A 56,733-nucleotide genomic window follows, 5' to 3' on the forward strand; every position below is an offset into this window, starting at 1 on the left:
CCGGCGGGCCGGGCAGTCAGCGGCGGCCCGCGACGGGGCGCTCGCTCGGGCGGAACCCGCGGGAGGCCTGCTCGGCCCGCACCATCGCGGCGAGTCCGCCGCGCAGATCCATGACGGGCCGGTAGCCGAAGGCGTCCCGCGCGACGGTGATGTCGGCCGCCGTGCGCCGGGCGTCCCCGGGGCGCGCGGGCCCCCGCACGACGTCGACCGGAGCGGCCAGTTGCCCGAGCAGCTCGATGACCTGGTTCATCGTCACCTCGCAGCCCCCTCCGAGGTTGGCGACCCCGCTCCACCCGGACAGGGCGGCCGCGCGCATGCCGCGTACGACGTCGTCGACATAGGTGAAGTCCCGGCTCTGCCCCCCGTCGCCGTACATCGGGAAGGTCCGGTGCCCGCAGGCGGCCGCGACCAGCCGCGAGAAGGCCATGTCGGGCCGCTGCCGCGGGCCGTAGACGCTGAAGAGCCTCAGGGAGGCCGTCGGGACGCCGAAGACCGTGCGGTAGGTCTCGCACAGCTGCTCCGCGGCCAGCTTGGTGACGCCGTACGGGGAGACGGGTCGGGGCCGCAGGGTCTCCCGGGTCGGGTACGTCTCGGCGTCGCCGTACACCGAGGAGCTGGAGGCGAAGACGAGCCGCCGCAGCCCGGTGTCCCGTGCCGCTTCGAGCACGCGCTGGGTGACGAGGACGTTGCGTTCGAGATAGAGGGGGAAGTCGGCGCCCCACGATCCCCGGACGCCGGGCTGGCCGGCCAGGTGGTAGACCGCGTCCGCCGTCGCGAACAGCGACTCCGGCCGGAACCGCAGCAGGTCTCCCCGGCGGAAGGAGAACCGGTCGCGCCCGAGGACCCGGGCGAGGTTGCGGCGCTTGAGCACGGGGTCGTAGAACTCGGTCAGCGCGTCGACGCCGATCACCTCGTCCCCGCAGGACAACAGGTGTTCGCACAACCGCGAACCGATGAACCCGGCCGCGCCGGTCACGACGGCACGCATCAGGATCCGCCTCCTTCGGCACGGCGGGACCGCCTCCGGCGTCCCAGCCCCTCCCCCGTCGCGGCGAGCACATAGAACAGGGTCCTCAGCGTGAGGACCAGCACCCTGGGCACCGTGGCATGGCGCAGGAACTCCGCGTCCATCTCGGTGCGCTGGGCGACGAGAACCCGCAGGTAGTACTCCTCGGGATCGGCACGGCCGTCGAGCCGGCGGGCGTAGGAGCGGGATCGCAGCTGGCACGGCCCGGTCAGGCCGGGGCGGTACCGGAAGACCCAACGGCACTGCGGGGGGTAGCGCTCGGCGAGGTGCGGGACCTCGGGACGGGGACCGGCCAGCGTCATGTCCCCCCGCAGCACGTTCCACAGCTGCGGGAGTTCGTCGAGGCTGAGGCGGCGCAGCACGCGGCCCAGACCTGTCACGCGCGGATCGTGGTCGCAGGTCACCTCGGGACCGCCGTCGCCCTGTCTCATGCTCCGGAACTTCAGCAGGGTGAACTCGCGGCCGCCGGCCCCCACACGGGCCTGGCGGAAGAGAACGGGCGCGCCGCTGGTCGCCTCGACCAGGAGCGCGATGAGCGCCAGCAGCGGCAGGAGCAGGACGAGCAGCGTGAGCGCGAAGGCGATGTCGAGGGTCCGGCGCGCGGGACCGAGCCGTTCGGCACCCATGAGCAGCCGGTCGTCGTGGCGAGCGGTGTCGATGACGTCCATCCGGTCCCCTCGCCCGGTCCCTGCTCCAGCCTGCTGCCGGGCTGCCGGGGCGCCCTTCGCGGCTTCGTGTTCCCATTCCACGCTGATACTGTACGTTTACATCGTAAATCGGGCAATTCAGAACGCCGGGCCCGCGGAGGTGGCCGCCTCCCGCGCACCGGGCCTGCCCTGTTCGCCCAGCCAGCGCAGGAAACGCCATTGGACGGCCAGGTTGGCGCGGACGTCGGCGCGCTGCCCGCGCAGCACCGCCGCCGCCAGGCGCGCGACCGGCTCCACGGACAGGCTCAGGGCCGTCAGCATCCACGCCTCGGGCCGCGTCCAGTGCGCGAACGCGTAGCGGGTCCGGCTGCAGAGCATCAAGTAGTGCCTCCAGGCACCGAGTTGGGAGGAGCTCACCTCCTCGGCGTGAAAGACGCGCGCCTGGTGCACATGACAGGAGGGCAGCCCGGCCTGCCGGGCCCGCAGCGCGAAGTCGACCTCTTCGAGGTAGAGGAAGTAGCGCTCGTCGAAGCCCCGCAGTGCGTCGAACAGGGTACGGCGCACCAGGAAGCAGGCGCCGATCACCTGGTCCACGGGGCCCGAGCGGGGCATCTCGCGCGGCCGCAGATGATGCGGCGGGAAGAGCGAGGGGGCGAGCCGGTCGAGCCCGGTCATCTTCCCCACATAGATGCGCAGACTGGGAAAGCGCGAGCAGGAGATCCGCGGACGGCCGTCCTCGTCCACCATCAGCGCCCCGAAGATCCCGTACGCCCCGGCGTCCGGGGTCTGCAGGAACTCACCGAGGACACGCAGCGCGTCCGGATAGATTTCGGTGTCCGGATTGAGGAAGAGCAGCAGGCCGGAGTCGCAGAGCGCGGCACCCTGGTTGCAGGCGGCCGCGAAGCCGACATTGCGAGCGTTGCGCACCACGTCGAGCGGAATCCCGGGAGTGGCGAGAGCGTCCGGCGAACCGTCGACGGAGGCGTTGTCCACGACGACGACCCGCGCCACCGGCAGCCTGGACCGGTCGGCCTCGACGATCGAGCGCAGACAGGCACGCAGGTGCCGGCCGGCGTTCCAGTTCACGATCACGATGTCGACGGCCGGCGCGGTCCGTCCGCCCGGCGGCACGACCGCTTCACTCATGACGTCACCGTGCCCAGTTCCATGGCCGCCTCCCAGCGGGGCAGCCAGGCGTCGTACGAATAGCAGGACGCCGCGACCTCCCGGGCGCCATGTCCCAGCCGCTCCCTCAGGGCCGTCGAGGCGCCGAGCAGACCGAGGATCGCCTCGGTCCAGTCGTCCTGAGTGCAGGCCGCGGGCATGCCGAAGCGGGCCAGGAGCTCGGCGTTGACGCCCACCGGGCTGGCCACCGCGGGCAGGCCCACGGCCGCGTACTGGAGGAGTTTGTATCCGCACTTGCCCCGGTTGTAGTCCGTCGGGGCCAGCGGCATCAGTCCCACATCCATGCCGGTGAGGGCGGTTCGCTGCACGTCCGGACTCCAGGCGACCCGGTCCACCATGGGCTCCAGGGCGCCGAGGGCGGGCGCTCCCGTGCCGACGAGCAACAACCGCGCCCCGGTGCGCCGGTGGACCCGCGCGAGCGCGGGGGCGATCAGCCGCAGGTACGCCTCGTTGTGGGGCGAACCGATCCAGCCGAGCCGGGGCGGATCGTGCAGCGCGTAGGAGACCTTGGGCGTGTAGTCCTCCAGGGCCACGCAGCTCGGGATCACCACCACGTCACGGTGGTGCCGGGAGGCCCAGTCCGCGAGGACGGCGTTGCCCGCGATGACCCGGTCCGCGTGACGAACGGCCACCCGTGTCTTGCCGGCCTTGGGCGCGAGCCGGCGCAGGACACCGCCTTCACCGCGGTCCCACTGCAGGGCGTCGTCGAAGTCGTACACGCCGAAGTCCGCGCTCGCGAGCAGGCGCCGTTCCCACCAGCCGCGGCTGAGCGGCGAGGCTTCACGGTGCAGCAGCAGCCGCCGGGGGCGGGCGCTCGCGAGCGCGGCCAGCCGGAGTTCGGCCCGGGCCAGGTTCACCGGGTGGCGGACGAGGCGTGAGGCGGCCGCGTCCGGGAGTGAGAGATAGCTGCCGACGGCGAAGTCGGCGCCGACCCGGTCCAGCCACTGGAAGACCCGGACCCGGGAACTGCCGGCTCCTCTTCCGTAGGGGGTGACCGCGCAGCGCTCCAGCCGTGGGGGGCGTCGGTCCATGATTCTGCGTCCCAGCCGTATGCTGATATCGTATGTTTACGGCGTAAATCGGTGTGATCTCACTATTGCTCCCCACTTCCGAAGACGTCAAGCGCGGCCCCATCGGCCCGCGCGGAGGAGCCTCCATGGATCTCCACGACTACATCGACGTGATACGCCAGCGCTGGCGGTTCGTCGTGGTCTGTGTGCTGCTCGGGCTGGCCGGGGCCGTCGCCGCGACGATCCTGACCCCGCGCACCTACACCGCGACCGCGCAGCTCTTCGTGGCGACCAGGGACCCGAACAGCGCCGCCGCCTACCAGGGCGGCCTGTTCACCCAGGAGCGCGTCAAGTCCTACACGCGCATCGTCACCAACCCCACGGTGCTGGCCGGGGTCATCTCCGAACTCCAGCTCCGCACGACCCCCGAGGAGCTCGCGAAGAAGATCAGCGCCCAGGCCCCGCTCGACACGACCCTCGTGGACATCCGGGTCGGCGACGGGTCGCCCTTCCTGGCCCAGGACATCGCCGACGAGACGGCCAAGCAGTTCACGAAGTACATCACCGCCGTCGAAGGGTCCCCGGCCGGAGCCCCGCCCCTGGTCAAGGCCAGTGTCGTCGGCGGGTCCCAGCCGCCCACCACCCCGACCAGTCCCCGTCCCGGGCTGAACATCGCCATCGGCATCCTCGCCGGACTCGCCGTGGGCGTCGGCGGCGCGGTGGTGCGCAACTCCCTGGACACCGCGCTCCGTTCGGGACGCGACATCCGCACCCACCTGAACCTGACCACGGTGGGCGTCCTTCCGCCGCCCGATCCCGACCGGCCGAACTCCTGGCAGTCGTCCGGGCCCACTCCCCGCACGGAGGCACTGAACCAGTTCCGTACCCAGCTGCGATTCGGCGCCGGAGGCAGCCTTCCCGGCTCGCTGCTGATCGCCGGCGCTCTGCCGGAGGAGGGGCGCACCAGCACCGCGATCGACCTGGCGACCGGCGTGGCCCGCACCGGCCAGAACGTGATCATCCTGGAGGCCGACCTGCGCCGGCCCCGGCTGGCCGAGGAACTGGGGCTGCCCGCCGGCCCCGGTCTCGTGGGTGTGCTCAGCGGCGAGTGCGCCCTCTACGACGCCCTGCAGAACTGGGGTGACGCACGGATACGCGTGCTGCCGAGCGGACCGGTCCCCGGCGACCCGAACACACTCCTGTCCTCGTCGGAGATGAAGGCGCTCGTGCGCTCGCTGGAGTCGGACGGCGGTCTCGTGGTGGTCGACAGTCCCCCGCTGCTCCCGTACGCCGACGCGGTCGCCCTGGCTTCCGTGACCGAGGGCGTGCTCTTCGTCGTCCGGTCCGGCAGGACCCGCCGAGACGACGCCTCCCGAGCCCTCGACAGCCTCGCCGCGGTCCACGCGCGGGTCCTCGGCGCGGTCCTCACCGCCGCACCCGCCGGCCGGCGTCCGCGCCGTGCCCCGGACCGGCCGAGCCGCAGCCGGTACGAACGCTCCTCCCCCGCGGGGCGCGCGATGGCACCCGGTGCGGGAACGCACCGCGACCAGGCCGGGTGAGTCGTCGGATGACGCAGCATCAGACCGACATGGCGCTCGTGATGGGCGTCCTCGCGCTGCTCTCGCTGATCCCGGCGACGATCGCCCTCCGCCGTGCCCGCGCCTTCGGCGACTGGGACCTCACCTCGACGATGATCCTGCTCGTCGGCGTCCTGGCGAACCTGTCGACCATCCTCTACGTCGTGCACTCCGGCCGCTCCGAGCGGCTCGACTCGTTGGGCGACGTGGTGATCGGACTGCCCACGTGGGTGAACCAGATCGGGTCGGTGGCCAACGGCACGATGCTCGTTGCCTGTCTCGCCTTCGCCCTGCACCGGCTGCTGATCGCCCGCGCGAAGGTGCGCGCGGCCCCGCTGATCGCCCTCGCGCTCGCGTTGCTCCTCACGTTCTCCGACGGCCTGCACGGCCTGGAGCTTCTCGCGCCCCGGCAGCTCGTCCTGCTGGCCGCGCTGCTGGCCGCGGCCGTCGCCCGTCCCGGACGCCCGGCGTTCGTCGGCGGCGCGGCCGTGGTCCTGCTGACCACGCTGCTCGGCGGGGTCGAAGCCCTGATCCAGCCCGACACCGTCCTGCGGGAGTGCCGGCCGGACAACCCGTGCGGTGTGCTCGGCATCCTCTACGCGGGTGTCTTCACCAACGAGAACATCTTCAGTCTGCTCCTGGTCGTGGGCATCCCCTTCGTCTGGCTGGGGCTGCGCGGGCCCGTGCGCATCGTCCTGGCCTTCTACGTCGCCTTCGTGGCCGTCGCCAGCGGCAGCAGGCTGGCCACCGCGACCGCCCTCGCCACACTGGCGTTCCTCATCGTGCTGCGCCCCCGACTCCCCGAGGAGGCGAAGCCGGGCGACCGACGGGTCTCGACCGGAAAGCTGCTGCTCACCGCGCCGATCCTGGGTGTGGCCGCCGCGGTCGGTCTCATCGCGCCCTTCCACCACCCGGGCCCCGGCACCCTCGGGGACCGCGCCCTCATCTGGGACATGGCCAGGGACGAGCTGCACGACGGCACCTGGTTCGGCCTGGGCGGAAAGGCGTGGGCCGCGAAGTACCCCGCAGGCGAGATCCCCGCCGCGGTGTCACCGTCCCTGCACAACCAGTGGATCGACCTCCTGTTCGCCGGCGGCGTCGTGGCCCTCGCCCTCTTCGTGATGCTGCTCGTCGTGCTGCTGGTGCGGGGCGGGGCGACCGCCTACCCCGCCGCCGCGAGTGTGCTGCTGCCTGTCCTGCTCACTTCGGTCCTGGAACGCCCCTGGTCGTTCAGCATCAGCAACTCACTGACCTTCGCCCTGGTCACCGCGGTGTTGGTGCCTACGGCACTGCGTCGAGCAACCGCTGCAGCGGCTCCAGGGTCCGGTTCCAGTCCAGCTGAACTGCCTGCTCGTACGCCTCGTCGCTCGCCCTCCGCCACCGGTCCGGTGCGCTCAACCCGTCGATGACCGAGGCGAACGAGTCCTCCGTGTAGGGCACCGATCCGCGCAGCAGGTCCAGGTGACGCCGCCAGCCGGGGACGAGGACGGGCAGTCCCTGCGCCAGATAGTGCAGGTGCTTGGCCGAGAATCCCTCACGGCGCAGCAGGTCCGTGGTGCAGGTGATCAGCCCGAACTGGTACTCCCGCAGGACTTCGGGGGACGCGTAGCCGCGGTAGTCGAGGCCGAGCGCCGGGTCGGGGGGCGGCCCTCCGTACACATGGATGCCGGGGTACCTCCGGCTCAGCCGGGCGAGCAGCGGGAGGTCGATGAACCGTGAGCTCAGAGAGCCGAGGTAGGCGACGCGCGGCGGCTCGGCGAAGCGGGCCCGTTCCTTCGCGGGGGTGCATCCCCAGTTGAGCTGGACGAAGTTGCTTCCGCTGATCCCGTAGTGCTCGCGTGCGTAGCGGCCGTACGACTCCCAGGAGAAGGAGAGGTTCTCCATCCCGTCCAGGAAGTCCGTCTCCCAGTGCCGGAACCGTGCGTGCTGGCGGTCGGTGAGGCGATGCTCGTAGAAGACCTCGTCGGCCCACGGGTTGGGGCAGTCGTACAGGGTCCGCGCCGAGGTGCCCGTGGTCAGGACGCCCGAGTCGAAGGGCGTCTCACAGATGACGAGGTCGAAGTCGTCGAGAGCGAGCTCATCGGCGAGGATGCGCCGCCGCAGCCGGTGGTCGGTCCTGAGCACGTAGTACGAGAAGTGCCTGCGGCCGAACCTCCAGCGCCTGGTGAGCACCTTGGAGGCGACGTCGTTGGCGTACAGCGCGAGTTTCACGGGGCGCAGGGAACCCGGCAGCATCCGGCCGACGGAGCCCGGCTCACCGGAGGCCCGCGCCAGGCAGTTGGTGTCGACGAGCCGCACGTCGTGGCCGCGGTCGCGCAGGAACTCCTCGATGGCGCGGGGCTTGACGGTGTTGGCGAAGCCGTCCAGCTGCGCCAGGATCAGCACGCGCCGCGGCCGGGTGGCGGGTCCGGCCTCTCGCTCGACGGTTGTCATCGTCGTCTCCTCCCTCTGCGGGGGTTCGGGGAGTTCATCGGGTCGGGTGCGTGGGATCACGGGGTCTCCTCGCCGGGCGTCGCCCGGTCCACGATCCCGGGAAGGAGCAGGGCCCAGGCGAGCCCGATCGCGGCCAGGACGGGAACGCCGGCCAGCGCCAGGGGCAGGACCCCGTGCCACCCGAGCTGCAGGACAAGCAGGTTGCCGAGGCAGGCCACGAGCGCCGCCACGAGGGTCACGGGCCACCAGCGTCCGGGCAGTCGCCGGTCCCGCAGTCCCGCCAGCCGCCGGCACAGCACCACGAAGTACACCGAGCCCGCCGTGATGCCGACGGCGGTCGCGAGGACGACGCCCATGACACCGAACAGCAGGGTCAGCGGCACGGTCAGCGCCAGGTTGACGGCGGTGGAGAACCAGGAGTAGCGCGTCTCGTGGCCCGGCAGGCCGATGGCGCGGACGAAACAGGTCCGGATGCCGGTCAGGGCGACCTGAACCGAGTAGCCGGCCAGCAGGACCGCGGCGACGGCACCGCTGAGGGCGAGGCCCCGGCCGAGCCACACCTGGACGGCGAGTCCGACGGAGGCCGTCGTGATCACGCCGTAGGCGAGGACCGCGGGCAGCCAGCGGGCCTCCAGCACGGGGAACTCCCGCACCGCCCCCGGCAGTCCGCTGCGGGCGAAGACCCGGGTCATCCGGGTGAGGATGGGCGGAAAGCCGTACAGCGGAAGGCTGCGCAGGCCGGTGGCGGCCTGATAACCCGCCGCGTAGATGCCCACGTACCGCACGGGCAGCATGGCGGCGATCACCAGGGCGTCGATCTCACCGTTGAGGAAGACCGTGAAACCGGACAGCTGCATGCGCAGGGCGTAGGCGCCGAAGTCGCGGAGCTCGGCGCGCGGCGGCAGCAGCGGCCGCCGGACCCGGATGAAGCGTGCCCCCACCAGGAGACCGGCGACGGTCACCAGGAGGTATCTGCCGAGGGTCAGCAGCGCCAGCAGCGGCAGGTCCCCTCCCTCCCTGACCAGGACGACCACGCTCACGGCGTACGCCACGCTCGCCCCGACGCTGACCGCGGCCAGCGGGCGGAACCTCGCGTTGGCCTGGAGGAGGGCGATCGCCGAGTTCGAGGCAAGCGCCAGCGTGAGCAACGGACCGAGGAGCACCAGGAGTTGCTCCGCCTCGCCCTTGAGGTGGTCCGGGACGTCCACCGCGGCGGTGATCACGGGCGCGAGCAGCAGGCTCAGACCCGTGACGATCAGACCGAGGAGGAGGAAGGCGGCCAGCGAGCCTGTCACCAGCCGTCCCGTGCTCTCCTTGTCGCCGTGAGCGCCGTGGAAGGCGTGGAAGCGCGCGAGCGACGCGCCGATGCCGCCGTCGAGCACGGTGAGCGTGGCGAGGAAGACCAGGATCAGCGACCAGACGCCGAACCGGTCCAGGCCCAGCCGGTGGATCAGGTACGGGGTGAGGCACAGGTTGGCGACCAGCGGGGCGGCCTGGGCGAGGCCGCTGTAGCCCATGCCCGAGGAAAGACCCCGCGGCCGCCCGCCCGGCGCCCCCGGTTCCGCGCCGTCCACCGGTGTGCCGTCCGTCCCCTTCTCGTCCCCGGTCGACCGCACGGCGGGACCTGCCGGAACGCCGCCTGTCTGCTGCCGGGGACGCATGACCTTGCCTCACGGCCCGGTGGCGGGCGTGTGTCCGGTCTCGACCTCGTGCCACAGCGACCGCAGCTTCTCCTTGTCGAGGAGCAGGGCGTACTGGCGTCGGATCATCTCGGAGCGGACGATCGGCGCCGTGGAGAAGCGCGCGTCCGAGGCGCTCAGGTGGCGCAGGCCGAGAACGAGGTTGCGCAGATCGCCGTTGGTCATGCCGCTGTCGACGCTCACGGTGCGGGTGATCGCGTCGAGGGTCCGGCCGGTCGCGAACGGGTCGGTGAGGCGGACCCCGCCGCGCACCTGCGCGACCAGGCTGCGCAGGAACTGCTGCTGGCGCTTGATGCGGTCCAGTTCGCCGCCCGGCAGACCATGGCGCTGTCGGACGTACGCCAGTGCCTCGTCGCCGTTCATCGTCTGCTTCCCGGCGGTGAAGGCCCGGTGCTGCTCGGGGTCGTAGGCGTTCGCGGGGACCGTCACGGGGACACCGCCGACCGCGTCGGTCAGGGACTTGAAGCCGTGCCAGTCGACGACGCCGAAATGGTCGATCCGGGTCCTGGTGAGCTGTTCCACGGTCTTGATGAGAAGGGGAGGTCCGCCCCAGGAGAACGCGGCGTTGACCTTCGCGGAGCCGTGGCCCGGGATCGGCACCCAGCTGTCCCTCGGTATGGACAGGGTGTAGGCGGTGCGTTCGCCCGGACTCAGGTGGACGAGCATCAGGGTGTCGCTGCGCTGCGCTCCCGGCTTCCACAGGTCCGCCGTCGCGTCGCTCCCGGTCGTCGGGCGCTTGGAGCGGCTGTCGACACCGGCCAGCAGGAAGGTCGTTCCGTTGTCGTGCCCCTCGGTCTTCTGCGGGCGCCGGTCCTGCGGGAACGCGTGGGGGATCCGGGTCACCTGGTCGCCGTAGTGGTTCGTGCCCCACCAGACTCCGCCGGCCAGGAGCCCCAGCAGGGCCAGCAGGGCGACGAGGCCGCCGATCAGCACGCCGCGCACGACGCGGCGGCGCTTCCGGCCGTTGGAGCCTGGCTCGGGCCTCGGCGGCCACGTGGTCCATTCGCGAGGGGCGGACATCAGAAGTCGTCCGGGTAGGGATCGGCCATGACGGCGGGTGTCTGCCGGCCGGACGCGGATTCCGGGAAGCCGGGGAAGAGCCCGGCCAGCACCCGGCGCACCGCGCCGGTGTCGTTGCGCTCGGCGGCGGCGTTCAGGGCGGCCAGCACGGCGGCGAGCGCGGAGGGGTTCTCGCGCGGGGCGGAGGAGGTCGCGGCGAGGATCCGCGGATGGGCGGTGTGCGTCTGGTCCTCGTGGGAGGAGAACAGCGTCTCGTTGAGCTTCTCGCCCGGCCGCAGGCCGGTGAAGCGGATGTCCACGTCCGGCACGTTCAGGGAGCGGGCGAACCTTCGGACCAGGTCGACGATGCGGACGGGACCGCTCATGTCGAGCACGTACACCTCGCCGCCCTCGGCCATGCGCGCCGCCTCCAGGACGAGTCCGACCGCCTCCTCGACCGTCATGAAGAACCGGGTGACGTCCGGGTGGGTGACGGTCACCGGGGATCCCGATCCCAGCTGCTCGGCGACGACGGACAGCAGGGACCCCCGGCTGCCCAGCACGTTGCCGAAGCGGACTGCGGTGAAGACGCTTCCCTCGGGGGCGCTGCCCTGGGCGTCGCTCACGATGAGTTCGGCCAGTCGCTTCGTCGCGCCGAGCACGGACACCGGGTCGGCCGCCTTGTCCGTGGAGATCAGGACGAAGCGTTCGGTACCGGCGGCGGCCGCGGCCCGGACCAGGTTCTCGGTGCCCCGCACGTTCGACTTCACGCCCTCGCAGGGGTGCCGTTCGAGGAGAGGGAGGTGTTTGTGCGCCGCCGCGTGGAAGACGGTCTCGGGCCGCAGCTCGCGGAAGATCTGGTCGATCCTGGGACGGTCCCGGATGTCGGAGATGACGATGTCGTCGCTGAGCAGCGCGTCGCCGTACAGCTCCAGCTGGAGCCGGTGGAGGTTGGACTCGTCGTGATCGAGGAGGAAGAGCCGGCTGGGGCCGAAGGCGCGCACCTGGTGGCACAGCTCGCTGCCGATGGAGCCGCCGGCGCCGGTCACCAGGACCCGTCTGCCGACGATCGTGGACCGGGCTTCGGGGCTCACCACGTGCATCTCGGTGCGGCCGATCAGCTGGTGCACGTCCAGGGCCCGCATGTCGCTGCCGACCACGTCCCGGCGCAGGGCGGCGATGAAGGAGGGAAGGTAGCGGACGCTGGCGCCCGTGGCCTCGGCCTCGCCCACGACGTGGCGGAAACGTTCGCGTCCCAGACCCGGGATGGCCAGGACCACCGCTTCGATGCCGTGGGCGAGCACGGTCTCCCGCACTCCGTCCACCTCGCCGAGGACAGGCAGTTCACCGATGACGGCGGCTCGGCGCTTGTCGGGGTCGTCGTCGAGGAAGCCGACGGGGTCGAGCCCGAACTGGGGGGTCCGCGCCAGATCGCGGGCGAGCGCCCGCCCCGCCTCGCCCGCGCCGAGCACGAGCGTGCGCAGACCGGTGGGCCGGGGCGGTTCCGGGGGCGCGGCGGCAGGGGCGGGCGGGGGCGGGGGCGGGGTGTGCGGCTGGGCGAGGCGGGCCAGTTCGTCGCAGACCCGGTCGACCGCGCTGTCGGCGAGCTCGAGGTGCAGGGGCAGGGAGAGGAGCTGGGGGAAGAGCGCGTCGGCTCCCGGCAGGCCGCCGGGCGGGATCGTCGCTGTGGCGCGGAAGTAGGGCATGTGATGCAGCGGGATGAAGTGGACCGAGGTGCCGATGCCGCGTTCGGCGAGCAGTTCGCTCAGCTCGTCCCGGCTCCTGCCGTACTCCGGCGTCACTCGCACGGCGTAGAGGTGGCAGGCGTGCCGGCCGGGGGTGGGGACATCCAGGGGCTCGATGCCGGGCAAGCTCTCCAGCGCCGCCGTGTAGCGCCGGACGAGTTCGTGGCGGCGCCGCTGCCAGTCGTCGAGGTGGCGGAGCTGGGCGCGCCCGACGGCGGCCTGGACGTCCGTCATGTTGGCCTTCAGGCCCGGGCCCTCGACGGTGTACCGCCAGCTGCCGCCCGGCATGTCGCGTCGCCAGGCGTCGGCGGACATCCCGTGGAGCCGGGCCCGGCGGATCCCTTCGGCGAGCTCCGGGTCGTCCGTGGTGACCATGCCGCCGTCACCGATGGGCAGGTTCTTGGTGGCGTAGAAGCTGAAGCACGTGGCGCGTGACAGGCTGCCCACGGGCCGGTCGCCCACCGCGGTGCCCAGCGCGTGCGCGGCGTCCTCGATCACCCGCGTGAGCGGAAGCTGCGCGGCCTCGGCAAGGGCTGTCACCGGGGCGGGGGCTCCCGCGTAGTGCAGCACCATCATCGCGTGGGGACATCCGCAGGCTCTGGCCGCGCGGGAGACGGTGGCCTGGTCGGCCATGGCGGTGCGCGGGTCGACGTCGACCAGGACGGGCTGGAGTCCCGCGTGCAGGACGGCCTGGGCGGCGCCGCAGAACGTCACGGCCGGCAGCAGGACCTTGCCGCCGGGCGGCAGGCCGAGGCCGCGCAGCGCCAGCTCCAGGGCGGCCGTGCACGAGCTGACGGCGACTGCGCGTTCGGCCTCGACGTAGGCCGCGAACTCCTTCTCGAAAAGCCCGGTCTCGTTTCCGGTGGTCACCCAGCCCGAGGCGAAGACACGCTGGACAGCGCTGCGTGCCTCCCGGCTGATATGCGTGACGGCGAACGGAACGTCCGGTTCTCCCGCGTGTTCGCGCGGACCGGAGGCGGGGTGCGGTGCTTCGTGCTCGCGCGGTCCGGCGCCGGGGCGCGGCTCTGGGGAATCGCCCGGACCGGCGCGGTGGTGGGAGCTCCCGTTCCGGGCGTCCCGGGCCGTTCCCCCCGGCGGCTTGCGGGGCCGCGTCCGTCCGACTGTCATCTCCTGCTCCCCGGTGCCGACTCCGCTGGGGAAGAATGGCGACGTCACATTCATCCGAATGGCGTAAGTTTACGCCGTATAGATACACCTTGCCCCCGTAGCTGCATAGAGTCAACACGAGCAGGATCTCGGGCGGGCGGGCCGTACGGAGGACAGGCATGGCCAAGGAACGTACGCGGGGCAAGGACGGCGAGGCCCCCGCACCGGCGCGGCGCGCGAGCGATCGGGGCCACTACGGGCGGCTGAGCCGCGAACTGGTGCTCGCCACCGCCCTGGACCTGGTGGACGAGGAGGGCCTCTCCGCACTGAGCATGCGCCGGCTCGGCGCCCGGCTCGGCGTCGAGGCCATGGCGCTGTACCGCTACGCGGAGGGCAAGGACGCCCTGCTGGACGGACTGGTCGAGGCTCTCTACCTCGAACTGGTCGAGCGGCTGTCCGCCGGTTCCCCGCCGGAGGGCGCCACCCCGCCGGACCCGGCCGCGTGGCGCGGCGAACTCCACCGGATCGCCCGGGCGACCTACGAGGTCTGCCTGGCCCATCCCCAGGCCGTGCCGCTGCTCACCACGCGCATGCTCGCCGTTCCGCTCGCCAGGAGGCCCCTCGCCGTGCTGAAGGAACACGAGCGGGTGCTCGCGCTGCTCCGGGACGCGGGGCTCGGCCCGGACCGCACCGCGGCGGTCTTCCGCGCCTTCACCGGCTGGGTTCTCGGCTACGTCGCCGTGGAGCTGCGCGCCATGGTGGACAACCCCGAGGAGGAGGACCCCGCCTTCCGTCTGGGACTGCACCGGATGCCGCCCCAGGAGCTGCCCCGGCTCCGCGAGAGCGCCGCGACGCTCGCCGAGCGGGGTGGCCCGGAGGGCCTGGAGGCCGGCCTGGACGCCCTGCTGGACCGCTTCGCGACGGACTGAACCCGGCACGGAGAGACCGGGGCGCCGGGACAGGGGACGCCGGGACGCCATGACGCCGGGAGGCGAGACGCCGGGACGAGGAATGCCGGAGACCGCCTCGCCCGAACGGCTGAAGATGCACCGGTCCACCCGCCGTGCCTACGATCAACAAGGCCCCCGGAACGCGCCGGACGGTCCCGTGCCGTCCGACGCGAGGTTCCTGTGCCGTGCGACGTAGGGAGGCGGTTCGGCTTGCTGCGGGCACCACGCCTCACGGACCTCCTGCCACGGCCACGGCGCCTCGGCGTGTACGGCATCCTGGTCGCGGCCGCCACCGTGGTCTACATGGCGGCCCCCCCGACCCGGACCCCGCTGTGGGCCGTCATCGGGCTCGGCGGATTCGCGGCCATGGTCACGGGGATCGTCGTCAACCGCCCGCCCCACCGCTGGCCGTGGCTGCTGCTGGCCGCGGGGCTGCTGGCGTTCGCGGCGGGCGACACGTCGTACAACGTGATGGAGTCGTACTTCCAGATCAACAACCCGTTCCCGTCCGCCGCCGACGCCTGCTATCTCGCCTGCTATCCGATGTTCGCCGCCGGCCTCTACGGCCTGGTGCACTACCGCTGGCCGGGCCACGACCTGCCGGGTCTGCTCGACGCCCTGATCTTCGTGCTGGGTCTGGCTCTGCCCGTCTGGGTCTTCCTGGTGCAGCCGCTCACCCATGAGCCGGGTATGACGTGGCAGCAGCGGGCCATCAGCATCGCCTACCCGCTCGGCGACGTGCTCGTCCTCGCGATGCTGACCCGCCTCCTGGTGGCGAGCCCCGGCTCCGGCCGTATCCCCGCCCTCCGGCTCCTGGTGCTGGGAACGGCGGCGCTGCTCACCTTCGACATCGCGTACGGGATCCTCCAGCTCAACGACCTGTGGCAGACCGGGACCCTGCTCGACTGCGGCTGGATCGTCTTCTACACGGCCTGGGGGCTCGCGGGCCTGCATCCCTCGATGGTGGAACTGGCCCGGCCCGTGGTGCGAGGGGAGTCCCTGCGGCCCACGCGCCGCCGGCTGATCGCACTCAGCGCGGCCACCCTGGTGGCGCCCGGCATCCTGCTGTACGAGGGGCAGAGCAAGGACACCCAGGATGCCGCCGTGATCGCGGTCTTCTCCGCGGCCCTCTTCCTGCTGGTGCTCCTGCGGCTCTCCGGGATGGTGGTGGCCCACCGCAGCGCCATGGCCCGCGAACTGGCGCTGGGCACCGCGGCCACGTCCCTGGTCGCGGCGGCCAGACCACAGGACGTGGAGCGGGCGTGCGACACCACGGTGAGCACGCTGTTCGGGCCCAAGGTCGCGCACCGGTGTCTCGTCCTGCCGGCCGAGTACGCGAACGGGCTCGAGACCCGCAGCTCGCATCTGGTGCCCACGACGGAGCTGGGGACGGACATCGCGGGCCGGCTCGGCGGGCTGCCCAGCACGCTGGTGTGCCCCATGATCCCGCCCGACCAGCCGACCGAGCGGCTGCCGGGCGTGCTGGTGGCGGCGGGTCCCGAGCAGCAGCTCCGGGAGATCCAGAGCTCGCTGGAGATCCTCGCCTCGCACGCCGGTCTGGCCGTGGCCCGCATCGCGCTGCGCGAGGAGATCATCCGCAAGGAGAGCGAGGCCTACTTCCGCACACTGGTGCGCAACGCCTCGGACGTCATCCTCATCGTCGAGGACGACAACACCGTCCGGTACGCGAGCCCGTCCGCTCGTGCCGTCTTCGGCCAGATGGAACTCGCCGGGACGCCACTGCCCGAACTGGTGGACTCCAGCGACCGGACACGGGTCGTCAAGGGACTCGCCGCCCTGCGCAAGGGCGGGTCGCCCGAGACCCACGACCACTGGTGGGTGCTGCGCGACGGGAACCGCATCGAGGTCGAGGTGCGCTGCAGCGACCTGCGCGAGGACCCCACGGTGTCCGGGCTGGTCATCACCCTGCGGGACGTGACCGAGCAACGCAGGCTCGAACACGAGCTGACCGAGCGGGCGTTCCACGATCCGCTGACCGGTCTGCCCAACCGGACCCTGCTCCTGGAACGGATCGAGCGCGCCCTGCTGCGCAGCCGCCGCGGGTCGACGCTCACCTGTCTGCTCTTCATCGACCTCGACGACTTCAAGATGGTCAACGACACGATGGGACACTCCACCGGCGACCATCTGCTGAGCGCGGTCGCCGAACGGCTCTCGGGAGCGCTGCGCCGCACGGACACCGCGGCCCGTCTCGGGGGCGACGAGTTCGCGGTGCTGATGGAGGACGCCAAGAAACCGCTGGACGCCGAACTCCTCGCGGCACAGGTGATCCAGGCGCTCAGCCGGTCCTTCAGCCTGCGCGAGGGCTCGGTGAGCGTGTCCGCGAGCGTCGGTGTGGCCACCGCCCGGGACAGCACGGACGCCGAGGAACTGCTCGGCCACGCCGACCTGGCCCTCTACGCGGCGAAGGCGGCCGGCAAGCGGCAGTGGCGCAGATTCCTCCCCCGGCTGCGGGTGCGGATGGTGGAACGGCACGATCTCCAGGCCCGCCTCGACGGCGCGGTCGCGCGGTCCGAATTCACCGTGCGCTACCAGCCCGTCGTCGACATCGACGCGGGCGAGGTCGTCGGCTTCGAGGCCCTGGCCCGCTGGCAGTATCCGCACCACGATCCGGTCCCGCCGGACCAGTTCATCGCCCTCGCCGAGGAGACGGGGCACATCACGCCGCTGGGCGCTTGGGTCCTGGCGACCGCGGCCACGGACATCTCCCGGCTCCAGCGGTCGGCCGACGGCGCCGAGCCGCCGTACGTCAGCGTGAACGTCTCCCCCCGCCAGTTCCGCGACAGCGGATTCCTGGACAAGGTGCGCAGGGCGCTCCAGACCCCCGGACTCGCCCCGGGGTCGCTCCAGCTGGAGCTCACCGAGACCGTGCTCATGCGCCGGGACGCGCAGGTCCAGGCGGTGCTGTACTCGCTCAAGGACCTCGGCGTGCACATCGCGGTCGACGACTTCGGCAGCGGCTACTCCTCGCTGCGCTACCTGCGGGACTTCCCCGTCGACGTCCTGAAGATCGACAAGACGTTCATCGACGACATCGCGCTGGACACCCGGCAGGTGGCGCTCGTCGAGGGAATCGTCAGCCTCGCCGACACCCTGGGCATCCAGGTGATCGCCGAGGGGATCGAGGACCAGGTGCAGAGGGAGCTCCTGGCCGGTATGGGTTGCCGGTTCGGACAGGGTTTCCTCTTCGCCCGGCCGATGACGGTGCAGCAGAGCGAGTTCCTGCTGCGGCAGCGCGACGGGGTTCGCACCCCGGTCGGGTCCGCCGCCGCGACGGCGGAAACGAGGTACGGAATGGAACCATCGCAGCCGGCTTCGGCCGACCCGCACAAGAACCCGTCCGCTCCGCCCGACGGCACGTCGCCCGGCGGCACGCACGGCGACCCGCCGGGCGAGAGCACGCACGGTGACGACGCCCACGGCGACGGGGGCGGTGACGGCGCCCGGCGCTCAAGACGCTGGCGCGACCTGGAGCATCTGCGGCAGACCAGCCCCATGAGCGACGCCGTTCTCGACGAGGTGCGAGGCCGGCACATCCGCAGCGGCGACCACTGGATGATCGACTTCGCCTCCTGCAACTACCTCGGCTTCGACTGCGATCCGGAGATCATCCAGTCCATCGAACCGGCCGTACGCCGCTGGGGCACCCACCCCAGCTGGTCCCGGCTGATCGGCAGTCCTCGTCTGTATCCCGACATCGAGGAGCGCCTCGCCGACCTGCTCGGCGCGCCCGACGCGCTGCTGCTCCCCACGGCGACCCTGATCCACGCCTCGGTGATCCCCGTCCTGGCGGGCCAGGGCCATGTCTTCGTCGAGGCCACGGCACACCGGACCGTGTTCGACGGATGCGTGGGGGCCCGTGGTCAGGGCGCGACGCTGCGCCGTTTCCACGCCGCACGCCTCGACGAACTGGCGGCCATGCTCGACGCGGCGCCGGCGGATCTGCCCCGGCTCGTCTGCCTGGACGGCGTGAACAGCATGAGCGGGAACATCCCCGACCTGCCGAGGCTGGCCGAGGTCTGCAGGCCGCGCAACGCCCTGATGTACATCGACGACGCGCACGGATTCGGCGTCATCGGGGAGCGCAATCCGCACGAGTCGTGTCCGTACGGGGACCGGGGCAACAGCGTCGTACGGCACACGGGAGAGTCGTACGAGGGGATCGTGCTCGTCGGCGGGTTCTCGAAGGCGTACTCGTCGCTGCTGGCCTTCCTCGCGCTGCCCACCTCGCTCAAGGACCGCCTCAAGACCGCGGCGGCGCCCTACCTCTACTCGGGCCCGTCGCCCACCGCCTCCCTCGCCACCGCGCTGGCCGGCCTCGACGTCAACGACCGCCGCGGGGACGACATCCGGGCCGATCTGTACCGCAAGACGGTGCGCGTCCTCGACCACCTCGATGAGCTCGGGGCGGGCACGCTCAACACGGACCGGCTGCCGATCATCGAGATCCCGCTGGCGGACGCCGACGACCTGGACGCGGTCGGCACGTTCCTGTGGGACAACGGCATCTACGTGACCCTGGCGGCCTATCCCCTCGTACCGCGCGACCGCGTCGGTTTCCGGGTCCAGCTGACCGCGCTCAACTCCGACGAGGACGTGGACCGGCTCAACGACACGCTCACCCGGCTCACCGAGCGCTATCGGCTGCGGCCGAGGGACGGAGTCCGCGATGGCGGTCCTGAATGACGACGTGAACTGGGACCGATGGCCGGTCGAGGACTACCTGGCGGAGAACTACCGCGAGTTGCACCCCTCGGACGCGGCGGTCATCGCCCACCACAGCGTGTTCTACCGGGAGTTCCCGCCGGACGGCGTGGCCCGGTCGGTGGAGATCGGAGCCGGCCCCAACCTGTATCCGCTGATCCTCGCCTCCGCGGCGAGCCGCCGTATCGACGCGGTGGAGGCGGGCGCCTCCAACGCCGCCTATCTGGAAGGGCAGTTGAACGGGACGCCGGACCGGAGCTGGCTGCCCTTCCACGCCCTGTGCCGCAGCCTCAATCCGGACGTCCCCGGGACCCTGGAGGAGGCGCTGTCCTCGGTGCGTCTGGTGCACGGCGACCTGAGGTCCGTCGAGCCGGGGGGTTACCACCTCGCCTCCATGCATTTCGTGGCCGAGGGAGCCACCGAGGACTTCGAGGAGTTCAAGGAGTTCTGCCGCCGGTTCGTCCGGTGCGTCGTCCCGGGCGGGCACCTGGTCGCCGCGTTCATGGAGAACATGCCGACCTACCGGATCGGCGCCGACTCCCGCTGGCCCGGATGCCCGGTGGACACGGACGTCATCACCGAGGTGTTCACCCCGCTGACCGACCGGCTCACGGTCGGCCGCATTCCGTCGGATCCGACCCTGCCGGACTACGGGGACTCCGGGATGGTCCTGCTCACCGGGGTCGCGGCGGCCGCTCCCCCGGATTGAGCAAGGGACCGGTGGCCGCCTGCCGCCGGGGACCGGCCGCCGCCCACCCGGCTGTCCTGGGCCGGACGGGCCTGCTCGGTGACCGTCGACGGCGCGCCGTCGGCGCGTTGTTGTGGCGCCCCACGGGGTAGCGTCCTCGACATGGACATTCGCACCACGGTTGAGCGCGCTCAACGACTCAAGCAGCTGCACGCCGAGTACAAGCCGCTCGTACTGCCGACCGTCTGGGACGCCTGGTCCGCGCGGACGGCGGCCGGCGCCGGATTCCCCGCGCTCACGATCGGCAGTCATCCGCTCGCCGACTCCCGCGGAGCCGACGACCACGAGGGGCAGACCTTCGAGGAGGTGCTCGCCGCCGTCAGGCCCATCATCGCGGCGGTCGACGTTCCCGTCTCCGTGGACCTGGAGGCCGGCTACGGACAAGAACCCTCGGACCTCATCGCCGGACTCACCGAAGTCGGCGGCGTCGGTCTCAACATCGAGGACACCGTCCACTCGGACGGCGGACGCGTGCGCACCACCCAGGAACACGCGAACTACGTCGCCGGCCTGCGCGCGGCCGCTGACGACGCCGGGATCCCGGTCTGGATCAACGGGCGCACCGACCTCTTCCTCCACGCCGAGGATGCCTCCGCCGTCCTCGGCGAGGCGATCGAACGACTGCATGCCCTGGAGCAGGCCGGCGCCGACAGTGTCTATCCGGTGGGCATCCAGGACAACGACGACCTGCTGACCGCGGTGACCGGCGCCGTCGGCATCCCGGTGAACTCCACGGCCCATCCCGTCAAGCACGATCTTGAACGCTTCCGCCGCCTCGGCGTCGGCCGGATCACCTACGGCCCGCTGCTGCAGTTCGCCCTGACGGACGCGATGAAGGACATGCTCGGGCCGTGGGCGCCCTGACGACGATTCCCTGACCGCTCGCGGACGCGGTCGTGGGCGGTCGACGTACGCGTCAGGCGGCCCGAAGACCGACCGCGAGCGTCAGTTCCAGGACCCGGTGCGGCGATGCGAGATCCGGAAACAGCTCGCGCAGCTGCGACATCCGGTACCGGACCGTCTGGGGATGGACGAACAACGCCGCCGCCACCTCCTCCCGCCTGCCCTGGTGCAGCAGCCACGCCCGCAACGTCTCCTCCAGCCGCTCCGCGGTCGCGACAGGCAAGGTCCGCAACGGTGCGAGGGCTCTGGCCCGCAGGTCTGCGAGCGCGTCCACGTCGGCACTCAGCACCAACTCGGGCAGGTGGTCCTCGGTGTCGCGAATATCGCAGGACAGGGAGCGCGCGCGTGCGGCCCGTGCGTACGAGGCGGACGCGCGAGTCCACGGCCGGGCCGGCCCGACCACCGCGGCGCGGTCGGTCAGCTGCCGCAAGAGATGTGATCGGTCGGCGTCGGGGACGAGCAGCACACCGGTGACGTCCGGCAGGTCGTCGAGGACGAGGGTGCTCGGGTCCAGCGTGCGGTAGGCCGGCCGGGCCTGTGCGGCGGGCAGCAGGACCGCGGTCAGCGTGACCGGAGGCTGCCACCCGGCCCGTTGAGCGGAGGCCAGCAGCACGTCCGGGCTCGCGCCGGCGAGGAGGTCGCGGGCCAGGTGTTCCAGGTGGCGCTCGTGGGCCCGCCCCAGGGCGGCCAGCTCGTCGGCGTGGCCCGCGGCGCTCGCGGCGGAGAGCTCGTCGATGTAGGCGAAGGTCAGCTCGGCGAACTTGGCGACCTCGGCGGCGGGCAGACCTGCGGGCACGGCACCCGCCGCCAGGCATCGCCAGGCCACGCGGGCGCCGACGCGGTAGGCGCTGAGCAGAGCGTCCATCGAACGGCCGTCGCGCACCTCGCCGCGGCCCAGCTCGTAGGCTGCGTCACCGGCGTCGCCGCCTGTGGCGTTCCCGCTCGCGAGGTCCAGGTAGTGCCCCAAGGCGGTGCGGACGGCTCGGCGGATGGTGCCGCCCATGTGGCCCGAAAGGGCGTTGGCGTACGGGGGAACCTCGTCGATGATCGCCTGGACCACCTCGTCGGCGGTGGCCTTCAGCGCGGCCCGAAGAGCGGTGACCGTCGTCTCGTCCAGGGCCAGTTCGCTGGCCCTCCGGATTGCATGGCTCATGCTTTTGTTCCCTGCGAACAATTCTGCCGAACAGATTCACGTCCTACGGTCAGGACTTTACGCCTTGGGGCACAGCATGCTGAAGTCATGACGAGTGCAGCCCTCCGCAGCAGGGCGTGGAAAATGCTGGAGATGGTCACGACGCCGCTGCTGCCGTCGGACTACCTCGACCTGGTCAGCCCGCTGCGTGCGGGCGCTGACCTGCGTGGGCGCATCGAGGCCGTGCTGCCCGAGACGGATGACGCCGCGACTGTCGTGATCAGACCGGGACGGGGCTGGCGCGGCCACACAGCCGGTCAGTACGTGCGCGTCGGGGTCGACGTCGACGGGGTGCGCCTGTGGCGTGCCTACTCCATCACCTCGCCGACGAACCGCCAGGACGGCCGCCTCACGATCACCGTGAAGGCGATCCCTGACGGCAAGGTCAGCAACCACCTGGTCCGCAGGGCGAAACCGGGCACGCTGATCCAGCTCCACCAGGCGACCGGAGACTTCGTGCTTCCGCAGGCCAGGCCCGCCAAGGTGCTCTACCTGACGGCCGGCAGCGGCATCACGCCCGTGATGGGCATGCTCCGCGACAACGAGTTCGACGACGTCGTCATGGTCCACTGCGCGCCACAGCCGCGTGACGTGATCTTCCGCAACGAACTGCACGACCTGGTCGCGGGCGAGAAGCTGCGGCTCACCGAGGTGCACACCGACACAGACGGCATGCTCGACATCGCCCGTCTCGACGAACTCGTGCCCGACTGGGCCGAGCGGGAGACCTGGGCCTGCGGGCCCGCGGGCCTGCTCGACGCCGCCGAGCAGCACTGGACCGGGCACGGCGTACCAGAGCGCCTGCACACCGAGCGCTTCCGCCCCGGCATCGTCGTCACCGGCGACGGCGGCGAGGTCACGTTCAGCAGCAGCGGCAAGACCGCCGACGCGGACGGCGCCACGCCGTTGCTGGACATCGGCGAAGAGGCCGGCGTGCTCATGCCCTCCGGGTGCCGCATGGGCATCTGCTTCGGCTGTGTCACACCCCTCAAGGCGGGCGCCGTCCGCGACCTGCGCACCGGCGCGATCACCGAGGCCGAGCCGGGCGTCCTCATCCAGACCTGCGTGTCCGCCGCGGCGGGCCCTTGCGACATCGAACGGTAGGAGCACCTTGACCGCCATCGACCCCACCGCCCACCTGACCGCGGAGCAGATCGAGGAGCTCGGCCGCGAGCTGGACGCGATCCGCGACGAGGTGATCGCCGGCCGCGGCGAGAAGGACGCCGCCTACATCCGTAAGGTCATCTCGGCGCAGCGCAAGCTCGAGCTGGTCAGCAGGGGCGTGCTGCTGTTCTCGATCTTCCCGCCCGCGTGGCTGATCGGCACCGCCGGGCTGTCCGTGGCGAAGATCATGGACAACATGGAGATCGGCCACAACATCCTGCACGGCCAGTGGGACTGGATGCGGGATCCGAAGATCCACTCCACCACCTGGGAGTGGGATCACGTCTCGCCGTCCGAGCAGTGGAGGCACTCGCACAACGAGCTGCACCACACGTACACCAACGTGATCGGCAAGGACAACGACCTCGGCTACGGCATCATGCGCGTCGACGAGGACCAGAAGTGGCACCCGTTCCACCTCGGCCAGCCGCTGTGGAACTTCCTCAACGCCTGCTTCTTCGAGTACGGCATCGCGGCGTACGACCTGGAACTCGGCAAGAACCTGAACAAGCGCCGCCGCAAGAACCCGGAGTTCCGCGCGCGGGCCAGGGCCGTGGGCCGCAAGATCCGCAAGCAGGTGCTCAAGGACTACGTGGTCCACCCGCTGCTGTCGGGCCCGTCGTTCCTCACCACGCTCGCCGCCACGTTCACCGCGAACCTGGTCCGCAACGTCTGGTCCCACTCGGTCATCATGTGCGGGCACTTCCCCGAGGGCGTGCAGGTCTTCGAGCGCCGGTCGATCAAGGGCGAGACCCGCGGCCAGTGGTACCTGCGCCAGATGATGGGCTCGGCGAACATCAGCGGCAGCAAGGCCATGCACTTCATGACCGGCAACCTCTCGCACCAGATCGAGCACCACCTGTTCCCCGACCTGCCGAGCAACCGGTACGCCGAGGTCGCGGTGAAGGTACGCGCACTGTTCGAGAAGTACGAGCTGGACTACGTCACCGGACCGCTGCCCAAGCAGGTGTTCTCCGCGTGGCACAAGGTCTTCCGGCTCTCGCTGCCGAACAAGAAGCCCAAGGTCGAAACGCCGGACCGCGAGCTGGAGCTCGTCGCGGCCTGATCCCCGGTATCGGTCGGGCCCAGAACACGCGGTACCTCTGGGCCCACCGGGCCCGCATCCGGCGCACGGACGTGCTGCCGCCCGTAGTCGGTCAGAGCAGGCGGTGAACGTGCCGCAGGTGCGGGGCTGTTCGCCGGACAGGCGCGCCGCCCAGGGCCAGGACGGCAAGTGCGTCGGCGGCGGCCTCCTTGCGGCGGGTGGATTCCTTTCGCGGCCGGCCTCGCCGGTGCACGTTCCGTGCGGGGTGCGGGGCGACAGCCCCCACGCGACGCGTCGGTAGTAGGGCGTCGCCAACTCTGTTGCGGTTGGCCGTTGCAGTGCCACGGCTGCACTTTGGTGCCGTTCACACGGGGCGAAGGTGGTCCACAGGATGGACCAGGTGCACGAAGGCCTCCGGATCCCGAGCACCGCACGCCGCCGGTGCGTGAGGCGCCCTGCGGGGGAGGCTCAAGCGGCCGATCAGCCACCGCGCGGTGATCAGACGGTGGGTCTCAGCCCGTCATAGCGGACTTCTGGCCGGACGGGGCGACGGCGTACCACTCCTTCTCCCTGCCCTGGCCATTCGTCTCACCGGCCTTCGTGTCGCCGACGTAGCGGTACAGCGGCCAGCCGGCGAGGGTGAGCTGCTTCCTGCCCTTCCGATGGACCGTACCGAGAAGGCTCTTCTCAACGCCGGTGGTCTGTATGGAGTCCTGCACCAGAACGGGCACCCACGTCTTCGTGCACGCACCGGAGCACGTCCACTTGGACGGGCTTGCCTGGTCCCGGTCATAGCGGTAGAGGGTCATCCCCTGGTCGTCGGTGACCACGCTGCCCACGCCCGTCGTCACCCTCGCCGTCAGCATCGTGGTGAAGGCTGCCTGCCCGCTCCCGGAGTTACGACTTTCAGCCGGCGCCGAGGCGGCCGGTGCCGAAGTGGCCGGTGCCGAAGTGGCCGGTGTGGAGGTCGCGGGGTCCGATGCGGTCGTCGCAATCGGCGAGACGTCACCGGGGCTCGTGCCGGACGCGCTGTCGCTCGAGACGCCGCACGCCGCCAGCAGGAGCGCGGAGGCGAACCCGGCGGCCGAGGCGAGCACGATGCGTTGACGGGTCACAGAGTTGCCCTTCGTCGGGGGTCGCCAACTACTTCCTGGCCCCCTAGTACGTCGAGTGACTCCCGCCCTCTCAGCCGCCGCGCTCACATGACGCAGTCTTGACCATCACCGTGCTCGGACTGGTCAGCGCGGGTCGAGGAGAGCCCTCAAGTGCCCGGCCGCATAGCCCTGCCCCAGGAGCCGGGCTTCGGTTCGCTCGCTGATCGTGCGCAGGCGGGCGCCGTCCGCGTAGCCCGGCGCGCACTCGGAGGCCGCTCCCTTGCGCACGTCGAGTTCCTGGAGCGAGTTGCGGCAGACCCATGTGGTGGGTCTGGAGCGTCGTCGACGGTGCCGACGCCCATGAGCCGGGTCGAGATGCCGAAGCGAGGTCAGCCCATTCCGGCGCCCTCGAGCTGGAAATGCCAGACGACCACGATCGGGGAGCCGCCCAAGGCCGCGGCCGACGCTTCCGGGCACCAGTGCAACAGGTCCCAGGACAAATGGGCCGGGAGTGGGTCCGGGGCGAGGCCTGCGTCGAAGGAGTGGCTCGGGCGACGGGGTTCCTCGCAGTGGCGGACCTGGAAGCCGAGCGGGAGGGCTGCGGCGAGGTAGGCGCTGAGCGGGCGGTGGTATTCGGTGAGGAGGGACGGCTGGCCGTCCGGGCCGGGCCGGCGGGCCAGGGTCGGCCGGAGATAGGACGTCAGCAGGTGGGCGTCCGAGATCACGAGGTTCCCGCCCGGGCGCAGGACACGTGCGAACTCGGCCAGCACGACGTCCAGATCGGGAACGTGAGTCAGGGCGAGCGCACACACGACGGTGTCGACCGCGTCGTCGGGAAGCGGCAGCTGATGCAGATCGGCCTGGTGAAAGTCGACGTCCGGCAGGCCCCTGCGGGCCTGGGCCAGCATCTCGGGCGAGGCATCCACGCCGATCACATCATGGCCGAGTTCATGCAGGTAGGAGGTGTGGCGGCCGGTCCCGCAGGCCGCGTCCAACGTCTCGCCGACGGGCAGACCGTCCAGGATGCGCCGGACGACGGGCTGCTCGAAGTCGATCATCTGGTTGCCGGGGGCGTCATAGTGTGGCGCCCACTCCCGGTAGACGTCGGCCGCGCTGATCGCGCCCGGACTCGCCGTGACTCCTTCAGCGTGCGCGAGTGCGGGCACGTCCAGCAGGGTGCGGATCTCGGCGATCCGGGCCTCGACGAACGCCCGGTCGGCCCTCCCCTCCCTGATGCCGCGCAGCAGAGCAGCACCCTCGATGCCCAGCAGATATCCCAGGGGGCTCAGATAGGTCATCCCTCGGACGGTACGGACTCGCGGTCAGAGGTCTCCACCGGTTTTTCCGGCGCTTCGAGCGGCCACCAAAGATGGACCGGCTCACCTGCGACCACTGACGAGCCAGACCAGATCACCCGTGGTCAGCCCCGGCCGTTGCTTCAGGTGGTGAGGCCGAGGGCTGCGCCGAGACGGCGAGCCTCGTGGTCGAAGAAGGCTCGGGGGTCGGCGATGATCTCGCGGCGGTGGCCGAAGAGCTCGAAGGAGATGGCGCCGAGGAGGTAGGTCCAGGCCATGAGGCTGCTCATGACCAGGTCGGCCGGAGTGTCCGGGGGAAGCTCGGCGAGCAGGGGCGCCAGTGACTGTCGGGCGTCGTCGGGCATCGCGTCCCGGGTGTCGTCGGGCATCGCGGGCCGGGTGTCGTCGGGCATCGCGGGCCGGGTGTCGCCGGCGCGGTGGCTTTCCCGACCGAGCCGGTCGGTGAAGAGGGCACCGATCAGGTAGGGCAGCCGGGTCGCCTGTGCCACCGTGTCCTGGGGGGCGGCGTAACCCGGTACCGGCGAGCCGTAGATCAGGGCGTACTCGTGCGGATGCGCCAGCGCCCAGTCCCGCACCGCGTGGCACACGCCGACCCAGCGCTCCAGCGTGTCCGCCGGCTCAGCGTCCTCCACGTCCAGCGCGGCGTAGGCGGCTTCGGCGGCGTCGCTCAGAGAGGTGTAGCCGTCCAGGATGAGCGCGGTGAGCAGGGCGTCGCGGCTCGGGAAGTAGCGGTAGAGCGCGGAAGCGGAGGCCAGGCCGAGCTCCCTGGCGACGGCGCGCAGCGAGAGCGCGGCGGCACCGCTCTCGGCGAGTTGCCCGCGGGCCACCGCCTTGATCTCCGCGGTGAATTCGATCCGGGCCCGTTCCCGTGCGGTGAGGGGCTTCTGAGGGGTGGACATGCGTCCATCCTGGCATGGAGCGACGAAAACGAGAACACCGGACGCAAGCGAGCACACTGTTCTTGACAATCTCGCGGCACTGCGCCAGCCTCTCGGTGTCGACCAAACGAGAACACTGTTCTCTGAAGCATCGGAGGAAACCGTGAGCAAGCACCTGATCGTCGGCATGGGCCCCATCGGCTCGGCCGCCGCCCGGCTCCTCTCCGCGCGTGGCGAGGAGGTCGTCCTGGTCAGCCGCTCCGGAGTCACGCCCGCCACAGCCGGTCTGGCCGACCTTCCGGGCATACGGCCCGTGCGTCTGGACGCCACCGACGCCACCGCGCTCGGCGAGTTGGCCGCCGGGGCGGCCGTGCTCTACAACTGCGCCGGCCCGGCCTACCACCGCTGGGCCACGGACTGGCCCCCGCTCGCTGCCGCCCTGCTGGCCGCCGCCGAGCGCTCCGGCGCCGTACTGGCCACGGTCAGCAACCTCTACGGATACGGCGCGGTCGCCGCCCCGATGACCGAGGGCACCCCGCTCGATCCCAACTCGGTGAAAGGTCAGGTACGCGCCCGGATGTGGAAGGACGCACTCGCCCTCCACCAGGCCGGACGGATTCGGACCACCGAGATCCGCAGCTCCAACTACATCGGCCCGCACGCCGAGAGCCCGCTCGGGGCCCGGGTGGTGCCGCGGCTGCTGGCCGGCCGCAGTGTCCAGGTGCTGCGCAGCGCCGACACCGCCCACAGCTGGACCTACACGGAGGACGCCGCTCGGCTGCTGGTCACCGTCGGCGGCGAGGAACGGGCCTGGGGTTGCGCCTGGCACGTTCCCAGCAACCCGCCCCGTACCCAGCGCGAGGCCGTCGCCGACCTCGCCGAGGCCGCGGGGGTCTCACAGGTCCGGGTCGGCGAGATCCCGACCTTCCTTCTGACGGCGCTGGGCCTGCTCAACCCGACCGTGCGGGAGCTGCGCGAGGTCGCCTACCAGTTCGAGCACCCCTTCGTGATGGACTCAGGTGCGGCCACCGCCGCCTTCGACCTCAGACCCACCCCCTGGACCGAGGTACTCAGCGCCACCGCGGACTCCTACCGAACCCCGAACGCCCACCGTTAGGCCTGTTCGAGGTGAGACCACGGGATCGATCGTTCCTCCCTGGGGAGGATGCCAGGCTGCGGTAGAGGAGCGCGTGACTCACTGATGATCTGGACTCACTGATGATCTGGCCGACGCCGAATCGGAGTTGATCGAGCCGCACCTGCACTGCGCTGCCGCGGTGATGCACTGATTGAGTGTCTGCGGCGGTGAAGTCGCCAGGAGCGTAACGGCGTCCCCGCCACGGGATGCAGGGCGGGCCGCCTGGGCGCGGCAACAGTCCTTGACGCTGTGCCCGTACTCAGCGCCTGGCGCATGACGCGGTGTCCAGCAGTTCCTGGACGGCTCAGGAAGACCGCAGGAATCGAGCGATCTCCGCCGCCACGGCTTCGGGGACGACCGACGGTGCGAAGTGCATCTGGCCGGGAAACGTCGTGCAGGTGACGTGGGACAGTGCGGCCGCGAGCCGGTCGAGAGTTTCGGGCATCGGCTGCCAGGTGTCGGCGCCCCGCATCAGCAGCGTCGGAACGGTGACCGCGGACCAGCGCTCCACGTCCACCGAGTCAGCGGCCATCGATTCGAGGTCACGGCGCCAACCGGGCGCCTCGTCGGGTTCGTTGTCGGATTCGTTGTCGGGTTCGTTGTCGGTGGACTCGCCCGCATCCATGAGGTCCAGCAGCGCGGCCGGGACGCGGGCCACCTTCTCCGCCAGCAGCCGATCGGCTCGCCGTCGCTCACCGTTCGCCGTCAGTTCCTCGAACTCGCCCAATACGGGAGCCAGTTCCTCGCCTGCCGCGTACAGCGGCGGTTCCCACAGCACCAGCGAGCGAATCGGCAGTCCGGCTGTTGCGGCGTGCAGGGCGACGGTGGCTCCGTAGGACATGCCGACCAGGTGCACCGGGCAGCCGATCTTGGAGATCAGCGCCTCAAGATCCTGCACCTCGTCGGTGAAGCGCTTCGGTGACCGGCCCGGTCCGCTCGGGGCGTACCCGCGGCGGGCCGGCGTCCAGAGCTCGAAGTGGTCGGCGAGGTGTTCGGCCACCGGCTCCCAGGAATGCAGTCCACCGCCGGAGCCATGGACCATGACGACAGGTGGCCCCGAGCCGAGGTGTCGATAGCCGATCGCGGTGCCGTCGAAGGACTCGAACGACGCGATGCCCCCGGAGGACTCTGACAACTCGGTCTCGCTCTGCATGCCAGGACCGTTGCACGATCCACCCGGCCCGGTCCACCGGATTTCCGCAGCTCAAGCAGACGGCTCTCAGCCCGGCCCCGTGATCCGCCGGGCAGGCTGTAACGGTGAAGCGGTTCGATTTGACCGACGCGCACTCGGCGCTCCTGGACCGGTTGTCACCTCCTCCCGGGCGGCCGCGTCGCCCCTCGAAGTGGACCAAGGGCCAGCTCGTCGACGGCATCCCATAGCGGGTGCGGGTCGACGCGGCGCGGCACGGCGCGTGGCGGGACGTGCCCACGTTCTCCCGCTCCCGGCAGGGTCATGCGCGCGCATCAGCGCACCGCCGGCGCCCGTCGGCAGCCACCCGGTCGACAAGCTCGCCGTCCGCGGCCTGAGCGCCGTCCACATCACCGCCATCAACGAATGGCTCGACCTACTTCACCACACGGCCTACTGGTCGCGCTTGGGCCAGACAGGGCCCTGATCGGTCCAGATGACACCCTTGTTGTGGCAGAGGCAGAAGGGGTGGCCGATGGGGTCGGTGTAGACGCGGAAACCGTAGCCCTCGGGGCCGATGCAGTCCCGCTGCAGGGTGGCGCCGAGGGCGAGGACGCGGCGCTGTTCGTCCTCGATGTCGTCGACTTCGAAGTCGAGGTGGAACTGCTTGGGGTGCTCGCTGTCGGGCCACCGCGGGGCGCGGTAGTCCTCCACCTGGATGAAGGCCAGTTCGATCTCGCCGAACCGGATACCGGCCCAGTTCTCGTCACTGCCGTCCTTGACCGGGAGCCCCGTCACCTCGGAGTAGAAGGCTGCCAGCTTCATCGTGTCCGGGCAATCGATGATGAAGTCGGTTAGTCGTAGCATCCCGCGATCTTGCCACAAGATCGAATGAGCTGGACGTCGAGACAGGCCCTGGCAGGGCAGCCAGTTCAGCTTTCGATATCGCCGCAGGGCGCGCAGGAAGCGGCCGGCAGGCGCGCGCAGTGACAGCGGACTGGGCCTTACCAGCCCGCCTCACCAAATGCTGCCAGACCGCCTCGTACGCCTGGGTCCGCTCCGACGACCTGGGCTTCGCCTCGGCCGAGATGTTCCGCAGCTCCAGAACCGGGCCGTAGGCCCTTTTAACTCTGTCCGGCTACTGCCGGTGGCGACGCGAGGCCTGCCGTGGTGGCAGAGTCAATGTGATTTGTCGAACGAGTTGCTGAAAACATGCGAGGGATGCGAGGGCGGGCAGGGTAGCTCCAGCAATTCCGGTGAAGGTTTTGTCTGCCTGTGCTACGCAGAGCATTATCGCTACTGAGGAGAAGAGCAGAACGATGAACCACGAGTGTACCGCCCGGCGTTGATGCAGTGCAGTTCGCAGGATGGACAGTGAGGCCACCATCCAGGGGCCGTACACAAGGAGGGGCCAGGACGGGGCGATACCGGCACCCGTTCCGGACGTGATGTTCTGCAGCGGTCTGTAGGCCACCATGCCGCCGAAAACGCTGACCATCGCCACGATGACGGAAACGAGGGCGACGAGGGCGAAGCTGCCGGTCTGCAACCACTTGAGCCGGGCTTTTGGAACCTGCATCTTGCGGTGCCCGGAAGGAGAGCGCCGGGGCGACGGAAGCTGAGCAGCCAGACCGTCCAACGGGTCCTCGAAGTCGACGCCGGACGGGCGCTCCCTGCGAAGTGGCGGCACCCTTGTCGATTGCTCCGCCGGGACAGCTTCCTGGAGGAGATGGGCGAGTTCCTCGACCGGGTCCCAGCCCCCTGTGTCGGGTGCAGTCAGGGGAACACCTGCGTAGGCGCTGTCGTCAGACCCCCCGTTCCAGCCGGTCCCTGTCCCTGTCCCGTAGGAGTAGGCATCGGAGTACCACTCACGCTGCCCAGACAGAGAATTCACCCAGTCATGATTCATGGCATCGTTCCGTCACGCACTGTTCGCGGTCAGAGTTTCCCTGGCCGCTCCACCGAGAGTTGAACTCCTCCTGGATAGCCTCCAGCAGCCCGAGGAAATCACGTAGCAGCGGCTCGGTAATCCGATGTTCGCACCACACGCCGTCCCCGCTCGCGATACTCTGTTCCGCAAGCGCCGAGTAAATCGCACCAGCCGACCAAGCGAATTTCCTCACAGTCAGATCAGGGGCCGCAGCTACATTACCCGGCCTTGCGTTGCGTTGCGGGAGGCCGGGAGACGTTGCTTGTGTCATATCCCGCTAACGGCGCCCCGTCTCCTCCAGATGCGCGGACAGACGAGTGACCGCGACCCCGGTACGGGTGAACATTCCTTGATCAAGTCCTACCTATCTCACTTCGCACTTTATGAGCCGAGAGGCTTGTCCTCGGATTCGCCAGCGCGGCGAGCAGGCACCTTCCAAGATGGCGCCGAGGATGGCCGACGGGGAGGTCGCGAGCCCCGACGTCTCGCGGGCGACGATCCGACACCTCCGAAGAGCTGGTTCAGGGGATCGTCGCCTCGCTCGCCTGGCCTCCACAGCCCGCGCGTCCGACCACTCCGTCCACCCGGCGTCGCCGGCACGTCCGAGCTCGCGATGACGGCTGCCGCACGGCCGACAAGCGACCGCGGGGGGGATGCCCCGCCAGGTAGCCGAGTGCGGTGGCACGGCCCTCCTTCGCACCGCGGCCAGCCGAGCTCTTCAGCCAGGTCCCCTTCGCCACCCTCCTCGGTAAGGCCATCGGCGCGGAACGTGCTTGCTCCGGTGGCTACTTCGGCCTAACAAGCCGCGAGGACGTGGCCGGTGCCGCGGTCCTCCAGAACCGTGCGCAGATTCGGGTTGCCGCTGTGGACCTCGTCAACGGAACGCCGGTTGCGCTAGCGGTCCTCACGACCGGGCCGTCGTCTTGTATGTGATCTCGACTCGGTGGCCAGGTCGAGTTCTTCCTCGAGGTCGACTGTGGGTGTGTCGCCGTCAGCGGTCTTGGGCGAGGGCGCAGAGCTCGCCAGGGGACTTTGCCCGGCGCTTCCGGCTTGCGCACGCTCGCCATCGACTCCACGACCGCCTTGCTGGAGTGTGTGATCAGCTCCGGCAGGCCGAAGGGTCCAAGGCGGGATTCGCAAAGCCGCTGTCGGCCGGGTTGATCACCCTGCCGGGAGTGACCGACTCGTCCACACGGTTCAGGACTGAGGCGTTCATGGCCACGTCCGCTGCGGGCAGCTGCGTGCCCGGATGCTGGAGCGTGCGCGGGCCGATGGGGCCCGAGACGCCGACCATCAGGGCGTCCGGGCCGTTCGTCAACTCCGCGTAGCGCCCGCGCACCACGAGCCCGAGCGCGTGGCATCAGTCCTTGGCGCGGTGCAGCTGTATCTGCCGATTGACGAAGAGGTGCACGAAACCGCAACGCAGACAGATCAACCCGGTTGCGGTCTCATCCGCCCAGGCCAAATTGAACAACTCCCCGCCCGTGCTGTTGAGCTTCACCCCCCGTTCGCGGAAGAGATCACTCTTACAGACCTGACACGTGATCCACATCTCTCCCAGCGAGGCCCGCACCGCTTTGGCCATTACATCCCCCTTGCCATGCCCAGCACCGCGGCTGAGCCGTCAGCACTGTGTCGCTCTTGCTCGGGCTACGCTTGATCATCGCCGTGCAATCCGGTGTTCGGAAAGGCATTTGAGCAAGAACTGAGCACGGGCCGACGCGGGAGTCCCTTCCTCACGGTATGCAGGGCCGCCTCGGCGCCTGCGGTCGGCAGTCGGGCCTCGGCGCGTTGTGCGTGGCGCTCTCAGCCTCGAGAACGCGACCGGCCTTGGGGAGCGAACGGTCTCGCGCGTACGCCGAGGACGGCAGACGTGGGATGTGGCGAGGACGCGCAGCCGCCGCCCTTGGGGGGCCTGCGCGCTGGAGAGCCGGACTCCCGCAGGCGGTGAGAAGTGATGCCGTGTCATGCCGGATCCAAGGAGATTGACACGGTGCTCCTGTGGCTGGCTGGGGCGCTCAGCGGGCCGGAACGCGTCCCCGCGCCTGCCGTCCGCCTCGGCCGACCGCCCAGGCGTAGCCGACCTCTCCTTCGTCTCCAGTGGAGCCACAAACCACCGCTCATCAACGGCTGGATTCCTTCAAGCTCGGTGGCATCGAACTGCGCGACATCCCCATGGGCTGGTCGTCGACCGAGTCGGGCCAAGATGTCGGTACTGCCGACGACGGCATGATCGGCACGTGGGTCTTCTACTAATTGCTGACCACCTTCGACTACGCGGGCCGGCAACTGATCCTGCGCCGCCGCACACCCGAATCAGCCGGGAAGGCACGCGCCGCCGCCGCACGGGCAGGCGCGCAGCCCCTGCCGCTGTGGCCGGCCGACCAATTCCGCACACCAGGGTCAGCATCGCCGGCAGCGCCGGCGCTCCCTACCGCGCGGTGTGGTCGGGATGCCCCGCAGTGCGTCGAGCCTCCTTCATTTCAGCTTCATAGAGGTGATCACGCCCGTCCGCCAATTCCTCCAGAGCCTGGCGCTCCGCTTTCTTGAAGGGCTCGTAATACGTGCGGTTGTACTCTTCGATGATCTGGAACGTCCAGTGTCCCGGAATCACGTTACGCCCGATGATCTCTGTCTGAACGCGGTCGGCCCATTCCGAGTGGCCGGCTTTCCTCAGGAGGTCAGCAGCCCGGTCGAGTTCCAGATCCGCACCCCCCGTCAGCTGATGGAACTCATAGAGGTGCCCGCGCGCGCGTTCGGTCATTTCCAGGGCTTTGGAGAGGGACCCCAGCGCTTCGACTGTCTCGTCACTGACGCCCTCGGGCCGCCGGTGACCTCGGTCGGGCCCGTCGTGGTTCGTGCCGTTCATGTCGGAAGAGTCCCCCGCGGTCGGCTGCCCATACCGGACTCGGATCGATGCTCGGCTGTGTGGACCACCGCGAGGAGACCTTTTCGGGGCGGGGACCTTGCCCGCACCGGGCGAAGCGGGCCGCCGCACGGGGGCATACGGGTGGCGGGCGTCGCCGAGCGAGGCGTCCCACGGGGGAGGCGTCGTGACCTGTTCGCTGAAGACGTCGGTAGAGCGGTCCGCGCGGACGGAGAAGCCGTCGGCCGATTCGGAACGCGTCCTGGGGGTGGCGCAGCCGCTCGGCCATGAGGTCGACCTGATGGTGTTCGGCCGCTACGGCTCCCCGCCCGTCTTCAGCCCCTGCCGCTGCGCCCGGAGAGGAGAGTCACGCCTCATGGCGTGCCCCCGGGGGCGCCGGTCATCAGGGCGACCACGCTGTGCGGCGCATGGTCGTCGATCATGAGCCCGTAGAAGCCGTCGTCGTCCGCTTCCACATCGGCAACGCGGGAGAACATGGCCTGTTCGTGCGCGGCGAGGGCGGCCTCCGCATCTCCGGGGTGCGCGGCGAGGGCCCGGCCGAGTTGTGCGCCGTCCTGCATGGCCAGGTTGGCGCCTTCGCCGTTCGGTGCGCGGAGGTGGGCGGCGTCGCCGAGCAGGGTCACCCCCCGTACGCGGTCCCAGCGGTGTCCGGCCGGCAGGGTGAAGATGGGGCGCAGGGCCGGCGGGGTGTCGCTGTCGGTGATCAGGGCGGTGAGTTCGGGCGCCCAGCCGTCGAATTCCCCCGCCAACCGCGCGGTGAGGGCGGTGGCATCGGTGCTGTCCAGGTCGGCGAACCACTCCTGGGGCTTCTTCAGCTGCGCGTAGGTGTGCAGGGTCCCGCCGCTCTCCCGGTGGGCCAGCAGACCTCTGCCCGGTGCGACCGCGAACAGTGATCCGGCTCCGACCGCCTCTGCGGAAGCGGCGTGGCGCGTCCCTGCGTCGAAGAGGAACGTCTCCACGCTGCAGACGCCGAAATACTGCGGAGTGGCCTTCGAGAGCAGCGGCCGTACACGCGAGAAGGCGCCGTCGGCGCCGATGAGCAGGTCCGCGACCGCGGTGGTGTCGTCGGCGAATGCCACCTGGCGGCGGCCGTCGGCGAGGGCCTGCACGGCGGTGACCTTGTGGCCCCAGCGGACGGTTCCGGCGGGCAGGGAGTCGAGCAGTGTCTGCCGCAGTGCGCCGCGCGGTACCTCCGGGCGTTCGCCGGTTCCGGTATCGGGCAGATCGAGCAGCACGTTCCCGGCCCGGTCCATGACCCGGTACGCCTCGCGGCCCGGCAGGACCAGTCTGCGGAACTCCTCGATCAGGCCGGCTGCTTCCAGAGCGGCCTGCCCGCTGTGTGGGTGAAGGTCGAGCAGGCCGCCCTGGCGGCGGGCATCCGGCGCGGGCTCCGCCTCGTAGACCGTGGCGCGGATGCCGTGCACGTGCAGTACGCGGGCCAGCGTCAGGCCGCCCAGGCCTGCTCCGATGATCGTGACAGATGTCGTCATGGATTCCTCCCCAGCCCCTTACGGGGGCGCGGCACCCTTGTTGGATCGCCGCTCCAATCACGCTAACACGGAGTTGGAGCGACGCTCCATCCGTGCGATGCTGGAGCCATGGTGAAGAGAACGGCGAAGGGATCTGCGCGGGCCCCACGGCGGACGGACAGCCTGTCGAGGGAGCTGATCATCCAGACCGCGATCGAGATCCTGGACAGTGGCGGCGAAAAGGCGTTGACGCTGCGCGCCCTCACCGTGCGCCTGAGCACCGGGTACGGGGCGATCTACCACCACGTCGCGGACAAGAGCGACCTGCTCGCCACGGCCACCGACGACGTCATCACCGGCCTGCTCTCCGGCGCGGTCGCCGACGCTGACCCCCGCACCGCTCTGCGCGACCTCGCGCTCGGCCTGTTCGATGCGATCGACGCCCACCCCTGGGTCGGGGCCGAACTCTCCCGCCAACCGTGGCGGCCCACACTGCTGGATTTCTACGAGAGCATCGGCCGGCTGCTGGACGCCCTCGCCGTTCCGGAAGAGGTGCGCTTCGACGCGGCCGGCGCACTCGTGAACTATGTCCTCGGCGTCGCCGCGCAGAACGCCGCGAACGCACGGCTGCACGCAGGCGGCGACACGGATCGGGAGAGCTTCCTGGAAAATGCTGCCGCGGAATGGGCACAGATCGATCCCGACCGCTACCCGTTCGTGCACGCGGCAGCGACTCGACTGGGCGAGCACGACGACCGCGAACAGTTCCTCGTCGGAGTCGACATCTTCCTTGCCGGTATCTCAGCCCTCCGTTAGCAGGCCACAACGCCGGCCATCCTCACGGCGCCGGCCACGGGAAGAGCGCTGCGCGGGCCGCCCGGCAGCGTGCCGTCCCTGACCCCGGGTGGCGCGGTCGGTCACAGACTCCTAGCGGCGTCGGACAGGGCAAGGCGAGCCGTGATGCGCTTGCCGACCGGCTCCTGCTCGATGACCAGGGCCTCGCTGACGGCCTCGACGATCTCCAGGCCGTGCTGCCCCACCCGGGAGGGATCGGTAGCCAGGGCGACGGGGACGACGGGGACGCTGTCCCACACGACGACGTCCACGGCGTGGGCGTTGATGCCGAGTTCCACCAGAACCGGGCCGGGGGCGTACTTGCAGGCGTTGGTGACCAGCTCGCTGATGACCAGCTGGGCCAGGTCCCTGACGCGGGCGGGCACGGACAGGGGGTAGTCGGTCTCGGCCTGGTCGAGGAAGGCGAGGGCCTGCCGGCGGGCGTCGGCGATACAGCCGTCGTCAACGCCGAGGGCGTAGCCGGCGCGCACCAGGTGCTCATCGGGCACGGCACCGAGGCCACTCGCGTGCGATCCACCTGGCGCCGCCCTCATTCTGCATTCACGAGTGCGCACCTACCCGCCATCGCCCCGTGCATGCCCGGCGCATGCTGTCCGGCGCAGTCGACCCGGGGTACGCGGCCCGAGCGGGCGGGGCAGAATCCTTGCCCGCAGGCCCTGCGGGTACGCCTGCCCCTCACCGGAACGGCAGGACCGCGCGACGCACGACGTGCGGGAGGGCGGGCACCGGTGGTAGATCGAGCGCAGATGGTTTCCGCTGAAGGACCGATGAGTTCTGTGGCGACGTCCGGTCCATCCCTGTGACTGCAGCACGTACCGCTCATCACCCCGCGCAGCACAGGAGAACCAGATGTCCGAGACCACCGCCCCCATCACCTCCGCGGCTTCCGCCCCTGCCCCTGCCCCCGCCTCCGCCGCCCGCGGCCGCCGGGCCCGGATCGCCCTGCGGACCGTGCAGGTGCTGCTGGCCCTCTTCTACGGCATCGCCAGCGCCCTGCCCAAGCTGATCGCGAACCCCTACGCAGTCGACTCCTTCGAACGGATCGGCTGGGGCAGCACCGGCATGTACATCATCGGCGCGCTCGAACTCGCCGGTGGTGTGGCCCTTTTGATCCCGGTGCTGCAGTCGGTGGCCGCGGGCGCGCTGAGCGCGCTGATGGTCGGCGCGTTCGTCGTCCAACTGACCTTCTTCGACGGTGAGAACGCGGCGACCCCGCTGATCCTCATCGTGCCGCTCGTCCTGATCGCGTGGGTGCGCCGGGACTCCAACAGGGACCTGCTGAACCTGGTACGCCGACGGGTGTGAGCCCCCCTCCCCACGGGAAAGGTGGCGTCCGGCCGGGCCGGACGCCACCTTCGCGTGCCCGGCTCAGGGTCAGTCCGGACTGGCTGACGGCGTCCCGCGACCGCGACGGACGCATCAGCCCGATGGCGCAAGCGCCCCCTCGCGTGTTCCCGCCCGCGGAGGTCACGCCGTGCTGAGGGGATGGGCGGCCGTGGCCGAGCGTGGGGGCCAGGCGTGGGGGGCGAGTATGCCGAGGACATAGGCGCGGGCCACGAGGGCCGGACGGGTCGCGGCGCCCAGCAGGTGCCGCAGGCGGCTGAGGTGGTAATCGAGCGTCTGCCGCGACAGTTTCAGCGAGGCGGCTATGTCGCTGTTGCTGCTGCCCTGCGCCAGCAGCGACAGGATGCGGATCTGCGCCGCGGTCAGCGGCGGATGCGCCTCGTGGGCGAGGCTCTGATGGGTGATCACCGCCCAGACGTGTCGTGCCCGGCTGGCGGAATGGCCGATAGTCGTCAGGTGCAGCTCCGCCCGCCGCTGCAGTCCCTGGGTGTCGACGAGCACGGCGGTGGTCTCGACACGTCGGGTGCGGCGGGCTATCAGACTGTTCCAGCGGCGGTGCAACCGGTCGAGATCGGGCCCCGGTTCGGGGGCCAGCAGCGTGTGGGCTCGGCGGCCCACGAGGTCGGTCAGGCCCAGATGGAAGAGTTCGGCGGCCGCCACGCTCGCCTCGATCACCCGCCCGTTCGCCGACAACAGGGCGCAGGGCAGCCCGCTGTGGTCGCGCAGGGCGCTGAGGTTCTCCTCGGCCTCCTGGCGCTGCTCCGTGGCCCGCAGGTGATCGGTGATGTCCACGTAGATGCCGGCGATGCACGTACGGGACTGTTCCCGCACCGGGAAACGGTGGCCTACCGCGCGGCCCGTGGTGCCGTCTTGACGCACGTAGCGGAGGGTGTGCCGGACGGGCGTGCCCCGCGTGAGTATCTGCTGGTCCAGGGCCCGGAACCGGTCGGCGTCGGCCGGGGCGTCGAAGTCCTCGATGTATCTGCCGACCAGTTGCTGCGGCACGGTCCCGTAGAGGTGCGCGTAGGCGTGGTTGGCCCACAGGTAGCGCCCTTCGCGGTCCCGGATGAAGGCGGCCGCCGGAGCGAGGTCCACGAGGTCCGCGAAGGCGGAGTAGCCGCGGGGCACCGCGATCCCTGCTCCTCGCTGCCGCTGGTCCGGGACACGCTGTGGGCCGCGCGGGTCGGCGGGGCCGTCGGCGTCGTCCGGCTCACCTGTCCGCAAGGGCCCGTGGACGTCCCCCTCCCCCGCCGCCTGCCACGTCTCGTCGACTTCCCTCGAGAACGCGGGAAGGTTCTCGAGCAGTGCCCTGAGGCTTGGGTCGCCCACAACGGTCTCCGTCCGTATACGACTGGCTGACGCACAGTCACATGACGTTGGATATCCCGCCGGGTACAGCACAAGCTCCATTCCCGGCCGAGTTGCGGGAAGCGGACGGTGGCCCCCTGCCGCCCTACCGCTCCGGTCGGGCTCCGGTCGGGCTCCGGAGACGAACGTCCGCGGATCGTCCGTGAATCGCCCGCGGGACTCAGGCATTTGCCTGAGTCGCGAGCGCTCTCTGCCGCGATACGGGCGGTTACAGCCTGGTCCCCTGGAATGAGGGAGCGGATACGCCGGACGCTGTGGCCCGCACACGATCCCCGGCCCCGTCACCGCACCGCCGGTGTCGAGGACGGCCCCTGCCGATCAAGTGAATGGAGACGAGTTTCTGTGAGCACGGTGCTGTTGGTGCATGCCAAGGGTGGTCCGCCGCTCGGCCATGTCCTGTCCCGGACGGCTGCGAGGGCGGACGTGCACCTGCTGGCGCTCAGCGCTCTTCCCTCCGCCGTCGCGGGTTCCGCCGCGAGACTGTGCGCCTCGGTCACGACGCCCGACGACGCGGCCCGCTCCGACCTGGTCTCCCTGATCGTCTCGCATGCCCGGGAGGTGGGCGCGGACGCCGTGATCACCTTCTCCGAGTACGCGGTCGTCGCGGTCGCCGAGGCCTGCGAGAGGCTCGCTCTGCCGGGTCCGGGCGCGGCCGCCGCACTCGCGCGCGACAAGCGCCTGATGCGCAGCACCTGGCAGCGCAGCGGCCTGCCGCAGCCCGCGTTCCGCCCCGTCGCCACGGAGGCCGACCTGCAGGCGGCGGTGAACTCCCTGTCCTGCCCGCTGCTGCTGAAGGCGGCCTGGAGCGCGGGATCCACGGCCCACCAGATCATCGCCTCCCCCGGCGAGGCGTCCGCCGCCTGGTCCCGCTCGCGCCAGGTCATGCTGGAATCCGCCCAGTTGGGATACGCGGAGCTGCATGTCGCCGAGGCGGGAGCCGACTTCGTGGTCGAGGAGATCGTCAGCGGCACGGCGGTGGACTGGTTCGAGGAGCCCGGCTGGGGCGACTACCTCAGCGTCGAGGGCGTCGTGGCGGACGGTGTCTTCCACCCCGTCTGTCTCAGCGGCCGGATGCCCACCATCGAGCCCTTCACCGAACGCGCCGGCATCACCCCCGCCCTGCTCTCGCCGGACGCGCAGGACCGCGTCGTGGACCTGGCGCGCCGCGCCGTCGACGCGCTGGGCCTGCGCGACTGCGGGACGCACACGGAGATCAAGCTCGGCCCCGACGGCCGCATGTGGCTCATCGAGACCGCCGCCCGCTTCGGCGGCGCGATGACGGTGCCGCAGATCGAGGAGGTCTTCGAACTGGACCTGGTGGGCATGCTCGTCGACCACCTCCTGGGACGCCCGGTCGCCTGGCCGGAGCAGGCTCTGACGCCGGCGCAGGCCCGGGGCGCGGCGGGCTCCCTCGTCGTCCTCGCGGTCGACGGCCGCGGCGAGGCCTGGCAGGACCGCCGGGTCTGGGACTTCCCCGTGGTCGCGTCGGACGTGCCGCTGAGCCCGGACAGCGAGCTGTCGGTGGTCGCGGAGAGTTCCCTGCCCGACGGCAGTGTCGTGCCGGTCTACGAGCCCGCCGCGGGCGCCAACACCATGGCGGCCCTGTGCCTGCTCTCCGCCGCCGACCCGCGGACGGTGCTGCGGGACTTCGAGACCCTGGTGGACGCCCTGCCCCGGGTGCTGCCCACCGCGCAGTCCGAGGAGGTCCCCGCATGAGCGCCCACCTGGCCACCGGGGCCGCCGAGCCCGCCGCGGACCGCACGGTCGTCGGCGAGAACCTGTCCCTGCCGCTCTTCCGGACGCTGTCGGGAGTCCTGGCGGGTCATCCCTACCTGAAGGTCGTCGTCGACCGCGCGGAGAACACCTGGCACCTGCTAGACACCGGAGCGCACCCCTTCCACGTCAACTACGTCGCCACCCGGGTCCTGGGGATGGACTTGGCGGCGCTGGACGCGGAGCTGGACGCGTTCAACGCCTCCGTCTACACCGATCCCGAGCGTCGGTTCCTGCTCGGCGTGCTGTCCCTGCACACCGAGCAGGAGGAGGGCAGGGAGCGGCCGTTCCTCGTCCTGGAGACGACCGAGGCCGACACCATGCACGGCGAACTGCTCGTCTTCTTCTACGAGTTCGTCCGGGCGCGGGTCGACAGCAGGCTGCCGCTGCTGCTCAAGCCCGCCAACCACGGGCAGGAGGAGGAGCTGTCGGCGATCAGCGAACAGCGTGTGCCCCGCATCCTGAGTCACGAGCTGTTCGGATCCCGGGAGCGCACACCGCTGAACCCCGGCGAGGCCATCGGACGGCTGCGCTTCTTCCGCACGGCCGAGGAGTACACGGCGGCGGAGGCCACCAGCTTGGGCTGGGCGGACATCGTGGCGATGCCCTGCCTGCCCGACGACGTCCCGCGCGTCGCCGGCTTCATCAACACCGCGCCGATCACCCCCCTTTCGCACACCAACGTCCTCGCCTCCGGCTGGGGCATCCCCAACGCGATCGTCCGCGATCTGGAGCAACTCGTCGACAAGGACGGCCTCGCCGACGCGTGGGTGCGCTATCGGGTGGACGAGGACGACATATCCCTGCAGCGCCTCGACCGTGAACCAGACCTGCGGGCGCCGGCCTGGCACCAACAGCGCATACGCCTCGAACCACCGCTGCTGGAAGACGCCCCCGTGCTGTCCCTGCACCGGCTGCGCAGCGCCGACCGCGACCGCTACGGCACGAAGGCGGCCAACCTCGGCGAGCTGCATCACGTCCTCGACAGCCGCACGGTGGACCTGACCTCCTACTACGGCCGCCCCCGTCCGCCGCGCGAGGACCTCTACGGCCACCTCGCCGCCCGCCTCGGCCTCAAGACCGCCGACCTCGGGCAACTCCGCGCCCGAGCAGCCGAGTTCGTCGCCGGGGCCGTCGGAGCTCCGGAGGGCGTCGCACTCCCCTTCGCGCTCCAGCAGCGGTTCCTCGCCTCCTCCCCGGCCCTCCAGCAGGGCATCGGCAAGCTGAAGATGGCGCTCGAACTCGACGCCACCGACGTACTGGACTCGCTGTGCCTGCACCTGCAGCACCTGATCCGGCACACCCCTGTCCCCGAGTCGGTCACCCGTCAGATCGACCAGGCCTTCCCCGCAGCGGCGGCCTCGCGCGGACGGCTGGTGGTGCGCTCCTCATCCAACGCCGAGGACCTCCCCGGATTCTCCGCGGCGGGCGTGTACGACTCCGTCACCACCGTCCACGGCACAGGTGAACTCCTCGACGCCGTGCGCCAGGTGTGGGCCTCCCTCGTGTCGCCCCGCAGCGTGCGGCTGCGCCACCAGGTCGGCATCTCCCTGGACGACACCTACATGGGTGTGATCATCCAGGAGTACGTGCCCGCCTCCCTGGGCGGCGTCCTCGTGACCTGCAACCCGACCCGCCGTGAGGACTTCCGCAACGTCTACCTCAACTGTTCCCCGGGCTCGCCCGAGCAGGTGGTCGACGGGACGGTACTGCCGCAGCAGTACCTGTACAACACCGTGGAGGGCGGCGGCCGTACCGTCGCGCTGGGCTCGTGGGGCCAGGGGCTGTCCACCGCCGTCCGCGCCCGGCTCGCCGACCTGTCCCTGACCGGACGGCTCCTTCAGTCCCACTTCAGCGGAAGCGACGTCGACCAGCCCCTCGACATCGAGTGGCTGATGACCGAGCAGGGCGATTTCCGGCTGGTCCAGATCCGCCCCTACTCGCTGTGAGGGCGCGTCCTGCCCGGCCGCGTCGAGGCACCGGAGGAGCCACGGGCCTGACCGACACCGCCCGTCGGATCATCAGGCTCAACAACGGCTTCCAGCTGCTGTTCAACCTCCTGTGGTGGATGCCGGTGTTCTATGCCTACCAGAAGGCGGCCGGCCTCTCGGACGGGCAGATCTTCGGCATCCAGAGCATCTACTACGTGGCCTTCTGCCTTCTGGAGATCCCGACCGGGTTGATCGCCGACCGGATCGGCACCCGCAACTGCCTGCGGGCCGGCGCGGTGGTGATGACGGCCGCGAACCTGGCCCCGGTGGTCAGCGCCTCCTACACCGGGTTCCTCCTCCACTTCCTTGCCATCGCCGCCGGCCGGTCGCTCACCTCGGGCGCGGCGAGCGCCTACCTGTACGACGGGCTGCGCGCGGAACGGTGCGACGAGCACTATCTGCGGGCCGAGGGCACCGCGCGAGCTCTGGGGCTCGCGGCGAAGGTGGTGTGCTGGCCCCTGGTCGGGCCGCTGATGGCGCTCGCGCACCCGGCCCCGTACGTGCTCAGCGCCGCGAGCGCGGCAGGCTCCCTCGTCTGTGCCGTGCTGCTGCCCCGGCTCGCCGGACCGAAAGCCGGAGCGGACACGGACCGGGGTGACGGCGGGCGTCGGGGCGGCGCCTTCCTGCGGGACGCGGGAACCGCGCTGCGCTGCGTCGCCTCCTCGCCGTGGCTGGCCCTGGTGATGATGCAGGGCGTGGCGATCTTCACGCTCTCGCGCATCTGCCAGGTCAACCTCTTCCAGCCGATCCTGCTGGACCACGGCATCGGCGAAGCCTCGCACGGTGGAGTGCTGGCCGCGATGACCGTGGCGGAGGCGGTGGCGTCCGCGCGGCCCCAATGGCTCAGCCGCAGACTGCCACCGGTCGCCTGGGTGTCCGTCCTCAGTCTCGCGCTGGCGGGCACCCTGGCGGCCATGACCCTCGGCGGGCCATGGGTCGTCGTCCTGCTGCTCTGCCTGTTCGCCGCCGCCACCGGGTTCGCGTTCCCCGTCCAGCGCAAACTGGTCAACGACGCGGTCCCCGCGCACGCACCGAGGGCCACCCTGCTGTCGGTCGAGAGCATCGTGGACCGCGCGGTGTGCGCCCTGGCCGCGATCGCCGCGGGCGCGTACCTGTCGGCCGGGCATCTGGACGCTCTGCTGTGGCACAGCGCGCTGGCCACGGCGGTGCTGCTCGGGGTCTTCCAACTGCTGCTGCGCAGCGGGGTCGCCCGCGGGGACCGCGACGGGAATCGGGGGGTGCGGCCGCAGCCGGCCGGCCGCGGGGAAGCCGGCACCGGCAGCGGCGGCAACGCGCTGACGGAGGCGGGCGACGGTGCAACCGACCTGGCGGACGCAGGGGAAGCGAGTGAAGCGGGGAATCCCGGCCGCAAGGAGGCCCTCGAAGCGGATCACGCCCCGCGGAGGCCACGAACGACCTGACGGCCCGACGACCGGACCCTTCGGACCCACCGGGCCACCGGGAGATCGGCCCGCGACCACCGCCGAAACGGGACCCGTGGCGCAGGCGCAGCACCGTCGTCGGTACGCCGCCCTGGATCAGGAGCCTACGACGACGGGCGGCCCCGGCCCGGTCTGTGGCTGTGGCTGGCTGTGGCTGTGGCTGTGGCTGTGGCGTGTTCAAACGAGGCGACGGCCGAGGAGTTCGACCAGTCCCGCCGGCAGGAACGCGGGCCGCCGCGGCAGACCGACCTGATACGACACGAAGCCCAACGAGGAGGCCACGGACACCTCCTGGGCCGTCTCCGCCTGGTAGACGACTCGGCAGCCGGCCGAGTCCTCCTTGGCGCGCTGCCACAGGACCGGGGACGGCTTGCGTTCGGCCTCGGTGCGCGGCGTACGGATCCGGTCGCCGAAGTCCGCCCAGGCGAAGGCCGTCGGGCCCCGCCACGTCGCGTCGACCTCCGTCCGAAGCCGGGCGGCGCGCTCGGCGTCGGTCGCGCCCCAGGAGGGCGGCACATTGGTGATCAGGCCGACCTTGATGTGGCGTTCCCGCAGAGTCCGCAGGTACGAGGCCGCACCGGGCAGGTAGGTGGTGCTGCCGTCGTCGGCGGTGTGCACCAGGGTCTCCCCCAGGTCGAAATACACGACGGGACAGGCCCGTTGGCCATGTGCGGGCGTGGGGAGGGCCATACCCGGGCCCTTTCCGTCCGCCTCGGGCGCGGCGAGTCCGGCGGCCGCGGTCGCCGGCGTGCAGAGGAGCGTCGACACCAGGGCCGCGCTCAGGGCGCGGCCCACACGGGCCGAACTGTTGGAGGCGGATCCGTTCATGTGCACCGTCATCCCTTCCCTGTCATAGGCATGACACGCTAACGCTCCTGTGGTCCACCAGGGGGCCGAGCCCACTACTGGCCTGATCCCGCCCCTGGTCCGGGGCCGGGCCCACCGGCCCTACTGGCCGCGTGCCGGCAGGTCGGCTGGTCGGCTGGTCGGCTGGTCGGCGAGCGAACAGTTCGTCAAGGTTGTCCGGCGGGGCCGCCGGGGCCCTTCAGACCTGGCATGCGGTTCGGGCTGCATCGGGATCTGCGGAAGATGCGCCAGGACTTCAGGCGTGCGACGCCGCGTTCGACCGGTGCCCGTGCCGCCGCCAGGGCCCGGTTGAGGGCCTGCTCGGTGGGGCTGACTTTTGCAGGGGTGTGCGTTTGATCCCCGTGGTCAGCCAGGGGCCACCGCCCTGGTAGACGAGGCCGTGGCGGCGGTGCTGGTGGGAGTAGTAGGCCCGTCCGTCGCCGACCCGGTCGCACTCGGCGAGCGTGCCGTCCAGCAGGACGAAGTCCGCGGGGGCCCCGCTCGTTGCGCTCCGGACCGTCACGTGATCGATGGCCAGCTCGAAGAAGATCATCAACACGGACTATTCCGGGGCTGATTCGGCGTCCTGGCGGGCTCCGTCACAACCGACAGCCCTCTACCGCTAGCGCGATGGGGCAGACCTGAAACCCCGTCGCCGCCGCAGCGATCCGATCAGGCGGGAGGACCGGGATGGGATCCAGCCTGTGAGCGGTGGGCGCGTACTGCCGCTCAGTCGGTGACCGCCCTCCCCGTGTCCAGCGACTCGGCGCTGGCCTCATGTTGGGGTCAACGGGTGACCGGCAGCGCGGGCCATCAGGGGAACAAAACCTGGTGCACCTCGGGACGGTACCGTGAAGTGATCAAGTGCGAGACCCTGGGTGGCTACCAGTACTGGCACTACGGTCCCTGGGTATGGGCGAGCGCGGAGAGCGTCGCATGGTGCAACATCGGCGACAGGATCGACTCGGACTATACGGAGTGGGGGGCGTGAGGCTCCTTCCGAGGACGCCCGGTCGGTACGCATCGACCCACGCCGGCGAGCTCTGGGCGATGCCGAGGCGGCGTCCGAGGTCTCCCGCTTGACTCCGTCGCCGATCAGGCGGGATGGGTCGGACCCGTTGATCGCGGCTGGCTGCGCAGACCGCCCGACGCCGGTTCACCACCCGCCTGTGACCGGGGGCGCTGTCGCCCGGAGCGGTCCTGCGCGAGCGTAACCGCGTTGCCCCCGGCGGCCGTTGGAATGGCGTGACGGAAACCAAAGGACGCGCCGAGGGCACGAGCACGCTTGTCTACCAGTGCCGTCTGCCGCTGTCCCCGCACACCGTCAAGCACCTCGCCGGTCTGCTGCCCGCGCCATCTGAAGGGGATACGGTCGGCCGACGCGGCGGGCCGGTTCGCCCGAGGGGTCAGCACACCGAACCCGACCGCGTGCCTGGAGCCCAGCTGCGCCGACGGCTCAGTGGCCTGCGATCCAGCGCCGGACGGCCTCGTTGACGGTGTCGTCGAGGGCGCTCAACGCTTCGACGGCGTGCAGATCTCCCGCCTCGGGCGCGACTCCCGCTCGGATGAGTGCCGCGTGCAGATCCAGGCGTCGCCGGTCGGCCGGAGCCATCGCCAAGGGGAGCCGCCGGCCCGGGTCAGGGGCGGGCCACAATGGCTCTTCCTCGGCTGCTCGCGCCTGAGGCGGCACCCGCCAGTCCTCGTCCCCCCACTGCTCTCCGGACTCCGCCCCGTCCAGAGCCGTCTGCGCGTCGTAACCGCAGCGGTAGGGGTCCATGATCAGCTCGGGCGCCGTCACGGCGGTCGGTGAGTACTGCCACTTCTGCATACAACCTCCAGCATTCGGCGTTCGCTCGGTGTCCAGGAGGCTGTCTGTCCGGTCGGCAGTTGCAGGACGGGCAAGGAACCACCCGAACGCCCCCTAACCCATCTCGTCACACCACCGCACCAGGTGATATCAGGGGTCCCGAGCGGCGTCGCGTCGCGGCCCGCGTCCACGCTCTCATCACCCGGCACACGACCCTCACACCCACTACCGCTCACTTGAGTGGCTCTGATCGGGTGGACTCGCGGGGTCGTCCCGACGAGCGTGGCGCTGCACGGTCGCGTCCAGCTTCCGGCTCATCTGCTCCGGCAGAGGCTGACGGCCCAGCGCCCAGCCGATCACCGATTCGGCGACCGTGAGCAGTTTGACGTTGGTGTGCTGGGACACCTCCCGCAGCACCTCGAACCCGGCGTCCGGCGGGATGCGATGAACCGCGATGAGGACGCCGATGGCCTGGTCGACAACCGCGTGGGAGTCGACAGCCCGCCGGAGCTGTGCGTTCTCCTGCTCCAGGCAGGCCGCCGAAGGCGTCCCCGGGCCGTCGGGCAGGTCCATCTGTGCGCGAGAGGACGTCGTCATGACCGGGTCTCCATGCCGGGCGAGGTCTGCTGTCTCCAGTACGCCTGCCCCGCACGGGAACGGCAAGACATCCCGGCGCATGACGAAGATCACCGGCGTGGGGGAAAGGCGCTTCGTCGTCCATGGTCGACGAAGAGCCCGCGAGGCTGTTGTCCCAACCCCTCCCCCGCCGAGTCTCCCTCACAGCCCCGCTCACACCCGGTCCGTTCCGGTGGGGCGGACGGTGCCGGCCGGGAAGCCGGGTCCGGGCGTCATCCTGGCCGAACGCCCTTGCCCGCCGAGCACCGGGCTCTCGACAGTCGCCTGCGACGAGGCGGCCACTCAACGCCCTGACGTGGCCCTCAAGGCGTCCAGTCCACGAGCATCACCCGATCGGCCCCCGCCCAGGCGGCGTAAGCCACTCGGGCGGGGTCTCCTGGGAGGAGAAAGGCATCCCCCAAGGAGGCCAACATGTACGAGATGTGCCCTGGGCCCGACAAGCCCGGAACCGCCATCGTGTGGCACGTCATCGCGAAACAGGCGGCCTTCGCCCTGTGCGGGCAACGGCTAGCCGATCGAACGGAAGGCGCGCAGGTCGAGCAGGCACGTCACTGCCTCACGTGCATGGACTCCTTCGCCCAGCTCGTCGTGTCCGAGCCACATCGATCGCCCGCTCCGTGACCCTCCGTCAGCGGCCCCCACGAGTTGAGCAGCCATGGCGGACTCCGACGCCGCTGCCCGGGTCCGCCTGACCGCACCCCCTCAGAGTGCGATGCCCCTCTCCTCGGCCGGCGTCGGCAGGAGGCGGTCCTGGAATGCCTGGTCATGATCGAAGTCCCCCCGGCAGGAGCGGAGTACCGCAGCGAGGAGCAGTCCCCCGCCCGGTCATCCGTCAGTCGGCGGGAAGCAACGGCGTGCCGGCCGCCCGGCCAGGGAGTGCGTCGTCCAGCTGCGCCCGCTCCGCTTCGCTCAGTTGCAGCTCGGTCGCCTTGGCGGAGTCCTGGATCGAAGCCGGGCGGCCGGCTCCCGGCACCGGGATCACGGCCGGGGAGCGGGCCAGCAGCCAGGCCAGCGCGATCCGCTGCGGGCTGACGCCATGGTCGGCCGCGATGCGGTGGAAGGCGGTGCCCACGGAAGCCGGTCCGGACGGTCCGTCGAGGGAGCTGCGGGAGATGCCGCCCAGCGGGCTCCAGGGCAGGAAGGCCAGCCCCAGCTGCGTACTCAGCTGCAGCTCGGGCTCGTTGTCGCGCACGGCGGGCGAGTACTGGTTCTGCACGGAGACGAGCGCGTCGCCGAGGATCGCATGCGCCTCGCGGATCTGGCCGGTGGTGACGTTGGAGATCCCGGCGGCACGGATCGTTCCGGCGTCGAGCAACTCGCGCAGCGCCCCCACGGATTCTGCCCAGGGCACGGCCGGGTCCGGCTTGTGCAACTGGTACAGGCCGATGGCGTCGACTCCCAGACGTTTCCGGGAGTCCTCGGCGGCGCGCTTGAGGTGTGCGGGAGTGGCGGTGACGGTCCAACTGCCGTCGCCGGGGCGTCCACGACCGCCCTTGGTGGCGACGAGGATCCGGGAGGTGTCGCCACCGTAGGAGGCCAGGGCTCGAGCGATGAGGAGTTCGTTGTGTCCTCGCTCGTCGGCGTGCCAGTGGTAGCTGTCAGCGGTGTCGATGAGCGTGACCCCGGCGTCCAGGGCGGCGTGGATGGTGGCAATGGCCCGCTGTTCGTCCGGGCGGTGCTCGATGGACAGCGGCATGGCGCCCAGGCCGACGGCGCTGACGGTGGTGTCTCCGATCGGGCGGTACTGCATGGTCAGTGTGTTCCTCTGGCGTGGGTGTCGGATGCGTCGAGGGCTTCGGCGACGGCACGGGGAAGCCAGTCGCCGGTGTGGGAGAAGCAGAAGCCGAGGGCCTTCGCGCGGGCGTTGCTCATGGCGTAATGACGGTCGAAGGAGAACGGCGAGGCCGTCTCGCCCGCGGCGACGCTCCGGTACACGGCCTTCCGGCCGGTCTGCGCCGCGATCACGGCACCGAGCTCGCGAACGTCGAGCGGGCCGTCGGAGCAGGCGTTGACCGGGCCGGTGGCGTCGGTGCCCGTGGCCGCCCACAGCAGCAGGTCCGCCAGCTCCTCGTAGTGGATGAAGACCGTGGGCAGCGCCTCGGCGTGCACCAGGATCTCGGTCCCCCGGGTGATGTGCGCGATGTAGTGCGCGAGTCGGCCGGTGAAGTCCCGGGCACCGCCACCGAGCACGTGGGCGCTGCGCACGCAGGCGAAGTCGAAGCCGTGATGCCGGGCGAGGACGGCTTCTGCCTGGCGCTTGCCCTCGGCGTAGTGGGCCTCCAGGTACGCCGCGTCGTGCCAGGGCAGGTCGATGCGCACCAGCCACGTGGCGGGATCCACGATCTCCTCCGGCACCGGAGCGCCGTGCGGGAGGGCAGGCAATCCGGCGGTTGCCGGATCGTAGACCTCGATGGTGGAGGTCATGACGTAGCGCCGGGTGCGGCCGTTGAAGGCCCGTGCGGCGATGGCGGCCTGCACGGGGGTGTAGCAGACCTGGTCGACGACCACGTCGAAGGTGCGGGTGCCGAGCGCGGCGACCAGGGCGGCCTCGTCGTCGCGGTCGACGACGAGCTGTTCGACACCGGCCGGTGGCGGGGTCGAGCCGCGGTTGATCACCGTGACCTGATGGCCGGCGGTCCGCAGGCGCTTCACCAGGTGCTTGCCGAAGTACCGGCTTCCGCCGATCACGCAGATCCTTTGCATGCGCCCATCCTGAGCGCCTACGGTCATCAGTAGAAGTGCCTGCTTACTGGATACGTCTTAAGGAAAACTGTTGATCGACGTGCAGCGGCTGCGTGTCCTGCGGTCCGTGGCGGAACACGGCAGCTTCAACCAGGCGGCGGCCGCCCTCCGCCTCACCCCCTCGGCCGTGTCCCAGCACGTCGCTGCCCTGGAGCGCAGCCTCGGCGCCCAGGTCGTGGCCCGCAGCACCCGGGGCGTCACCCTCACCGCGGCCGGCCGGATCATGGTCGGGGCCGCCGAGTCGGTCGCCGCGGAGCTCGAGCACGCCAAGCAGCAGGTCGACCGGCTGGGCAGCGGTCGCACCCAGCTCACCATCGCCACCTTCACCAGCGGCGGCCGCCTTCTCCTGCCCGGCGCACTCGCCCACCTCACGGCGGCCCATCCCGACACCGTGGTCCACGTCAGGGAGGCCGAGCCGGAAGACGCTCTGCCGCTGGTCCGCCAGGGCTCGGTGGACCTCGCGCTCGCCTACCGCTTCGACGGCCCGCTGCCCGGTCAGCCGGGCCGAAGGTCCAGTCTGGCGTGGACGGCACTCATGGACGACCCCCTGCACGTCGTCCTGCCCGATGCGCATCCCCTGGCCGGCCGCGAAGCGCTCGACATCGCCGAACTGGCCGCCGAGCCCTGGGTGCTCGGCTGCCTGAAGAGCGAGACCTATCTGCGCCGCTACGCCGAACGCGCCGGATTCGACCCGGAGGTGCGCGGCACGACGACCGACTACTTCTTCGCCCGATCGCTCGTCGCTGCGGGCCTGGGGATCTCGCTGATCCCCTCCATCGCGCAGACCCCGCGGATGGCCGGCCTGCGCACGGTCCCGGTCGCTCCGCCGACCCCGACGCGTCACATCGGCGTTGCCACGATCCGCCGCCGCAACCACCCCCAGGTCAGCACACTGATACGGGCTCTCCAAGGGCAGGCGGCGGCGCTGGGCGACGGCTGACCGGGTCGGGAATGCGGGCGCGGCGGGGCGCTCGAGGAACACGGCGCCGAGCGGTCACGGCCGCTGACGCTGGAGTGTCCGCCCGGCCGGTGACCGTTCGAACCGTTCCGTATCCCCCCGGTCCGGGACGGGGCGATGAGTTCCGGGTCCGCGAGCGGTCGGTCATCACAAGCAACGAGTCGAGATGAAGCAGCCCGAAGAGTCACTCGGCCCGTCCACACCCCGTCACGACAGGAGGGCCCGATCGTGTCCCGTTCCGTGCTCTACATGTCCATGTCCCTCGACGGCTTCATCGCCGGTCCCGACGACCGCCCCGGCAACGGCCTCGGAACCGGCGGCGAGCCGCTGCACGCGTGGCTGTTCGACGGCGATCACGAGGTCCGCGGCGGGGTCGGCGTGCCGGTCGTCCGAACCGCCGCGGCGAGCCTTCCGGTGGTCCACGAGATGTTGGCCACCGGCGCGGTGCTGACGGGACGGCGTACGTTCGACGCGGCCGGGGGCTGGGGCGGCGACCATCACGAGGGAGTCCCCATCGAGGTGTTCACCCGCTCCGAGCCTGACGACGATGCTGTCCGGGGCCCCCACGTCCACTACGCCACCGACGGCATCGAGGCGGCCATGGCGCGGGCCAAGAAGGCCGCCGGTGAGCGCAACGTGCTGGTCCACGGGGCGACGACGGCGCAGCTGGCGCTGCGGGCAGGAGTGCTGGACGAGCTTGCGATCCATCAGGTACCCGTACTGCTCGGCGGCGGCCGGCCGCTCTTCGGCGCGCTGGGCTCGCCCCGCCCCCTCGAACTCGTCTCCGTCGTCGACGCCCCGGGGGTCACGCACCTGCGATACCGCGTGGTCGGCTGAGCACGCCTGCCGCCGTCCAGAGATCGGGTCACCTGCGCGCAGGGACGCCGCCGCCCGCGTCCGTTCCTCGGCGCTCACCGGCACGTGGCCCGTCAGCCGGGGAGACCTGCCGGTCCCGGTCTCACCAACCCGGTCTCGTAGGCCAGCACCACCGCCTGCGCGCGGCTGCCGAGGTCGAGCTTGGACATGGTGCGGTTCAGATGCGTCTTGACGGTCGCCTCGCTGATGTACAGACGGTCGGCGATGTCCGTGTTCGACAACCCCTGCGCGATCAGCCGGAGCACCTCCATCTCGCGTGCCGTGAGGACCGCCAGATCGGCCGGCGGCTCCACGGCCCGGTCACGGGGGGCGAGAGCCGCGATCAGCCTCCTGGTCACGCTCGGCGCGAAGAGTGTGTCGCCGCCCGCGACCGCTGCCACGGCGGCGAGCAGCCGCTCGGGGCCGGCGTCCTTCAGCAAGAAGCCGGACGCTCCCGCGCGCAGGGCGGCGTACACGTATTCATCGAGGTCGAAAGTGGTCAGGACCAGGATCCTGGGCGGCGGCCCCGCGCCGTCCGCCCCGGCCAGGATCCGTTCGGTGGCGGTGATGCCGCTCATGTCCGGCATGCGGATGTCCATGAGGACGACGTCAGGGCTCGTCTGCGCCGCCAGCTCGACGGCCTCCGCGCCGTCGGCGGCCTCACCGACGACTTCGACGCCGGGCGCCGCGCGCAACAACCCCACGAGTCCGGCCCGGATCAGGAACTGGTCGTCGACGACAAGCACCCTCGTCATGTGCGTGTCTCGTCCCCCTGAGGCGCGGCCGACGCCGAGGTGGGCAGCGTCAGCCGGACGCCGAAGCCCCCCTCGGGCCGGGGGCCGATGTCCACCGCCCCGCCGTACAGCCTTGCGCGCTCACGCATGCCGATCAAGCCGTGTCCCGCGCCCGGGACAATTCTGTCCGGATCCGTAGGCTGTTTCGCGCCGCCGTCGTCCGTGACGGTCACCGACAGCTGCCGCGTTCCGTAGGCGACCACGACGACCGCCCGCGCCGTACGCGCGTGCTTGAGTACGTTGGTCAGGGCCTCCTGAACCACTCGGTACGCGCACAACTCCACGCCCGGTGCAAGCGGGCGTGGCCGCCCGGTGACGGTCAGCTCCACCGGCACACCAGCGGCCCGGATGCGTCCGGCCATCTCGTCGAGCCGACCGAGGCCGGGCACGGAGTCGTACGAAGCCAGACTCCGGCCGTCGCCGTTGTCGTCAGTGCGCAGGACGGCCAGCATGCGGCGCAGCTCCTCCAGCCCCTCCCGGCTGGTGTCGCTGATCGTGCGCAACGCGTCCTGTGCGGCGCCGGGGTCGGAGCGGAAAACATATCCGGCCATCCCGGCCTGCACGGAGATCACCGACATGTGGTGGGCCACCACGTCATGCAGCTCTCGCGCAATGCGGCCCTGCTCCTCGGCGACCGCTCGCCGTGCACGTTCCGCCTGCTCGCGGCGGAGTTGGTCGGTCAGCAGGGCCAGTTGGTCACCCCGGTCGGCGGACACCTGGGCCGCGTGACCGAACCGGCACATGACCAGAGGGAACACCACCGCCTGCACGGTCACCGTGGACATGGAACTCGCCTGGGCGCTCAGCCCCGCATAAATCCACACCCCTCCTGTCAGGGCGGCGCAACCCACCGCCGTGCGCAGTGAGCGCGCGGCGGCCACGGTGTAGAGCGCCAGCATCGGCGCGAGGCAGTTCACCACCGGCCAGTAGCCGGCGGACACGTAAACGGTCCACGCCGTGCATACGACCAGGCAGACGGCGACGGGGGCCCGGCGGCGGGCGGCGACGGGCAGGTTGACCAGTGCGGTCAGCGCGTAGCCGGTGGAGTCGAGCGGTTCCCAGCCGGGCGGCAGGACCCGCTCGCGCCCGAGCAGCATGCTCGCCGCTGTGAAAGACAGCGCCAAGCCCACGTCCACCAGCCCTCTGTTCCGCAGCACGCGGGCAGAGTAGACCCGCTCGGCGGGCTCAGGCATCAACCGAACGTTGCCATACGGAAGTTGTACGCAACCGGGCCGGTACGGCGGTGCCGGCTCTACCCGGATTCCGGCAACGGAAGCGAGCCGAACGCGCTGGTGCACGGCAACGCGTTCGGGACGCCGTCCCGCCCCCGGAGGCTGATGACGCCGAGATCACTCCGGACCCCGGGTCGAAGTAGCGATCGGTCAGGAGTAGCTCAGGTACACGTATGCGTCGCGGGTCCCACCCTCGCTCCAGTTGATGTCCACGCTGCCGGAACTGCCGGGAAGCCCGGAGGCGCACTTCGTCTTGTAGCGGTAGGCGCCGTTGTCGAAGTTGACTTCGACCTTCACGCAGCCGGGGTAGCCGTTGTTGTGCAGCTTGCCGGTGACACGGACGCCCCAGCCGTAGTGGCACTCGATGTAGTCGAACGACCCCTGCCGAAGGCTGATGCCGTGGGTGGCGCAAGGGTTGGCGGCGGTAGCGACGGTCGTGGCCGCGGCGGCCTCGGACGCCACCGGGCCGGCCATCACGAGAGCCGCGGCAGCCACTGCCGCCGGCGCGAAGCGTTTGATGAGTCTCATGGAATCGCCCTTCAGTCGTCCCACACAAGCAGGAGGAGTCGGAGGTGGTTCAACGCGTGTTCGCTGTTGATGGGGGAGAGCCTCACAGAATGCTTTCGAACACGCGTACAGCCGACGATTGATGTCCCTGGTAAACCTGTGCGGTATCTCCCCCCGTCGTCCATCCAGAGCGGTAGAGAGAACCTGACGGTGGCAAGGCCACACCCCACATCAGACGGGGCGACGACACCGTCCTGATGCCCACCAGCGATGGCGACGAAGGCGGGCCGATCCGACGACCTCTGTGCTGCCTACTTCTTCCGTTCGGGGTACTCGCCCGCTCGTCGGACGGCCGGGTGCGTACGCAGCGCGGCCTGCGGTGACTACACAGGGACAGGAGGGTCCGCGGTGTCGAGCACACAGTCGCACCAGGAGCCGGTGGGCGAACTGGTGCAGCGGGCCTCGCAGCAGCTGACCGAGCTGGTGCGAAGCGAACTGAGGTTGGCTCAGGCCGAGATGAAGGAGAAGGGCAAGCGCTACGGCAAGGGCGGCGGCCTGTTCGGCGGCGCCGGCGTCGTCGGCTTCCTGATGCTGCAGGCGCTGGTCATCACAGCGATCGCGGCCCTGGCGGTGCCCCTGCCGGTGTGGGCGGCGGCGCTGATCGTCACCGCGGTGCTGGGTGTGATCGCCGCGGTGATGGCCATGAGTGGAAGGAAGCAGGTGGAGCAAGCCGCGCCACCCGCGCCCGAGCAGACGATCGAGAACGTCAAGGCCGACGTGGCCGAGATCAAGGAGAGTGCCCAGCGATGACCCAGCCGCCTCACGACGAGCCCACCGCTTCCAGCCCCGACGAGCTGCGTGAGCAGGTCGAACAGACCCGCGAAGAGCTCGGTCGGACGGTCGAGGCGCTCGCGGCCAAGACCGACGTCAAGGCACGCGCCCAGGAGAAGGCCGCCGAGATCAAGGAGCAGGCCGCGGCGAAGGCCGATGAGCTAAAGGACCAGGCCACGGCCAGGGCCGGCGAGCTGAGGACGAAGGCCGCGGAACTGGCGCACCAGGCACAGGACAGGCTGCCCGACCCGGTCAAGGACACGGCCGCCCAGGTCGCAGGACAGGCCCGCGCGAGGGCGGCCCAGGCCGGACAGATGTGGGAGAAGAAGGCGCCCGAGCCCGTCCGCCAGAAGACGGCTCAAGGTGCACAGCTGGCGCTGGACAACCGCAAACTGCTGCTGGCGACCGCCGCAGCGGCCGCAGTCGTGTGGCTGGCCTGCCGCCGGAAGGGGTGACCCGGCGAAGACATCACGGCTCGTCCAGCGGGCGGCCGCGCCGAGGGACGGGAGGACCGGTTCGACATGCACATGCGACATGCACACCGGTCCTCCGGTCTCCCGGGGAATCTCATGGCCATGCTCATGAGGTCATGCCGGTTGCCCAGCGCTGACCGCGCGCGCTATCACTCCGGCACCGGGAGGTACTTCGCCCCCCGCTTGACGTTCACCGCGCTCGCGTTCGGGTCCATGGGCCGGCGCTCAGCCCGGAAACGATCACCGGAGTGGTGACGGCCGGTGCCCACGACGGTGGATGT

Annotated in this window: 49 protein-coding genes and 1 pseudogene; 20 read left to right on the plus strand and 30 right to left on the minus strand. The window is 70.8% G+C overall.

The window, feature by feature from the left end:
• Positions 1 to 16: 16 nt before the first annotated feature.
• The 4 genes from BG482_RS30485 to BG482_RS30500 are packed head-to-tail and all read right to left on the minus strand — an operon-like array spanning position 17 to position 3,890.
• The gene (locus BG482_RS30485; RefSeq protein ID WP_069772408.1) at positions 17 to 988 is read right to left on the minus strand and encodes an NAD-dependent epimerase/dehydratase family protein; all 972 of its coding nucleotides are present in this window, start codon (positions 986 to 988) and stop codon (positions 17 to 19) included.
• The gene (locus BG482_RS30490; protein ID WP_218108802.1) at positions 988 to 1,776 is read right to left on the minus strand and encodes a sugar transferase; all 789 of its coding nucleotides are present in this window, start codon (positions 1,774 to 1,776) and stop codon (positions 988 to 990) included. Before BG482_RS30490 ends, BG482_RS30485 begins: the two co-directional genes overlap by 1 nt.
• 36 nt (positions 1,777 to 1,812) lie before the next feature.
• Positions 1,813 to 2,820, minus strand: coding sequence for a glycosyltransferase family 2 protein (locus BG482_RS30495; RefSeq protein ID WP_069772410.1), 1,008 nt, complete (start codon positions 2,818 to 2,820; stop codon positions 1,813 to 1,815).
• Positions 2,817 to 3,890, minus strand: a complete 1,074-nt coding sequence (locus BG482_RS30500) for a glycosyltransferase (RefSeq protein WP_069772411.1) — start codon at positions 3,888 to 3,890, stop codon at positions 2,817 to 2,819. The genes BG482_RS30495 and BG482_RS30500 overlap by 4 nt, the downstream gene beginning before the upstream one ends.
• 125 nt (positions 3,891 to 4,015) lie before the next feature.
• On the opposite strand from BG482_RS30500, the gene BG482_RS30505 reads away from it, so the two are divergent.
• Complete coding sequence (locus BG482_RS30505; protein ID WP_069772412.1) at positions 4,016 to 5,428, plus strand: polysaccharide biosynthesis tyrosine autokinase; 1,413 nt, start codon at positions 4,016 to 4,018, stop codon at positions 5,426 to 5,428.
• Between the two features lie 8 nt (positions 5,429 to 5,436).
• Positions 5,437 to 6,855 carry an O-antigen ligase family protein gene (locus BG482_RS30510; RefSeq protein ID WP_069772413.1) on the plus strand — a complete coding sequence of 473 codons (1,419 nt, stop codon included), beginning with the start codon at positions 5,437 to 5,439 and terminating at the stop codon, positions 6,853 to 6,855.
• A gap of 1,080 nt (positions 6,856 to 7,935) precedes the next feature.
• On the opposite strand, the gene BG482_RS30515 is transcribed toward BG482_RS30510, so the two are convergent.
• The 3 genes from BG482_RS30515 to BG482_RS41655 are packed head-to-tail and all read right to left on the minus strand — an operon-like array spanning position 7,936 to position 13,193.
• A complete protein-coding gene (locus BG482_RS30515) occupies positions 7,936 to 9,495 on the minus strand; it encodes a lipopolysaccharide biosynthesis protein (RefSeq protein WP_069772414.1) in 1,560 nt (519 codons plus the stop codon).
• 54 nt (positions 9,496 to 9,549) lie between these two features.
• Complete coding sequence (locus tag BG482_RS30520) at positions 9,550 to 10,599, minus strand: LCP family protein (RefSeq protein WP_079142342.1); 1,050 nt, start codon at positions 10,597 to 10,599, stop codon at positions 9,550 to 9,552.
• A complete protein-coding gene (locus BG482_RS41655; RefSeq protein WP_256096529.1) occupies positions 10,599 to 13,193 on the minus strand; it encodes a polysaccharide biosynthesis protein in 2,595 nt (864 codons plus the stop codon). The genes BG482_RS30520 and BG482_RS41655 overlap by 1 nt, the downstream gene beginning before the upstream one ends.
• Before the next feature lie 416 nt (positions 13,194 to 13,609).
• On the opposite strand from BG482_RS41655, the gene BG482_RS30530 reads away from it, so the two are divergent.
• The 4 genes from BG482_RS30530 (at position 13,610) to BG482_RS30545 (ending at position 20,717) form a co-directional block, all read left to right on the plus strand.
• On the plus strand, positions 13,610 to 14,359 hold the full coding sequence (locus tag BG482_RS30530) for a TetR/AcrR family transcriptional regulator (RefSeq protein WP_069772415.1): 750 nt from the start codon (positions 13,610 to 13,612) through the stop codon (positions 14,357 to 14,359).
• A gap of 324 nt (positions 14,360 to 14,683) precedes the next feature.
• The gene (locus tag BG482_RS30535; RefSeq protein ID WP_079142360.1) at positions 14,684 to 19,087 is read left to right on the plus strand and encodes an aminotransferase class I/II-fold pyridoxal phosphate-dependent enzyme; all 4,404 of its coding nucleotides are present in this window, start codon (positions 14,684 to 14,686) and stop codon (positions 19,085 to 19,087) included.
• Positions 19,071 to 19,814, plus strand: a complete 744-nt coding sequence (locus BG482_RS30540; RefSeq protein WP_069772454.1) for a methyltransferase — start codon at positions 19,071 to 19,073, stop codon at positions 19,812 to 19,814. Before BG482_RS30535 ends, BG482_RS30540 begins: the two co-directional genes overlap by 17 nt.
• 141 nt (positions 19,815 to 19,955) lie before the next feature.
• A complete protein-coding gene (locus tag BG482_RS30545) occupies positions 19,956 to 20,717 on the plus strand; it encodes an isocitrate lyase/phosphoenolpyruvate mutase family protein (protein ID WP_069772416.1) in 762 nt (253 codons plus the stop codon).
• 52 nt (positions 20,718 to 20,769) lie between these two features.
• Here BG482_RS30545 and BG482_RS30550 read toward each other — a convergent pair whose 3' ends face one another.
• A complete protein-coding gene (locus tag BG482_RS30550; protein WP_069772417.1) occupies positions 20,770 to 21,909 on the minus strand; it encodes a CdaR family transcriptional regulator in 1,140 nt (379 codons plus the stop codon).
• Positions 21,910 to 21,996: 87 nt separating this feature from the next.
• Here BG482_RS30550 and BG482_RS30555 point away from each other — a divergent pair, with 87 nt between their 5' ends.
• Together BG482_RS30555 and BG482_RS30560 are read left to right on the plus strand one after the other, a co-directional pair.
• Entirely contained in the window at positions 21,997 to 23,052 is a 1,056-nt protein-coding gene (locus BG482_RS30555; RefSeq protein WP_069772418.1) for a ferredoxin reductase, read from the plus strand.
• 7 nt (positions 23,053 to 23,059) lie between these two features.
• The gene (locus tag BG482_RS30560) at positions 23,060 to 24,178 is read left to right on the plus strand and encodes an acyl-CoA desaturase (RefSeq protein ID WP_069772419.1); all 1,119 of its coding nucleotides are present in this window, start codon (positions 23,060 to 23,062) and stop codon (positions 24,176 to 24,178) included.
• A 491-nt stretch (positions 24,179 to 24,669) separates the two neighbouring features.
• On the opposite strand, the gene BG482_RS30565 is transcribed toward BG482_RS30560, so the two are convergent.
• Entirely contained in the window at positions 24,670 to 24,996 is a 327-nt protein-coding gene (locus BG482_RS30565; RefSeq protein WP_176741504.1) for a hypothetical protein, read from the minus strand.
• Here BG482_RS30565 and BG482_RS41660 point away from each other — a divergent pair.
• Positions 24,980 to 25,264: a hypothetical protein gene (locus tag BG482_RS41660; protein ID WP_079142346.1), complete on the plus strand. Its 285-nt coding sequence runs from the start codon at positions 24,980 to 24,982 to the stop codon at positions 25,262 to 25,264. The two genes, BG482_RS30565 and BG482_RS41660, sit on opposite strands and share 17 nt — an antisense overlap.
• Before the next feature lie 131 nt (positions 25,265 to 25,395).
• Here the strand turns inward: BG482_RS41660 and BG482_RS44200 are convergent, their stop codons facing one another.
• The 3 genes from BG482_RS44200 to BG482_RS30575 form a co-directional block, all read right to left on the minus strand.
• On the minus strand, positions 25,396 to 25,539 hold the full coding sequence (locus BG482_RS44200; protein ID WP_176741505.1) for a hypothetical protein: 144 nt from the start codon (positions 25,537 to 25,539) through the stop codon (positions 25,396 to 25,398).
• A gap of 101 nt (positions 25,540 to 25,640) precedes the next feature.
• Positions 25,641 to 26,549: a class I SAM-dependent methyltransferase gene (locus BG482_RS30570; RefSeq protein ID WP_069772421.1), complete on the minus strand. Its 909-nt coding sequence runs from the start codon at positions 26,547 to 26,549 to the stop codon at positions 25,641 to 25,643.
• Between the two features lie 140 nt (positions 26,550 to 26,689).
• Positions 26,690 to 27,466, minus strand: a complete 777-nt coding sequence (locus BG482_RS30575; protein ID WP_069772422.1) for a TetR/AcrR family transcriptional regulator — start codon at positions 27,464 to 27,466, stop codon at positions 26,690 to 26,692.
• A 142-nt stretch (positions 27,467 to 27,608) separates the two neighbouring features.
• Between BG482_RS30575 and BG482_RS30580 the strand changes: the two genes are divergently transcribed.
• Positions 27,609 to 28,562, plus strand: a complete 954-nt coding sequence (locus tag BG482_RS30580) for an NAD-dependent epimerase/dehydratase family protein (protein WP_069772423.1) — start codon at positions 27,609 to 27,611, stop codon at positions 28,560 to 28,562.
• 325 nt (positions 28,563 to 28,887) lie between these two features.
• Here BG482_RS30580 and BG482_RS30585 read toward each other — a convergent pair whose 3' ends face one another.
• The 5 genes from BG482_RS30585 to BG482_RS30600 all read right to left on the minus strand — a co-directional run bounded on the left by BG482_RS30585 (position 28,888) and on the right by BG482_RS30600 (position 33,227).
• Entirely contained in the window at positions 28,888 to 29,736 is an 849-nt protein-coding gene (locus tag BG482_RS30585) for an alpha/beta fold hydrolase (protein ID WP_079142348.1), read from the minus strand.
• Between the two features lie 429 nt (positions 29,737 to 30,165).
• Positions 30,166 to 30,579 carry a VOC family protein gene (locus BG482_RS30590; protein ID WP_069772424.1) on the minus strand — a complete coding sequence of 138 codons (414 nt, stop codon included), beginning with the start codon at positions 30,577 to 30,579 and terminating at the stop codon, positions 30,166 to 30,168.
• Between the two features lie 271 nt (positions 30,580 to 30,850).
• Positions 30,851 to 31,621, minus strand: coding sequence for a DUF2637 domain-containing protein (locus tag BG482_RS41665; RefSeq protein ID WP_107450814.1), 771 nt, complete (start codon positions 31,619 to 31,621; stop codon positions 30,851 to 30,853).
• A 1,120-nt stretch (positions 31,622 to 32,741) separates the two neighbouring features.
• Entirely contained in the window at positions 32,742 to 32,984 is a 243-nt protein-coding gene (locus tag BG482_RS44585) for a hypothetical protein (protein WP_069772425.1), read from the minus strand.
• Positions 32,985 to 33,002: 18 nt separating this feature from the next.
• Complete coding sequence (locus BG482_RS30600; RefSeq protein WP_030182720.1) at positions 33,003 to 33,227, minus strand: hypothetical protein; 225 nt, start codon at positions 33,225 to 33,227, stop codon at positions 33,003 to 33,005.
• A gap of 515 nt (positions 33,228 to 33,742) precedes the next feature.
• Between BG482_RS30600 and BG482_RS44205 the strand changes: the two genes are divergently transcribed.
• On the plus strand, positions 33,743 to 33,898 hold the full coding sequence (locus BG482_RS44205; protein WP_176741506.1) for a hypothetical protein: 156 nt from the start codon (positions 33,743 to 33,745) through the stop codon (positions 33,896 to 33,898).
• Between the two features lie 175 nt (positions 33,899 to 34,073).
• Here the strand turns inward: BG482_RS44205 and BG482_RS30605 are convergent, their stop codons facing one another.
• Both BG482_RS30605 and BG482_RS30610 read right to left on the minus strand, forming a co-directional pair.
• Entirely contained in the window at positions 34,074 to 34,511 is a 438-nt protein-coding gene (locus BG482_RS30605) for a hypothetical protein (RefSeq protein WP_069772426.1), read from the minus strand.
• Positions 34,512 to 34,882: 371 nt separating this feature from the next.
• Complete coding sequence (locus BG482_RS30610) at positions 34,883 to 36,019, minus strand: NAD(P)/FAD-dependent oxidoreductase (protein ID WP_069772427.1); 1,137 nt, start codon at positions 36,017 to 36,019, stop codon at positions 34,883 to 34,885.
• Between the two features lie 108 nt (positions 36,020 to 36,127).
• On the opposite strand from BG482_RS30610, the gene BG482_RS30615 reads away from it, so the two are divergent.
• On the plus strand, positions 36,128 to 36,814 hold the full coding sequence (locus BG482_RS30615) for a TetR/AcrR family transcriptional regulator (RefSeq protein ID WP_069772428.1): 687 nt from the start codon (positions 36,128 to 36,130) through the stop codon (positions 36,812 to 36,814).
• Between the two features lie 101 nt (positions 36,815 to 36,915).
• Here the strand turns inward: BG482_RS30615 and BG482_RS30620 are convergent, their stop codons facing one another.
• Positions 36,916 to 37,386: an ATP-binding protein gene (locus BG482_RS30620; protein WP_069772429.1), complete on the minus strand. Its 471-nt coding sequence runs from the start codon at positions 37,384 to 37,386 to the stop codon at positions 36,916 to 36,918.
• A 316-nt stretch (positions 37,387 to 37,702) separates the two neighbouring features.
• Here BG482_RS30620 and BG482_RS30625 point away from each other — a divergent pair, with 316 nt between their 5' ends.
• On the plus strand, positions 37,703 to 38,158 hold the full coding sequence (locus tag BG482_RS30625; protein ID WP_069772430.1) for a DoxX family protein: 456 nt from the start codon (positions 37,703 to 37,705) through the stop codon (positions 38,156 to 38,158).
• A gap of 162 nt (positions 38,159 to 38,320) precedes the next feature.
• On the opposite strand, the gene BG482_RS30630 is transcribed toward BG482_RS30625, so the two are convergent.
• On the minus strand, positions 38,321 to 39,526 hold the full coding sequence (locus tag BG482_RS30630) for a PAS domain S-box protein (RefSeq protein ID WP_069772431.1): 1,206 nt from the start codon (positions 39,524 to 39,526) through the stop codon (positions 38,321 to 38,323).
• A gap of 381 nt (positions 39,527 to 39,907) precedes the next feature.
• Here BG482_RS30630 and BG482_RS30635 point away from each other — a divergent pair, with 381 nt between their 5' ends.
• From BG482_RS30635 to BG482_RS30645, 3 genes are read left to right on the plus strand one after another with little or no spacing between them, the layout of a single operon-like run.
• A complete protein-coding gene (locus BG482_RS30635; RefSeq protein ID WP_069772432.1) occupies positions 39,908 to 41,281 on the plus strand; it encodes an acetyl-CoA carboxylase biotin carboxylase subunit family protein in 1,374 nt (457 codons plus the stop codon).
• Positions 41,278 to 43,287, plus strand: coding sequence for a PEP/pyruvate-binding domain-containing protein (locus BG482_RS30640; protein ID WP_069772433.1), 2,010 nt, complete (start codon positions 41,278 to 41,280; stop codon positions 43,285 to 43,287). The genes BG482_RS30635 and BG482_RS30640 overlap by 4 nt, the downstream gene beginning before the upstream one ends.
• Positions 43,284 to 44,750, plus strand: a complete 1,467-nt coding sequence (locus tag BG482_RS30645) for an MFS transporter (RefSeq protein ID WP_256096530.1) — start codon at positions 43,284 to 43,286, stop codon at positions 44,748 to 44,750. Before BG482_RS30640 ends, BG482_RS30645 begins: the two co-directional genes overlap by 4 nt.
• A gap of 198 nt (positions 44,751 to 44,948) precedes the next feature.
• Here BG482_RS30645 and BG482_RS30650 read toward each other — a convergent pair whose 3' ends face one another.
• The 6 genes and pseudogenes from BG482_RS30650 to BG482_RS30675 form a co-directional block, all read right to left on the minus strand.
• Positions 44,949 to 45,599 (minus strand): hypothetical protein, encoded by a 651-nt coding sequence (locus BG482_RS30650; RefSeq protein ID WP_069772456.1) that lies wholly within the window; start codon positions 45,597 to 45,599, stop codon positions 44,949 to 44,951.
• A 185-nt stretch (positions 45,600 to 45,784) separates the two neighbouring features.
• A pseudogene (locus BG482_RS30655) lies at positions 45,785 to 46,104 on the minus strand (transposase family protein); the annotation flags it as partial.
• Positions 46,105 to 47,073: 969 nt separating this feature from the next.
• Positions 47,074 to 47,445, minus strand: a complete 372-nt coding sequence (locus tag BG482_RS41670) for a hypothetical protein (protein WP_079142354.1) — start codon at positions 47,443 to 47,445, stop codon at positions 47,074 to 47,076.
• 204 nt (positions 47,446 to 47,649) lie between these two features.
• Positions 47,650 to 48,021 (minus strand): ANTAR domain-containing protein, encoded by a 372-nt coding sequence (locus tag BG482_RS30665; protein WP_079142364.1) that lies wholly within the window; start codon positions 48,019 to 48,021, stop codon positions 47,650 to 47,652.
• A gap of 871 nt (positions 48,022 to 48,892) precedes the next feature.
• Complete coding sequence (locus BG482_RS30670; protein ID WP_069772435.1) at positions 48,893 to 49,810, minus strand: aldo/keto reductase; 918 nt, start codon at positions 49,808 to 49,810, stop codon at positions 48,893 to 48,895.
• Positions 49,811 to 49,812: 2 nt separating this feature from the next.
• Positions 49,813 to 50,763 (minus strand): NAD-dependent epimerase/dehydratase family protein, encoded by a 951-nt coding sequence (locus BG482_RS30675; RefSeq protein WP_069772436.1) that lies wholly within the window; start codon positions 50,761 to 50,763, stop codon positions 49,813 to 49,815.
• Positions 50,764 to 50,833: 70 nt separating this feature from the next.
• On the opposite strand from BG482_RS30675, the gene BG482_RS30680 reads away from it, so the two are divergent.
• Together BG482_RS30680 and BG482_RS30685 are read left to right on the plus strand one after the other, a co-directional pair.
• Entirely contained in the window at positions 50,834 to 51,742 is a 909-nt protein-coding gene (locus BG482_RS30680; protein ID WP_069772437.1) for a LysR family transcriptional regulator, read from the plus strand.
• Positions 51,743 to 51,988: 246 nt separating this feature from the next.
• The gene (locus tag BG482_RS30685; protein ID WP_069772438.1) at positions 51,989 to 52,597 is read left to right on the plus strand and encodes a dihydrofolate reductase family protein; all 609 of its coding nucleotides are present in this window, start codon (positions 51,989 to 51,991) and stop codon (positions 52,595 to 52,597) included.
• Positions 52,598 to 52,689: 92 nt separating this feature from the next.
• Here BG482_RS30685 and BG482_RS30690 read toward each other — a convergent pair whose 3' ends face one another.
• The 3 genes from BG482_RS30690 to BG482_RS30700 all read right to left on the minus strand — a co-directional run bounded on the left by BG482_RS30690 (position 52,690) and on the right by BG482_RS30700 (position 55,169).
• Positions 52,690 to 53,370: a response regulator transcription factor gene (locus BG482_RS30690; protein WP_069772439.1), complete on the minus strand. Its 681-nt coding sequence runs from the start codon at positions 53,368 to 53,370 to the stop codon at positions 52,690 to 52,692.
• Positions 53,367 to 54,602 (minus strand): sensor histidine kinase, encoded by a 1,236-nt coding sequence (locus tag BG482_RS30695; RefSeq protein WP_176741507.1) that lies wholly within the window; start codon positions 54,600 to 54,602, stop codon positions 53,367 to 53,369. Before BG482_RS30695 ends, BG482_RS30690 begins: the two co-directional genes overlap by 4 nt.
• Before the next feature lie 189 nt (positions 54,603 to 54,791).
• Positions 54,792 to 55,169: a hypothetical protein gene (locus BG482_RS30700; RefSeq protein WP_069772440.1), complete on the minus strand. Its 378-nt coding sequence runs from the start codon at positions 55,167 to 55,169 to the stop codon at positions 54,792 to 54,794.
• Between the two features lie 417 nt (positions 55,170 to 55,586).
• On the opposite strand from BG482_RS30700, the gene BG482_RS30705 reads away from it, so the two are divergent.
• Positions 55,587 to 55,958 carry a phage holin family protein gene (locus BG482_RS30705; protein ID WP_069772460.1) on the plus strand — a complete coding sequence of 124 codons (372 nt, stop codon included), beginning with the start codon at positions 55,587 to 55,589 and terminating at the stop codon, positions 55,956 to 55,958.
• Complete coding sequence (locus tag BG482_RS30710; protein WP_069772441.1) at positions 55,955 to 56,434, plus strand: DUF3618 domain-containing protein; 480 nt, start codon at positions 55,955 to 55,957, stop codon at positions 56,432 to 56,434. The genes BG482_RS30705 and BG482_RS30710 overlap by 4 nt, the downstream gene beginning before the upstream one ends.
• The last annotated feature ends 299 nt before the right edge of the window (positions 56,435 to 56,733 follow it).

This window comes from Streptomyces sp. LUP30 (assembly GCF_001746365.1).
GTDB lineage: Bacteria > Actinomycetota > Actinomycetes > Streptomycetales > Streptomycetaceae > Streptomyces.

Excerpts from the sequence above, each read along its gene's own strand:
- BG482_RS30605 (WP_069772426.1), bottom strand. The coding sequence starts at position 34,511 with ATGAACGGCACGAACCACGACGGGCCCGACCGAGGTCACCGGCGGCCC.
- BG482_RS41665 (WP_107450814.1), bottom strand. The coding sequence starts at position 31,621 with ATGAATCATGACTGGGTGAATTCTCTGTCTGGGCAGCGTGAGTGGTAC.
- BG482_RS30640 (WP_069772433.1), top strand. The coding sequence starts at position 41,278 with ATGAGCGCCCACCTGGCCACCGGGGCCGCCGAGCCCGCCGCGGACCGC.
- BG482_RS30620 (WP_069772429.1), bottom strand. The coding sequence starts at position 37,386 with ATGAGGGCGGCGCCAGGTGGATCGCACGCGAGTGGCCTCGGTGCCGTG.
- BG482_RS30670 (WP_069772435.1), bottom strand. The coding sequence starts at position 49,810 with ATGCAGTACCGCCCGATCGGAGACACCACCGTCAGCGCCGTCGGCCTG.
- BG482_RS30510 (WP_069772413.1), top strand. The coding sequence starts at position 5,437 with ATGACGCAGCATCAGACCGACATGGCGCTCGTGATGGGCGTCCTCGCG.
- BG482_RS30540 (WP_069772454.1), top strand. The coding sequence starts at position 19,071 with ATGGCGGTCCTGAATGACGACGTGAACTGGGACCGATGGCCGGTCGAG.
- BG482_RS30700 (WP_069772440.1), bottom strand. The coding sequence starts at position 55,169 with ATGAGACTCATCAAACGCTTCGCGCCGGCGGCAGTGGCTGCCGCGGCT.
- BG482_RS30710 (WP_069772441.1), top strand. The coding sequence starts at position 55,955 with ATGACCCAGCCGCCTCACGACGAGCCCACCGCTTCCAGCCCCGACGAG.
- BG482_RS30570 (WP_069772421.1), bottom strand. The coding sequence starts at position 26,549 with ATGACCTATCTGAGCCCCCTGGGATATCTGCTGGGCATCGAGGGTGCT.
- BG482_RS30585 (WP_079142348.1), bottom strand. The coding sequence starts at position 29,736 with ATGCAGAGCGAGACCGAGTTGTCAGAGTCCTCCGGGGGCATCGCGTCG.
- BG482_RS30495 (WP_069772410.1), bottom strand. The coding sequence starts at position 2,820 with ATGAGTGAAGCGGTCGTGCCGCCGGGCGGACGGACCGCGCCGGCCGTC.
- BG482_RS30550 (WP_069772417.1), bottom strand. The coding sequence starts at position 21,909 with ATGAGCCATGCAATCCGGAGGGCCAGCGAACTGGCCCTGGACGAGACG.
- BG482_RS30690 (WP_069772439.1), bottom strand. The coding sequence starts at position 53,370 with ATGACGAGGGTGCTTGTCGTCGACGACCAGTTCCTGATCCGGGCCGGA.
- BG482_RS41670 (WP_079142354.1), bottom strand. The coding sequence starts at position 47,445 with ATGCAGAAGTGGCAGTACTCACCGACCGCCGTGACGGCGCCCGAGCTG.
- BG482_RS30530 (WP_069772415.1), top strand. The coding sequence starts at position 13,610 with ATGGCCAAGGAACGTACGCGGGGCAAGGACGGCGAGGCCCCCGCACCG.
- BG482_RS30600 (WP_030182720.1), bottom strand. The coding sequence starts at position 33,227 with ATGGCCAAAGCGGTGCGGGCCTCGCTGGGAGAGATGTGGATCACGTGT.
- BG482_RS30505 (WP_069772412.1), top strand. The coding sequence starts at position 4,016 with ATGGATCTCCACGACTACATCGACGTGATACGCCAGCGCTGGCGGTTC.
- BG482_RS30500 (WP_069772411.1), bottom strand. The coding sequence starts at position 3,890 with ATGGACCGACGCCCCCCACGGCTGGAGCGCTGCGCGGTCACCCCCTAC.
- BG482_RS30485 (WP_069772408.1), bottom strand. The coding sequence starts at position 988 with ATGCGTGCCGTCGTGACCGGCGCGGCCGGGTTCATCGGTTCGCGGTTG.
- BG482_RS30520 (WP_079142342.1), bottom strand. The coding sequence starts at position 10,599 with ATGTCCGCCCCTCGCGAATGGACCACGTGGCCGCCGAGGCCCGAGCCA.
- BG482_RS30650 (WP_069772456.1), bottom strand. The coding sequence starts at position 45,599 with ATGAACGGATCCGCCTCCAACAGTTCGGCCCGTGTGGGCCGCGCCCTG.
- BG482_RS30575 (WP_069772422.1), bottom strand. The coding sequence starts at position 27,466 with ATGTCCACCCCTCAGAAGCCCCTCACCGCACGGGAACGGGCCCGGATC.
- BG482_RS30590 (WP_069772424.1), bottom strand. The coding sequence starts at position 30,579 with ATGCTACGACTAACCGACTTCATCATCGATTGCCCGGACACGATGAAG.
- BG482_RS30675 (WP_069772436.1), bottom strand. The coding sequence starts at position 50,763 with ATGCAAAGGATCTGCGTGATCGGCGGAAGCCGGTACTTCGGCAAGCAC.
- BG482_RS30665 (WP_079142364.1), bottom strand. The coding sequence starts at position 48,021 with ATGACGACGTCCTCTCGCGCACAGATGGACCTGCCCGACGGCCCGGGG.
- BG482_RS30695 (WP_176741507.1), bottom strand. The coding sequence starts at position 54,602 with ATGCCTGAGCCCGCCGAGCGGGTCTACTCTGCCCGCGTGCTGCGGAAC.
- BG482_RS30555 (WP_069772418.1), top strand. The coding sequence starts at position 21,997 with ATGACGAGTGCAGCCCTCCGCAGCAGGGCGTGGAAAATGCTGGAGATG.
- BG482_RS30625 (WP_069772430.1), top strand. The coding sequence starts at position 37,703 with ATGTCCGAGACCACCGCCCCCATCACCTCCGCGGCTTCCGCCCCTGCC.
- BG482_RS30545 (WP_069772416.1), top strand. The coding sequence starts at position 19,956 with ATGGACATTCGCACCACGGTTGAGCGCGCTCAACGACTCAAGCAGCTG.
- BG482_RS30535 (WP_079142360.1), top strand. The coding sequence starts at position 14,684 with ATGGCGGCCCCCCCGACCCGGACCCCGCTGTGGGCCGTCATCGGGCTC.
- BG482_RS30610 (WP_069772427.1), bottom strand. The coding sequence starts at position 36,019 with ATGACGACATCTGTCACGATCATCGGAGCAGGCCTGGGCGGCCTGACG.
- BG482_RS30615 (WP_069772428.1), top strand. The coding sequence starts at position 36,128 with ATGGTGAAGAGAACGGCGAAGGGATCTGCGCGGGCCCCACGGCGGACG.